Genomic DNA, 57,671 nt, shown 5'->3' with positions numbered 1-57,671 from the left:
CATGGCCAGCTCAACAGGAACGGTATGACCGGCTTTTTCACTCAAGGCCGTTTTAACATTCTCTTTCAACCGTTGGCTTAGCACCAATAAAGGTGACCCTTCATCCATCCACACTTGTTGATAGATTTTGGCCACCTTTGGGGGCCGAATGGTCAAAATGATCAGGTTTAAAATAGGCTTCCACAACAGAGGATTTAAATCTACCACGCGAGAATCAGACAGAAACTCTCTCAGATAACGTCGAACTTCAGGCGCATGGGGCGCGTCAGGTGTTCCTAAATTCATCATTAGTACACCGTAATTACTTGTATTATTCATGCTATACCTTATCGGTTAATTCTTAAAATGAGGAAACTTTAAAAACGTTTATCGTATAAATTTGGATTAAAAAATAAAAGAAAGCCGCTTAATTTGCGGCTATGTTGTCCACATACGAGTTAAAGAAGCCAACAAAAAGATCACAAAACTCATCGATAATACCTTTTTGTCGAGTTCATTGCCTCGGTTACGACAGAGCCAATAGAAGAAAAAATGACTTATTGCCAAAGCGCCTGCACCTGGAAGATAAATAACACCTGCGAAGCCTTGCAATGCCATGTTATCAAATGCGCTGGCAGGGTAAAGAAAACCCACCATGGCCGCTATCGATATAAAGACAACGAATCCCTCTACCGTGCTTTGTTGTAACTGAACAGGGAGGCGTTTGAAGTGACAAAAATAATGTCCTAAAACGCCACCTCCGTTTCCTGAAACAACAGACACCGTACCTATGAGTAGACCTGATGGCATGTTACCTAGGTACGGGTGAAAAAGAATGGGCTTGGATTTTTTCAACAAATCAAGAATAACACCGACTATTGCCAGCAAGGCGATCAAACTAAAAGCCAATGTAAACGCCCATACAGAAGCCAAAGATAACAACTGAGCGCCAATCACACCTCCCATCCCCATGCCCGCTGTATGACGAATAAGAACTTGTGTCTCCACGGTCTTATTTTTCATTCCCACAATCCAAGCGTAAAGATGCGTTGGAAGAAAGGCGACAATAGCCGTAGCAATGCAAACTAAAAACCAAGCATCAAATGATAAGCCAAGGACTGGAAGAAAAAAGGATAAAATTGGAACTGCCAGTAAAGCAGGAGAAATCAATATGGTGGACGCCATTGGCCCTGTAGCAACACCAATCACAGCAAACAATATGAGCAGCTCAATATTCGGCATGATGTTTAAAAAACCCAGTTTATTCGTTTTAAACAACTTTGATTTAGATAAGAAAGCCTAAAAAAAGTGAATCCAAAATAAAAAGCAGACGTTAATAGCCTGCTTTTTATTGGTTGGTACATGTGTCTAGCTACGTTTCATTCACGATTTACGACGCTACGTATCCGATCTTGGATCAAAGAAGCCAGTTTGTCCGGTTGAAATTTTGACAAGAAATCGTCACAGCCTACCTTTTGCACCATGGCTTTGTTAAAGCTGCCACTTAAAGAAGTATGTAGCACAATATAAAGATCTTTTAAGCGTGGATCTTCACGTACCTCGCGAGTCAAGCGATAGCCATCCATTTCCGGCATTTCAGCGTCCGTGATCATCATCAAGAGTTTTTCAGGAACCACTTCACCGTCTGCGGCCCATTTTTTCAATTTCTCTAGACCACGCTTACCGTCTGTTGCTGTATGCACGGTAATGCCAAGATAATCTAACGTAGACCGGCACTGAGCCAGACCCACAGAAGAGTCGTCAACGACTAAAACCTCAAGCCCTTTTGCCAATTGAAGTAGATCTTTATCAATGATGTCATCGCTCACTGTACTGTCGTAAGGCGATATTTCAGCGAGCACTTTTTCAACATCAATGATCTCAACAATTCGATCATTGACACGAGTGATCGCTGTTAAATAATGTTGACGGCCCGTGCCATCCGGCGGTGGTAAAATCTCATTCCAGTTCATATTAATGATACGGTCAACTTCACCAACCATGAAGCCTTGAACGGTATTATTGTATTCTGTCACTATTAGGTTGCACGGCTGAGAGCGATCAATCGGCTTCATACCTATGGCTTCTGACAAATCAATAACAGGAACCGTTCGCCCTCTAAAATGCGTCACACCAGCGACTGACGGGTGTCTATGCGGCATAAGATTCAATTTTGGCAGCATAACCACCTCTTGAACCTTAAACACGTTTATGGCAAACATTTGCATTCTGCCAAGACGAAACATGAGCAGTTCTAGGCGGTTTTCACCCACTAACTTGGTTCTCTGATCTACAGCGTCTAACATGCTTGCCATACGGTACTCCGAACTATTTATAATTAAGGCTTAAATCCATTATAACCATGATATTGTATTCAGCTAAACGATACAGTAATTTTTTATATAAAACGCTATGTAGCAGGGTTAAAAATGAGTCAAACCGATGTGTTCTTTTGTCGCAGAGCCGTTGTAAACCATAACATTGAGACAAAGGCTTACCATTTTTTACTGCTTAATGATGCATTTTGTGGCGATGCCTCCCACTATTTGGGGCCTTTTCTGTTTGATGTTGACATCAAATCGGTGGCAGAAAACAACATTATCTTTGTGCGTGGCGCGGTAAATGAACTTTCCTCCTTGCCCGCTCGCAATACAGAAAAAATTGTGATTTTTCTCGAAACGCCTATCTTTTCAGATAATGAACTTGATGTATTACTTGACGCGCGTTTACAAGGTTACCAATTTGGCATCATTAACCCTGATCCAAGAACCTTCTCCGTTGATTGGTTAAGTGCTTTTAACTATGTGCTTTTTACGCTAGAAAATCACGCCATTGAAGAGTTAGTGCAACGGGTAAAACATCCCTTGATTGCGTCAAAATGCCTCTGGATAAATGGCATCCAACACGCTGAGCAATTTAATCTGTTTAAAGACGTTATATCGAATGGACTTTTCAGCGGGGACTTCATCAAAAAAAGTACCGCCGTAAAAGGAAAGAGAATACTGACATACAAAGTCATATTGATTGAGTTGCTGGCGATGCTGAATGACAATCAGTCCTCTCCTAAATTACTTGCCCAATCCATTGAACGCGATCCAACACTGACTTATCGATTAATTAAGCTCACACGATCCGCGTTTTACTATAGCCAATTTAATGTTGCTAATGCACAGCGAGCCATCGAAATTATTGGCATACGAGATTTAATTAAATGGGTTAGCCTAGCGATGTTAACCAGCGTGCCCGGCAAACCAGACTGTTTGTTTTCCATGGCGCTTTCAAGAGCCTGTTTTTGCGAAGAAGTATCTGACACATTGTTTCCAAAACTAGAGGGGGCTTTTTTAGTGGGATTGTTTTCGTATTTACCCAGCTTTCTGGATGAAACGTTACCCCTATTGTTAGAAGAACTGCCTCTAGAGGAAAATATGAAAATGGCATTATTGCATTATAAAGGACACCTTGGCAGTGTATTAAAAATGGTTGAAGCTTATGAAGCGGGCCGATGGGAAAAGCTACCATTCGACAAATTAAGCCAAGCCGGTATGGACGAGCAAAAATTCAGAGACTTGTACGTGAAAAGTTTAAGCAAGGCAAAAAAAATGGGGATTTCATGATAGATATTGGCGTCAACATAAATCACACGATATTTCTTGATAACCTAGAGCAAACCTTTGCAGAGATGCAAGCAACGGGGGTTAAGGGGATGATTTGTATCGCATCGGATTACAACGAAAGCCAACAAATACAAGCACTAAGTCAATATTATCCAACTATGTGGAACACGTTAGGCTGCCATCCTCATCAAGCTAAAACATGGGATAGCTTGAGCAAAGAGCGCTTTTCAGCCCTAATCGCTAATTCGAAACCTGTCGCGATCGGAGAAACCGGTCTTGATTTTAACCGTAACTATTCAACGTCCGAAGAGCAACTTTATACTTTTCATCAACAAATCGAATTAGCGTTGGAGCATCAACTGCCATTATACCTTCACGAGCGAGATGCACATAAAGACATGATTGCCATTCTAAAACAACACCCTGAGTTGGCCAGTAAGTCTGTTATACATTGCTTTACAGGTAGTAGAGCGGAGTTGGACAATTACCTAGCACTCGGTTTGTTTATTGGTATAACGGGGTGGGTGTGTGACGAACGACGTGGTGAAGATTTGCAAGCCTCAGTTCCTCACATTCCATTAGATAAGCTATTATTGGAAACCGATGCCCCATTTCTTCTACCAAGAAACATCCGCCCTCGCCCGAAAAAAAACCACCCAAAATATTTACCTTGGGTAGCAGAAGAAGTCGCTAAATTACAGGGCATATCGTTGGACGTTTTGATTCAAGCCACCATCAAGAATACTGAAACGGCTTTTGGTATTCGAGTTTGAAATGACGAGCCACTATGAGGCACTAAAGTAAAGAAAATTGCTGCGACAGTAGATTTGCCATACTCGTTTTAAAAATAGGCAACAAGCTGTCCGCAATAGGCTCGATTTGTTTTTCAATGTAATGTTCGTAATCTAAATCAACCAGATCTTTTTCGCTCTCATAGGGCACCACACCAGAGCGTTGATATATGTACTGGACTCGCTTTCGACCTTTGTTGTATTCCAACGGCAATCCTTGCTCTGCTCTTTTTTGATCAATCATGGCTGCGGCTCTTACATGGGGCGGTGTATTTTTACTGTAAGAAGAAAGAGGTCGGCTCAGTTGTTTGCTATAAACCAACTGGTTGTCATATTTACCTGATCTAAGCTTGGCAATGGTTTCTTCTACGAACGCTACAGGATTTTCATCATTAAAGATTTTTTCAAATAAGGTGCGCTGAAATTGTCGAGCCAAGGGCGTCCAATCCGTGCGGGCAGCCTCAAGTCCTTTAAAGACCATCTCTCCAGCCGATTTCCCCGCATAACGCTTTTTACTGCCTTCTTCTTGGCCTCGTATGGTGGGCATAAAAAAGCGCTCATAGACACGCTCAAATTCCAATTCTAAATGCGAGTCTAACTGAGCATACTCTTGACACCATAGAGACAAGCATGCGTTGATTTGCTCACACAGTAGCTTCCCATGTTGGTGAGGATCTTCCTGATCGTTATTCAGTGTGACAAACAAAGAATCCGTATCGCCATAAATCACCTTGGCTCCACGCTCTTCCATCCACACTTGGGTCTTAGCTAGTAATTCATGGCCACGCATCGTGATCGAGCTCGCTAATTCGGCGTGATAAAAACGGCACACATTGGACCCCAATACACCATAAAATGAATTCATGATGATTTTAATGGCGTAACTTAAAATGCTGTTTGAGGATTGTTTTGCGCCTTCTCTTGCTTGAGCAAGCTCACTGACTAATTCAGGTAAAATAGCGGATTGACGATGAAAGTGCGCCCCCAAATACCCCGGAACGAGAGGCACAGCTGAGATTGAATCATTGTCTAGATGCGTGGGCAAATGCTGAGCTGTTTCCTGCTTAGCAACTTCTTGTTTAGCAATAATGCGCGCCAAAGGATCCACATGAAAGGTACGAATGATGCTGGGATACAAGCTTTTAAAGTCAAATACCAAAACATTTTTATAAAGCCCCGGGATAGATGACATGACGAAACCGCCTGGACTGGCCACAAACTCTTCGTCACTCCAAGCTGGAGCGACCCAGCCAGAAGTATGTAACCTAGGCAAATACAGATTTTCGAACGCGGCCACCGCCCCGCCCGTTTGCTCAAATGGAATACCGGTCAAATCGACGCGTGTTTGTTGCAACTCGATGAGTTTCAAGGCATCAAAAATGCGCAGAACAAGGTCGCAGTCTTGGAGGTTATAAGCGACAAAAGCGTCTAAATCTTCTTTGTGAAGTCGCTCAATTTCTTGCCAACGCTCACCACCTTGCAGTAATTTACCATCGTCAAGAATCTCTTTGCTGACATTATTGAGACTGTAGGACTCAAAGTGATAACCTCCCACCTTTAATAGAGTAATGCCATCCAACGCCACTCTGCCAGGAATACTCGCAAAATATTTACCTTGATTGTCGGAAGAGCGAATGTTCCAGCTTTCGCCATTAACGCCAAAGGCAGGACGTATTCCTAACGCTTGGCATCGTTGATCAATAAAGTGCAAATCAAACCCGATTAAATTCCAGCCGATAAAAATGTCTGGAGAATGTTTTTTTACATAGCGAATAAATGCCAATAATAAGCTTTTCTCATCAGGAAAACGCTCAACGACAGTCGATGTAGCGACTTGATCTGTCACGACAAAGGCCACCCGTTGATCGGCCGCGGTGATACCAATAGACAGCAAGGTATTTGTGGAGACGGATGTCTCTATATCCAGTGACCATACGGTCCAAGCAGGATGCCAGTCACCAGCGATTACCCGAGCCTCACGAAACACTTGCCCACTGGCATCAGGAATACCAATAAATCGTACCGAACCACGAATTTTTCGCTCCATCAAATAACGATTGTGCGCTTTGATGTCTTCTTCAAACACAGGAAAGCCCTTTTGTTTGACGAAGTGAAGCATTTGTTGGTGGAGTGCAAGACTCTTGGATTGCACAAGAACGACAGGCTTATGAGCAAAAGATAGAAACGAGGATTCCATGCACTGTACGCCAGCCACATGCTGGGGCAAGTCGCTGAGTGTTGCTTCTGTGAAAAAAACACAAAGCTGCCGATCAGGGACAACCTTGACTGTCCCCTCAGCGGTTTTTACAAAAAGACTCATTTCTATCTGGCCGCCCACGTCACGCGTGTGGCGGCTCACAATGTAACCGTGTTTTTCTACATACATGCTATGTCACATTTCGCTACTATGAATCAGTCACTATCAGAACAGCATTGACCAAACATTGCGACATTTATAAGTCACGAAGCAAGTGCATAGGCGGAACATTAAGGACTTTTCGACTAGCCAATAATCCGATACTGGTGATGACGCCAATACCAATAGCGGGTCCAAACAACCAAAGAGACGGGTGGAAACTCGGGGCTGAATTGAACACAAACACTTGCAGTCCAAGCAAACAAGCTTCTGCGCCTAATGCGGCAATTAAGCCTGCAAAAAAACCCAACGCCCCAAATTCAACCAATAAGGCTTGGCGAACGAGTGCACTTTTCGCCCCCAAAACACGCAACAATGCGCCCTCTTCTAATCTCTCTTCTAACGTCGAGCGCACACTGGCTAATAAAACCAGAGCGCCAGCACTGAGAATACAAAAAAGCACCAACTGAATCGCTTTCGACAATTGGCCTATGATGGTTTGAATTTGTCGCAATACATCTCCAACATTGAGAATAGACACCGTTGGGAATTGCGCCATGGATTTGTAAAAGGGTTGCGCGGATGTTTCGTCAATAAATAAGCTGCTGACGAAGTTAGCAGGATAGTCCTGCAATACGCTCCTTGGCAGAATTAAATAGAAATTTGGCTGCATGGATCCCCAATCAACGGTGCGAATAGACGTAATTGGCAGCGTAACGAGATTCCCCCCAATGTTGATCGACAATTCATCGCCCAGCGTTAGATTGGCCTCTTTGGCTGCTTCTTGCTCTACAGACAAGCCTTCAGCCGAAAAATTCCCAGAAACAAGCGTATTTCCCTGTCCTATGGTATCAGACCAAGTCAAATTCAATTCACGTTCATACAGTTCAGGCTCCCCTCTTTCATCTGGGTACAAATCTTGAACAGATTCGTTGTTTACCGAAACAACTCGGCCACGAACCATAGGGTACCAATCTGATCTGGGAACATTGAGAGCGTCGGTTGCGCTATTGATTGACTCGATTTGATTGGCCTGCACATTAAACAAATAATGGTTTGGCGCGTCTTCTGGCAATTGCTGTTGCCAATCCGCAATCAGATTTGATTTAATGCCAATCAAAATCAAGGTCAGCATAATAATTAACGTAAATACAAGCAGCTGAAATAGATTAGGAACCAAGCGTCGGTATAAAGACGCCAGACCAATCTGCCAGCCACTGGTCGCGCCGGACGTCAAAGAGCGGCCCAGTTTAAAGGCCAGCCACCCGATACCTGCGACAAAAAGCGCAATCCCAGCAATGGCGATTGTCATTATGGTTGGTAATAAAAAGCCATTGGTATAAATGCACATCAATCCATAAATACCCATAAAGCCAACGACATAAATGAGCGCGGAATTTAGCTCGACCCGCGCATTAGGCTGCAAAACGGACAAAGGCGATATTTTAATGAGGTGTGACATGAGTGGCAAACAAAACACCAGCATGGAAATCAAGCCGGTCGCTGCCCCAAGCCATAAACGAATTACTGACGGCTCAGGTAATCCTGTTGACATAAGCCCTGAAAGAATCGAAGCAATAACTTCTTGAATTCCCCAGCCAATAGCCAAACCCAAAACAGATCCCACTATAAATAACACAGCGAGCTGCTGGAAAAACACCTTGCCTAGCAACTTAGGTGTCGCACCTAATGTCTTTAATATGGCCACTTGCATTAAATGACGCTTTACAAATCGAGCTGAGGCTAATGCCATGGCCACCCCAGCCATAACCACAGCCAAAGTGCCCGCCAGTAACAAAAAGGACTCTGCCCGGCCAATTGTGTCACCAATACGTTCACCACGTTGAACCGGGGTTCGCCAGCGCTGACTGTCATTAAATTGTGGTGTCACCCAATTTTCATATTCATCTAATGCCGCTTTGTCACCAGCCAGTAAAAGTGAATATCGAACGCGACTGCCCGGAATAATAACGTTTGTGGCTGCCACATCGGCCATGTTCATTACGGCGCGAGGTGAAATAGCAAAAGCGGAAGTACTTGAACCAGGGTCACGAACTAAGAGCTTAGCAATAGTCAATGATGTATCGCCTACTTCAACTTGATCGCCAATATCCACATTTAGCAAGCTGGCCAACCGCGATGACACCCAGACTTCACCCGGTTGTGGAATGTCGATTGTGTTATATCCGGTACCAAACAGGCTGTCATCGACTAAAAAACGGCCGCGCAAAGGATACGCGTCGGTGACTGCGCTCAATTGAGACAGCTGCAGAGCATCATTCGCAAACATCATAGTAGTGAACGATGTACGCTCAGCGTATTGTAAATTCAGATCCGTGGCCTTGGTAACCCAGTCTTTTGAAATCTCATCATCTGACCTTACTAGTCGGTCCGCTGCCAGTAAAGTTGCGGATTCTTTTTCAAAAGATAATTGCAGACGATCGATAAACAAACCAATCGAAGTGACTGTGCTCACTGAAATAATTAATGCAAGCAAAAGAGTAAGCAGATCTCCGCTTCGAAGATCTCTCAGCATTAAGCGAAACGTAAAGCTCATAGGGATTTTTCCGTTAATTGACCTGCGGACATGACCAACTGGCGATCACACATCTTAGCGAGTTCGTTGTCGTGCGTTACCATGACTAACGTAGTGCCTTGTGACCGATTAAGATCAAACAGTAGCTGGATAATTAATTTGCCATTTTCCTCGTCTAGATTCCCTGTCGGTTCATCAGCAAAAAGTATTTTAGGGTTAGAAGCAAACGCTCTGGCAATCGCTACACGCTGTTGTTCTCCGCCTGACAGTTGGCGTGGGTAGTGAGTAAGACGATGAGATAAACCAACTTTCTCAAGCAAGGCTTCTGCCTTGACACGTGCATCCTTATCGCCTTTTAACTCTGCGGGTAACATGACGTTTTCAATAGCTTGTAAACTGGGTAGAAGATGAAATGATTGAAACACAAAGCCGACATGTTCACCTCGAATCAGGGCTCTTTTTTCTTCAGACTGCCCAGAAAAAGGCTGATCATAAACCAAAATGTCGCCAGAAGTGTTAACATCAAGACCCGCGAGCAAACCTAAAAGGGTAGATTTTCCTGAACCGGATGACCCCACGATAGCAACGGACTCACTTTCCTTGATTTCCATATTGATTCCTTTCAATATGGTTAAATTCCCTGTATTCGAAGTCACGGTATGCGTTAAATTAGTTACTTTGATCGCGGTGTTACTGGTCATAATACATTACTCTAAAGGTTTAATATGTTTGTAAAAAGACTCGTTAAAAAAGTGTGCGTCATTTTCACATTGTCCGTTATCGGCTCTTTGGCTACCGCTTCTACCTTATTGGTCATGGGCGATAGCCTGAGTGCGGCTTACAACTTACGACAACAAGATGGTTGGGTTAGTTTACTCGAAACTCAACTTTCACAATCACACCCAGATATAAAGGTGGTCAATGCCAGCGTTAGCGGTGAAACAACGCAAGGCGGCTTATCGAGATTTCAAGCTTTGCTCAATACACACCAACCAAGTTGGGTAATACTAGAACTTGGCGCTAATGATGCTTTACGTGGTTACCCTCTTTCACAGACCACTTTAAATTTGGAAACCATGGTTGAGCAAGCTCAACAAGCTGACGCTCTTGTCTTACTGGTTGGCAATCAGATCCCCCAAAACTACGGTAAACGCTACACGCAAATGTTTTTTGATTTGTACAAGGATATTGCAAGCAAATACGCGTTAGCGTATCTGCCATTCATGCTAGAAGGCGTCGCGCTTAACAACGCGCTAATGCAAGACGATGGATTACATCCAAACAAAGATGGCCAACCTGTCATACTTGAGAACATCCTGCCACACTTGTTGCCATTACTGGAAAAGAATAAATAGACAATAATAAGGAATAAATATGAAGGCCGTTTTTTTAGACAGAGGCTCTTTTCCCCATCACATTCGCATTGAGCTGCCACTCGCCGCGAAAGATGTTGTCATGTTTGACAATACTTCGGAAGACCAAGTTGCTCAACGCATTCAAGGCGCCGATATTGTTTTGACCAATAAAGTGGTTATTAACGCAGGCGCTATTGCCGCGTCTAATCAATTGAAACTGATTCAAGTGATGGCAACAGGCACCAATAATGTCGATGCAGAAGCATGTTCACGGAAGGGTATTCTTGTGCAAAACGTGACAGATTATTCGACTATCAGCGTGCCAGAGCACACTTTTGCTATGTTGTTGGCTTTAAGACGTAATTTGGTTGCGTATCTAGAGGATGTTAAAGCAGGTAAATGGGCGTCTTCTGAATATTTTTGCTTTTTAGATTATCCAATTAAAGACCTAGCTGGGTCCACCTTTGTTATTTTAGGAGGTGGCACATTAGGCAAAAAAGTCGCAGCGATCGCCCTCGCTTTTGGTATGAAAGTGGTGTTCGCAGAAAGAAAAAGCGCTAGTGATATCAGACCAGGTTATGTGGAGTTTGATTCGGCTCTTAAAATCGCTGACATTGTCAGCATTCATTGTCCTTTAACGCCCGATACGAAAAATCTAATCAGTGGAAATGAATTCGACTTAATGAAGCCGAGTACTGTTCTATTAAATATGAGTCGCGGTGGAATTGTTGATGAGTTAGCCCTTAAAGGGGCGCTTGAGAATGGTCACATTGCGGGTGCTGCGTTTGATGTCGCCCTTCAAGAACCCATGCCAATGAATAGCCCACTTCAATCATTATGCCAACGTCCTAACTTCCTACTCACACCTCATGTGGCATGGGCCAGCAACGAAGCCATGCAAACCTTAGTGGACATTGCGATGGACAAGATCGCTATTTTTGTTGATAAGTCACACTGATGTTAGAGATTTTATACCAAGATGAACACCTCATAGCTGTGAACAAGCCAGCGGGCTTATTGGTTCATAGAACACATCTTGCCAAAGATGAGGAAGATGCCGTGGTACAAAGGCTTAGGGATCAAACAGGGCGATGGGTGTTCCCTGTACATCGCCTAGACAGAGGCACATCAGGGGTGCTTATCATGGCTTTTACGCCTGATATCGCAAGACAACTTTCAACGCAATTTGCACAGTCGGAAACGCTAAAAACCTACCACTGTTTAGTAAGAGGTTTTTGTGACGCATCCGGCCTAATCGATTACCCTCTCGCTAAACTAAACGAACAAAAAGGTCGTTCTCGATTCAAGATTGAAGGAACGGAAAAAGACGCCCAAACAGGCTTTATAACGCAGCAGCGCTTTCAACTTCCCGTCCCTGTTAGTCGCTATAACGTCATGCGGCTTAGCTGGGTCAAAGTTACCCCTAAACAAGGGAGAAAGCATCAGATTAGGCGACATTTTAAACATCACTTAAACCCATTAGTGGGTGATTCCTGTTACGGTTGCAGACATGTAAACAAGGTTGCCAAAACCATGTGGCCAAATGACTTTCGTTTAATGCTTCACGCATCCAGTTTGTATTTCACTCATCCTGTTAGCCAAAAAAAAATGACGATACAAGCTGAACTGGGTGAACAACTATTAAATATATTAAGTCAATTGGAACCCTTTAAAGTTAACGAAACTGAACAATCCAACTCTCCGTTCGCAGACCATTGATAGACAAGACAGTCATGTACTTGGTTGTTTAAATTCATGGCTTGTGATTGCCTCTCATGTAAGGTGAAGCCACAAGCCACGAGAACGCGTTTGGAAGCAATATTATGGTCGGTGATATGAGCGTGAACCTTTTTAACACCTTGGCTCGCCCAAACAATCAGCAGGTGTTTTAACGCGTGTTTAGCAATGCCCTTATTGCAAAAAGCTTTGGACACCTTGTACGTAATTTCTACTGTTTCTTGAAGGTTATCTAAAAATTGAACACTAACCCGGCCAATCAAAACCGCATTAGACAAAAACACCAAGTAGTGTTGTGTTGCTAAGGGTCGAGTTAAACTCTGCTTGATAAACAAATCGATTTTTTGTCTATGCGGTAAATAAGGTAAGAACCGACTGAACCAGCCACGATTACGAAACTCAAACAGCATCAGTTGCTTGATATCCCCTTCCCTTGCCAGACGAATCGATAGGTATTTCTCCATAATAGAAACCCACTCAAGTCATTAACGGCATCACTTTAGTGCAGTATTCCGGCAGCTGCTAGAAAAATCCTTGTTTGTCGCTGTTGAATTTACCATTAAGTGGTAATATTTAGAGTTTTCGTCGTCAGCCATTCACAATGAGAACACCGTTATGAAAGATCGCAATATTGTCTATTCAACTGATCAAGGCAGGCTTTGCCCAAGCTGTGAGCAATCTATTGTAAATTGCCAGTGTAAAAGCCAAGTCAGCCCTGTTGGGAATGGTAAGGTTTTGATAACACTAGAGACAAAAGGTCGTAAAGGAAAAGGGGTGACGGTTATAACAGGACTGCCGATAACGGAAGACGCTTTAAAAATACTAGGCAAAAAACTCAAAACTCAATGTGGAACGGGTGGCGCTGTCAAAGCAGGTCAAATCGAAATACAGGGTGATAACCGACTGAAAGTAAAAGAATTACTCGAAAAAGAAGGATTTTCTAGTAAATTGTCTGGTAGATAATAGCTATTCGTTATCGTTAGCCATATTATCTTACGCCTAAGCTCACAACCTAATTTGTATTACGGACAAACGAAATGGGAGGTCTTTGTCTAATAAGCTGTAACAGAAGAGGTTTCAATGTTTCAAAAGGGTATTAAACAAGCCAATCAGCGGATGCGCTCAGCGATCCCGCTTATGCTTAAGCTCAACATACCGCCAACACCTGAAAACTATGGGATCTGGTATGAATATGCATCAAACAGTACCCCAAAGCTTAACCAAATAGTCGACAAGGCAATACGCAGATTCGGTAGCTTGCCCTCCTTTGTTTCATCTGATTTGTACCGCGAATTTTTACTTCCTGTAGAAGCAAAAAAAGCCAAAAGCCATAATCAAACACTCACTACTCTTTCTTCCACGCTAGGTTCAGACACTCAAACAGCGTTAACACAATTAACAGCATTCAGCACCAAGTTAACTCAGGTCAGCGCTGAGCTGAAACAGGAACCAGACAATGGTCAGCTAGAACAACTGACTGTCATGCTTGAACAGAGCGCTTTGGAGACAAATACAGTCATTAAGCAATACAGTCAGCATCTGCTGGAGGTTCAAAAAGAGCTGGCTACATTAAAAGTCGCTTTATCAAAATCAAGCGGCAAAAAATCCGATGAGACAGACTTGCTGACCTCACTCGCTAATGTGAAAGGCTTCGAACGCTACTTGTTTGCCTTCAATCAGAAAGCAGAAGATGATTTGAGCTTATTATTAATTGATATTGATGATTTGGCTGGAATAAACAAGGAATACGGCGAGAAAGCTGGAGCCGCATTAATACGTTACGTGGGCAAACTTTTACAAGCTAAATTACCTCCGCACTGTGTACTAGCTCGGATCGAAGGTGGCCGCTTTGCCGCGTTACTTAAAGAAACTGAGCTGAGTGATGCGACCTCGCTAGCTAATCAATTACAAGATCATGTCGCTTCGCAGAAAATTCGCTATAAAAATACCCAAACACTATTGCGACAAGTGACCGTAACTATCGGCGTAGTAACCGTAGTGGGTAGCGAAAGTCCAAAACAGTTAATTGAGCGCGCTCAAAAAAGTTTAAACAAGTCAAAGCGTTGTAGAAAAAATACCGTATCTCATTATGAATAACGGAATTTGTCCTCTCATTCGCGAATAAAAAGGAAAGTTTCTCTGATGGAATCTGACACACTAAGACATCGTATTTATTTTGATGTTCGAGATTATGAATGTGACATGCAAGGTATTGTCAACAATGCGGTTTATCAAAATTACTTAGAACACGCTCGACACCAGTTCATTAAAGACCGAGGCCTAGATTTTGCTGCCATTACACAGCAAGGCATTCATCTCGTATTGATGAAAGCCGAACTTGAATACAAGGGGTCACTTAGAAGTGGTGACGCCTTTTACATTGACATTCAGGTTGAACGCCTATCCCGTCTGAAATTGGTATTTCACCAACAAGTGTATCGCAGTGTTGACAACCGTTTGATGCTCAACGCAAACATGACAGTCACATCAACGAACAAAGAAGGTCGCCCTGTGGTATTTGAACAGGCAGACGTTTTGCTGGATAAGTAAATCGTGCATAATGCGCGTACAACATTAATCCAATTTGATCACATGGATGTTTATCCTCGACCATGAGCTTAATAGACGACTATCAGCTGTTAGAAATCCCTACCACAGCGACTGAGCAAGAAGCCAAAGCTGCCTTCAAGCGTCTTGCAAGACGCTATCATCCTGATAAAAACCCTCATACTGACACCACGGCTTTGTTTCAACGTCTTCAGCAAGCTCATGAAAATGTGACAAGCGCCATTCGTCAAAGTGCTATTGTTCAGGATTGGAAGCCGTTCACCTTTACTAAAGAAAACACGCAGAGCTCAGGCGCTAAAAATCGGTATAGGCATACATCATCTGCGTCAGACCAGGATCAAGAAGCCTTTGTTAAAGAGCGTCAGCGCGCCTACGAAGAAATGAAACGCAATAATGCACAACATGAAAAAGCACGCAATGACGCCATTCAAGCGGCAAGAAACAGCCTGAATGAAAAGCGAGTAAAGGCGCTTTATGAGGAGGCTTACAAGGCGTCTCGAGAGTTTTCATCAGATGGGTTTCATGAGGAAAAGACCGTCGACGATAGTAGGGATATCCCCCCCTATGACTCTTTTGATTATGATGATGCTCAACCAGCAGAAACTCATACCCAGTCTCGCTCCCGTTTCTTGCGCAATAAGGCAGGAAAGACGCTATTACAAGCCAGCCTCTGTCTGTCCTTTTTTGCAGCGGGAATGGTCACGGCACAATTCTGGCCATCTTTGATACAAAGAACCGGGCCGCAAAACGAAGCCGCGACCTACGTTAGTGGCTTGTATCCTCAATTTAGAGTGGGCAATGGACACACATTGATGGAAACGAGTCTTTACGCAGAACCAACCGCGAGTAGTAACCTACTCGAAGTGATGCCTGCACAAGCTGACTTGCAGGGAGTCAAACTCCAAGGCGATTGGCTAACCGTGCGATATCAAGGTATCAGTGGTTGGGTTCAAGCAAAAGACATTGGTTTCGGCAACCATCAACAAGCCCAACAAACAGGATGTGTTGGACACCCAGGTATCGCACCGAAGCACGGTGAACTACTCGGTGAAGCACAAGGCAAGAGTCGGCTAAGAATATTAAATCAGCTTCCAACTCATAGTATTTTAAGGTTTGAGTCTTACGATGGGAAAGCCCCCTTCTCCATCTACTTACACCCTAAACGTGCTTATGCTGCCAATTACATTCCCTACGGAAATTACCGAATGGTGTTGATGACGGGTTCCCTGTATCATCAAACCTGTAACCAGTTTGTCTTTAATAGAACGCACAAAATCATTTTAGACAAGGCCGATTTTGCTAGCACTGAGCAAACCCTTTCGCTCACGCCTTAACCGCCCAACGGCATTTTACAGACGGCCTATTAATCCTCAAACCAATAACCTTCAACCCACTAACTCTGAGTACTTTACGTCCCATGCTAAGTAATATTCGAATTGTTCTTATTAATACCTTTCACCCTGGTAATATTGGCGCGATCGCTCGTGCTATGAAAAATATGGGGCTAACGAACTTGTATCTGGTAGAGCCTAACGATTACCCATCGGATGAAGCCACCAGCCGCGCGGCAGGTGCTGTTGATCTACTTGAAAATGCCACTATCGTTCCTACCTTGGAAGAAGCCATCGCTGACTGTAGCCTTGTCATTGGCACAAGCGCTCGTCATCGTACGTTTCAACTTCCTATCATGAATGCCCGTGAATGCGCCGAAAGTGTTATTCCAGAAGCGGTGGATCATAATGTTGCTATCGTTTTTGGCCGAGAGACAACTGGTTTATTAAACGACGAAATCGCTCAATGTCATCGCCAAGTCTATATCGACGCCAACGACGAATATCCAGTGTTGAATATTTCACAAGCGGTACAAATCGTCGCCTATGAAATATGGATGGCAAACCAGAATAAAGAAAACTACAAAAAAGAAACGCCTGAATACCCGCATAAGAAAGACATGGATCTTTTCTACGAACATTTAGAAGAAACACTGTTTGGTATCAACTTCATCATCCGTAGCCATCCAGGCAAGGTTCTAGATAAGTTACATCGTTTCTTTAATCGCTCTCGTCCTGAGAAACAAGAACTAGGGATTTTACGCGGCGTATTGGCTGCGGTACAACGCGAAGCTGGACTGACAGAAGCAAACAATCATCCAGAGAAAAAAGCCAAAGACGCAATGAAAGAAGCGGCTAAAAAAGAGTAAGTAAGCTCTTTCTTATACTTTATTTTCTAAACAAAAATGCAGCCAATTGGCTGCATTTTTTTACAAGACGTTGGAAGAATTACTTCTCAGCACGACCTGCAAACTTACGCTCTTCTACATTGACCTTGATACGGTCACCAGTAGAAATATGCTCTGGCACTTGAATCACAGCACCAGTCGACAATTTAGCTGGCTTGTTACGAGAGGTAGCAGAAGCACCCTTAATAGAAGGGTCAGTCTCTACGACTTCTAGCTCTACGTTGGTTGGTAGCTCTAATGCCACAGGTGCTTCGTTGACCAAAACAACTTGAATGCCTTGAGTCGATTCGTTAATAAACAAAATTTCTTCTTCAATGGCCTTTCTGTTTAGGCTGTATGGTGTGTAATCTTCATCATCCATAAAGACAAATTCATCTCCGTCTGAGTAAGAAAACATAACAGGGCGGCGCACTAGGTCTGCAAGATCTACCATGTCTGAATCTTTGAAAGTTTCGTCCAACTTGCGACCAGATACGACGTCATACATACGCATGCGATAAAGGCTTCCACCAGCGCGTCCTTGTGGGACTGAACGCTCAATATCTTTTATGATATAGGTTTTACCGTCATAGCTAATCGCCGTATTTTTTTTAATTTCACTCGCCTTTGGCATTTTTGTTTGTCCTAACAAGAGATTGATATAATAAATAAAGAAGGATTTATTTATTGCCGTTTCGACGGAGCAAATCCTAATGCAAATTCGCAAAACGCGCTAGATAGCAAACATGGATTAATGACATATAAATCACTCATTTGCTTTCATATGAGAACTTAAAATAACCTGATAAATGGGGTATAGAACGTCCGCCCCCAAAATCTTAGCGCGCTCAGGGGACCAACCGACCACATCATCTGGCAAATTCTGATTGTCCTTAAATGGCATTTCTAAGGTAAAAGACAAACAGCGATAGGTTTCCCCTACCCACTTAGTAGCCACAGTCAAATTGGCTTCGCCAAACTGGTCAGGCTGATAACCGATTTCAGACTGAAAATCAGGACTCACGGCCACAAAAGTTTCTTTAAACAAGGATTCCATCGCGGCCATACGATCATCGAAAGAAGGGACACCTTGGCAGCCATCGACAAAATTGACAGGCAATGCTTCGTCACCATGAATATCCAGAAACATATCGACGCCCGTTTCTGCCATTTTTCTCTGTACAGCTAATACTTCAGGGCTAAATTCTGCCGTAGGATTTTTCCATTCGCGATTCAAATTGACACCTTTAGAATTGACTCGTAAATTACCCAATACAGCGCCATCAGGGTTCATATTGGGCACTATGTAAAAACGACATTGGTCTAGTAAAGAACGAGCAATCGGATGAGACTCATCAAATAAACGCTCTAGCAAGCCCTCGATAAACCATTCTGCCATGGTTTCGCCAGGGTGTTGACGAGCAATAATCCAAATGTTTTTTGCTAAACCTTGTGTCTTACTGACTTCCAACAAGGTGATATCTCGTCCTTCGGCCGTTTCACCCAAGTGATCGGTTATACAGTCCTCATGACTGGCGGCCCAAGCAATCATGTCCAAATGACGTTCGTAGCTGTAAGGCGCAAAGTACGCGTAATAAACACTGTCTTGTTCTGGTTGATGAGTAATCACCAGTTTGCCATCTACATAGTCTGTCGGTACGCGGAACCAATACTCTCTATCGTAAGAGGCTACCGCTTGATAATCGACCCAACCATCTGGGTAAGCAGCATCGCTGGCATTTTCAAAATGGATAACACATTGCTCACCCATTCCGCCTTGTAATCGAAAATAAAACCACTGCAAAAATTTAGAGTTTGTATCATTAGGGATCTTTACTCTAATATTGTCCGGCTCCGAAGCATTAATAACGGAGATGTTACCGCCATCAAACGCACTACTGATCTTGATTCGGCTGGTCATTTACTCTTCCTTAACAATCAAACATTGGTTCTAAATTATGGCAAGTTTACCTATATTCATGACGGCTGTCGCCAACTCTTCCGACGAGCCATCCTTCCCATTACTTTTCACCTGGTCTACTCACGAAGCACAAGTAAAAGAAGTGCTGGTAATTCCCGACGACGAGTGGCTGGAAAACCATCGTATCGAGCCTAACGCACACGACCTTGATGAACAACAACTCTATGAATTTGGCTTTGAAGCCAGCGATATTTTAGCAGAGTGGATAAATGAGTTTGATACCGACGTGATTTACGCTCTTGAACCAGAATCTCTTAGTCTTTTAGTTGAAGCCACTTACGACATAAAAGGCTTAGAGCCTAGCTTCGAAGTACAAAGTATTCACTCATGGTTTCAAGACCGTGACGTTGACCTAGACGACGCCGTAGCGGAACAAGGTCAAACAACGCCTTTACATCTATTACCACCCGATGAACTGGTCATTCTGCTTCTACAAATTGCGGTAGAACATGGACTTATCGACCCCAGTGACATTCCGGCTGTAGAAAATTAATCATATTAGGGAATATCCACCAGAGCCACTGGCTATTCAACATCCACCGACTTAGATGCCCAAAGAACCATTAGCTCTTATGTAAAAGGGGTAATGGTTCAGCTAATAGCTTTTCTACAATGAAGCTAACGTATGCGTGAATAAACTACGAATACCATTCACGAGCATCTGGACTGACATCATTAGCAACAACATGCCCATCAATCGCTCTAGCGCTGCTAAGCCTTTTTCTTTCAACACTCGGTTCAACAACGGAGCCATTGCCAAAATGACCACGGAAGTACCCCATGCCGCACTAACAGAGATCAGCAGGTCTTGTTGATCATTTGGGTAGCTTTTAACCATCACCAACAAGGTCGCCAAAGTGGATGGTCCTGCCAACATGGGAATAGAAATTGGCACAATAAAAGGCTCCATCACAGGCCCCGCATCTTTCGCATAAGGTGAAGGAAAAATCATCTTCAACGCAATCACGAACAACACCACGCCACCAGCAATCGAAATGGATTCCGTTTCCAAATGCAACAGTGCCAAAAACTCGGCACCGAAGAACAAGAAGCACACCAAAATAATCAAACCGATCAAACCATCGCGCACCACGATTTGATATTGACGTTTCTGAGGAACGCCCTTCATCACAGATAACAAAATAGGAATATTACCGAACGGATCGATAACGAACAAAAACAATAAGGTGGCAGATAAAATAGAAAACTCAGCGCTCATTAGGTACTCGGATTAACATTACTGGAAATTGCGGGCGCGTAGTTTAACGCATTACAACTTATGGTGATAGCCGATCACCAAAACCTTCTTTCCATCACATAATTAGTCAGCTCCTGACCACGCACAGAAATTTTCTGCTCATTCATAACAGTAAACCCAAAGTGCTCATAGAAAGGCCTAGCGGTAATACTCACATGGGAATAAAGACGAGAAACACCTCGATTTTCTGCTAAGGATAAAAAAAGAAATGGTCAATTAAACCATCTGTCTGTAAATCGCAATAGCCAACAACCATACCATCCAATTTAGCAACAAAAGGTTGAAGGTCCGTCATTTTATTTTGCCAAACAGTCATATCAAAAGATTCTGGCGCCCAAGCTTCGATTTGAGCTTGAGAATAGTCCCGTCCATTTACAACATGAACCGTATTGAAAAATAAATGCCACAGAGCTTCAGCATCGTTAGCTTGATATGGACGGATTTTGATCATGAGCACTACCTATTCATTTTCTATAAACACATCTAGAGCGACTTTTGAAATAACACACTAATAAAGCCATCATCGATCAATTTTGCAAAGTCCGCATGCATCGGCGCAGGTTCCCGCCCTATGCGCACAACATACTTTTCATAGGCTTTTTTGGCACAAATCTGAATTTCGGCCAAATCAGCTTGCGAAGCTAATCGAATGTCGATTGGAAGCATGTGAATTCTACCTCATCCTTTGTTAGTTAAGCCTTGGGGGAATTAAAGCCGTGTTGATAGCGATGTTTGATGCGTTTCAATATATATATCCGATCGGTCAAAACATTAAACCTTCAATATTCACAAATGCTTCACAGTCCACTAGATTGAAGTATGAATTATGCAAAAAAACTTTTATTTATCGATCATTTAACGCTGTTTTGAATAAATAATAGCAACACTAGGATCGGTTAGTTTATTTCATCATTCCAGTGAAAATACGTCGTTTGTTGAGCAGAATTAGTGGCCCTATTATCAGCGCACAAACTAACCTGAAGGGGAAAAACATGAAAAAAATCATGACAAAAGACACACTACAAACAATCAAAAAAACACTGATTCGCGCTTATGCGGTGTACATGATGAAAGGCAGCTTCTACAAACTATCTACTCTCAATATTGGCGGCGTTAGACGTATAAATTGGAGCGGTTGCGACTTATAATTCAGCGTTACCTTCTCCTCTTCAATGCTTTGGTAAGTTATTTTCATACTTACCAAAGATATCAACTTACGATAAACCTATGTTAGTAAAAGTCATTTTTTAGTACTCTCTGATTCCCTATTATTATGTTGTTTCAACTCCACCATGTTAAAAAACAAGCTCGTTTTACTGTCTCTTTTGATTATAATGCCTTTTCAATTGGCGTTTGCGGCTCCTGATTTTACCATTATTAAAGCTCAAGCCACGTTATCGGACGACACCTATTTAGAAGCGAATACACTTGAAAAACGTCTTCAAGAGCAAGGCCAAGCATTAGTTCATAAATCTTTAATCCCCTTATCTCAAGTGAGTTACTTTCTAAGCCGTGCGGATGGCGTTCAGACCATTACCATACGAGGCACTGCGAACCTAGAAAATGTCATGTTGGATTTAGACTTAGAATTAAAGCCAGATACCGTACTTGATATAATGTTACTGGCGCGAATAAGTTCGATAACTTACCTCTAATCAGAGTGGCAACAAAAAGTTTACCCAAACCAGTGGCGTGAAAGCATGCTAAGAGCGACTAAGTTCACTACGTCGATGCCAAGTGAAAAAAATCTACAAGCTCATCAAATGGCCACTTATCTAAAGTTAATTGATCAGCTACAAACATCAGTAAAAGAAATACCGTATAAAACAGACATTAATTTCTTTGGGTTCTCTTTGGACTAAAACCCTTCTTATGTAACTTTCAACTCAAAGCGGGACACATAAATCAAAACATTACGTTCCGCTTTTCGTTACATTAAAATCTAGATTCCCTGTTTAAAAATTAATAAGAAGCGTTATCATTAGCATCGTTTATTCGCCTGCCTATGCATTCGCTTCATTTTGCTGCCTTTATAATCAAAGTAACGAGCGATGTAGAGGTAGATATATTAATTAAAGGAATCCGTCATGTTGCCTAATCGCCCTTCTTTGAAGAAACTTTTACTTTGCGCCTGTGTCACCTCTTCTTTCAGCGCTTTCTCGGGTGAAATAACCATTACGACTAAATTCGGTGATGTCCGCGTTAATGACAATGTGAAACGCGTGGTAACTCTGTCTGAAGACGCGTTAGACAATACCATTGCGCTTGGTATTAAACCTTTAGGCGCGGTCGCAACTCGTGGTGGTGATACCGTATCAGAATATCTTGAAGATCGCGCTGAAGGCGTAAGCATCGTTGGCACATCACGCCAGAACAACCTAGAAGCGATTGCCTCACAACGCCCTGATCTAATTCTCGCTTCATCAACTTTATCAAAAGAACAATATGACATCCTGTCAAAAATAGCTCCGACCGTTGCACCTGCATCATCAGGCATCGTATCGGGAAGTTGGATGACTATTTCACGCTCATATGCCAAAGCGCTGAACAAAAGTGCAGAAATGGAGTCCATTCTTAACCAAGTTAAAAGTCGTCAAAACAAATTAAAAACAATGGTTACTGCTCAATTACCAGAAGGAAAACGTACCTCTACCATTGCACGTTGGATGCCACAAGGCCCTATTGTTATGTCAGCAAGCTTGTTCGCAAATGATGTTATTGCCGCTACAGGATTTGATGTTTCTGATGCAGGTCTTGTTAAGGAGAATCGTCCTCATAGCAGCCCTCTTAGTTTAGAAAACCTGACAAAAATTGATAGCGACTGGTTATTCCTTGCAACATTGAATACAGAAGGTAAAGATGCGTTAGAAGCTGCAAGAAAATCCCCTGCATTTTCCCGTCTAAATGTAGTTGAACAAGATCACGTGGTAACAGTCAATGGCCAGCTATGGTCAAGCTCTGCAGGTCCATTAGCGGCCCAAGCTATTCTTGATAATATCGAAAATACATTAAAAACTAAGATGCAATAAGTTCAATGATTGGTTGGTTTAGTTTGCCGGCTGCTCAACGGCCTTTGCCTACAGTGTTTGTGTCAGCCCTTGTGGTGCTGGCACTTTGCTTTATTTGCAGTTTATTATTGGGAGCAGGAGGCCTGTCTCCTAGCGCATCGTTTCAAACCTTAATAGGTAAGGGTTCAGCCGATGCAGAATTTACCGTATTTCATTTACGAGCAACCAGAACCGTTGTTGGCTTATTTGTTGGTTTAACGCTAGGCATCGCAGGTGCATTGATGCAATCGGTTGCCCGTAACCCGCTAGCAGAACCGGGATTACTGGGCGTCAGCGCTGGCAGCTCTCTTGCCGTTGCAATCACTTTGGTTCTTGGTGCCAGTACGGCGACGTTAACGGTTGGAGTTGCCCAGTTTGGTGCTTTGCTAGGCTGTTTATGTGTGCTTGGCGTCGCTCGCATGCAAGGACAACAAAACGACCCAATTCGATTAGTGCTTGCTGGCGCGGCGCTTTCTAGTCTGTTACTCGCTGTGACTTCTTTGTTACTGCTATTTGATCAACGAGCCGCTGACGAAATTCGCTTTTGGGTAACAGGGAGCGTTGCTGGTCGGGATACCAACACGCTTTTATCCGTTTTACCATCCATGCTAGTCGCAGGACTTTGCGTTCTTTACGCTGCCAAACCACTAGCCTCTTTGGCGCTTGGTGAACGGGTTGCTATTGGACTTGGTCACAAGCCAAAAAGAGTTCGTGGCGTAGTTATTTTTGCGGTCGCCTTACTTGTTGGCGGCGCTACCGCCATTGCAGGACCTGTGGCCTTCATCGGTTTGGTTGTTCCCTTTGCTGCACGTGCTTTGGTTGGGCCAGATATTCGTCGCACTTTATGGCTATGCCTACCTCTTGGCCCCATTATTGTTATTACCGCCGATGTTATTTCACGCCTTATTGCTCAGCCAGCAGAAATGCCTTTAGGCGTTCTAACGGCTGTTGTTGGCGCTCCAGTACTATTATTAATTGTTCGGTCTCGTAGGCTCCCCACACTATGAATAATCAAAGCCTTGTCATATCAGACTCAAAGCAAGAAATCCCCACACCGCAAGGTTATCGGCTTTTTTCCATCGGAGAACATGCTCATTTACTTATCGAGAAACAAGCTGTCATCCGTAATACATGGCTGTTAATTGCTTTATTTTGCGCCTGCGTAGTTACTCTTGGTTCCGGCACCATGCCGATATCGCCAACCGAAGTGATTGCTGTGTTATTTGGACATGGCGACGCCATGAGCCAATTTATCGTGCAAGATTTACGCTTACCGCGACTATTGGCTGGGCTATTTACTGGCGCGGCTTTTAGTTTGGCTGGTTGTTTGATGCAAACCATAGCCCGCAACAGACTCGCTACACCCGGAATCATAGGGATAGACAATGCCGCCATGGCGTTTGCCGTGTCTTCTATAGTTGGCACTGGTATTTCATTAGCACCATCGGCGATGGCATTAGCAGGTGCGGCAACAGCAACGGCTTTAGCATTTGGCCTAGCTGGCGGCAGTGGTACTCGCGGTTATCGCTTCATTGTTGCCGGCATTGGCATTGGCGCGATTGCTGGCGCTGTGACGCAATTGCTATTAAGCCAAGTCAGTATCGATGTGGCAAACAGCGCTTACCCTTGGACCGTTGGCAGCTTAAGCGCTCGCGAGCCGCTTATGGTCAACTTACTGGGTGCGGGTTTGGTCATTTGCCTAGTTGCTTGTCTGTTCTTTTCTACGCAATTTGCCCTTATGCCTTTTTCTGATCAAGTGATCACAGGCCTTGGTGCAAACATCAAACACATTAGAATCATCGCCCTTACCCTTTGTATTACCTTAACCGGACTGGCTGTTGCCGTAGCAGGTCCTGTCGGTTTAGTTGCCTTGGTTGGCCCTGAGATCGCCCGTGTCCTTGCCAAATATCGTGGAATCCCATTAGTCAGCTCGGCATTGACAGGTGCCTTAGTGATGATTCTAGCGGACCTTTTTGGTCGCACGGTTTTATCACCAATTGAATTGCCTGTTGGCATCGTTACTGCCGTAGTAGGCGGGCCTTATTTAATTTGGATACTCGTTCGACGCTCTTCAAGGAATTCGTTATGACGGTGACGTCTCTTCACAATGATAAAATTTCACATCCCACTTTCCAGTCTCGTCTTGGCGCCAGCAAACTGACGCTTAAACACGGTAAAGTCTGCATTATTGAAAACCTGGACGTTTCGCTACCAGAGGGCAAAGTGACAGCCATTGTTGGACCAAATGGCTGTGGCAAATCAACGCTACTAAATGGTTTGTCTCGAGTTCACGCACCCAGTTCTGGTGTTGTTCTGTTAGATGGTAAAGACATTCATTGTCTACCTTCCAAAGAAGTCGCTAGGCGGCTTGCGCTTTTACCACAAGATACGCTAGCGCCAGATGGCATAACCATTGAGGAATTAATTCGTTTTGGCCGCCATCCACACCAAAGCTTGTTAAAGCAATGGGCTATGGATGATCAGCAAGCAATTGACTACGCTTTAGATGCCGCGGATTTACAAGGACTAAAAGACCGACTACTAGACACTCTATCGGGCGGACAACGCCAACGTGCTTGGATCGCCATGTCAATTGCCCAAGAAACGCCTTTACTATTGTTGGATGAGCCTACGTCTGCGCTGGATTTAGGGCATCAGATTGAAGTCTTCGAGCTAATACGTAATTTATCAAGACAAGGTAAAACCCTCGCCATGGTGGTTCATGACTTACCAAGCGCTTGCCGATATTCTGATCATATTATTGCGATGAAAAAAGGCGAGATCATCACCCAAGGAAGCCCAAAAGAGGTGATGACCAAAGAGCTGGTGCGTGAGTTGTATGGAGTTGAATGCGACCTGATTCCAGATCCGATGACTGGCAGCCCCATTCTAATCAATATGAAGCGAGTCAGAAGCTAAATAAGGCAATGATACAAACAAGGAATGAGGCAAACAGATCTGAAAACCAGATCTGTTTATTACGAAGCTACAAACGCAATCCAATCGGTAAACTCTCCCCGACTAAGGCATTTAGCTCATGGCTGTTAATCTCAATTTGACTTTCCAAACGCTCAAGCCATTGAGCTGGGCATTTCTCTTTTTTGAGTTTATTGGCCACTTTTTTACGCAAAGCGCTCAGCTTGTCTGATTCACCAATGCTGACTTGGCTCATTAGAACGGCTGCTAGCCCTGCTTGCTTACGCTTCTTCCAATCTTCTTTAAGGACGACCTCTAAAATCGGAAACAGTTTTTCTTCTGCAATTCTTTGCTCTTGCTTGCCAGATAAAAGATGACGAGAGGCAATTCGTCCTATTGTCCACCAAGCGGTATCCGGCTCCGAGGTCTTTTGCAAACGCTTCAGCAACCAATCAATCGTAGTGACTTTATCTTCATACGACAAACTCTCCAACGCACCAACCAAACGAATTAAATCGTCGCTGGATTTAGTGGTCAGAGCTTTCATTTTGTCTCGTGAACGCTGCCCTGTTGGCGAATAATATTGGCTAAATTGTTTGAACAAGTACGTTTGTTGTTCAATGGTTAAACCGCCTGCAACACGACGGTACAAGGTCCAATATTGCCCCCAAACTGGCGCCGTATCGAACTGAGTACCGGCTTTAGTGGCATTCACCACTTGCTGCACACGAGCCAAATCATCCGCCGCACCAAAACCTGGACGCAAACAATAGCCCATCAACTGCAACCACTGACGTTCATGCTGTGCACTTTTGGTTCGACCAGACTTTAGACCTAAAAGCTTATCGACCAAACGTCGCGAAGTGGCAAGGTTCCAATCATCACGATTACCCAGTAACTGATCCAAATCCTGCTTAAGAGATTTTACCAAGTCCGGATTTTGCTTTTGACCCGCGCTAGAAAAGCACTTCGCTAAATGTTCTTCTGCTTGTCCCATATTGGCATGTAACAAACCACTTTCATCGTTTTGCTCAGACTCTTGCGAAGAACTGACTTGGGTTGAAAAATCCAAACGCCATTGGTCTTTCTGGTTGTTCGCGTTTAACACCACTTGCAACACACCCACTTCGGTCATTTGTACCGATAACGTTACGGCTGTTTCTTGGGAATCAATGGAGCCGTCCAGTTCTGTCATCAAGGTAGAAATATAGTGCAATCCCTCTTGATCACGCACTTTGCCAACCACACAATCAATATGATCATCGGATCGATATAAAGGAAACTGCACTTGCTGGCCCAGAGTGACAAAGAACTCTTGTTCTAAGCGAATGGTTTCGCCTTTTAAAGTACCTTTTGGCAAAATGCCGACAAATTCATTCTCGCCAACTTTAAGGTACAAATTGTGCGCCACACCGCTTTCAATACGAGTACTTTCTCCCGCCAAAGCGTTCAAATACATGACTGCACCTTTGGCAACCGCATCGTTAGGTTCGTCTGCAGAACAAGCAAGTATAGGCTTAGAAGACCAAGTATTTAGCTGTTCTAGTAAGCGAGCTTTTAACACAGGACTGTTAAACAAACCGCCATTAAATAAAACCGCATCTGGCATGGTTGAGCCTGTTGCCGCTTCGATTACTGCTTTATGTTGCTGTAAAAATGCCGCTAAATGCCGCGTAAACGCAGGATCTGACTCATAAGGCAAGCCCAAGGTGTGCATGGCATAATCGTTCTTTTGCACCTTATCATCGTGATTCACCAAAGGAAAAAAACCGCTACGTATTTGTTCTAATAAGGTTTCTCGGGACACATCAAATTTCTGCGAACCACCGATTAAACGACTACCACCACCAAGCACGGTAATACTTAGGGATTCTGGTGCGTCTACACCTAATAAGGTTTCTTTGGCTTGACGAGTTTGCTGAACCAAAGCCGCTAAGCGCGTAGCTGACAGCGCTGAAATTTGCTTGGGATCTAACTGAAACGCCAAGGCTTGATCGAGGTTGTCGCCGCCAAGCAACAGATGTTCACCAACTGCGATACGCTTAAGAGAGACACTTTTAGCCTTGGCTGATGTAGGCTGAATAGCAACCAGACTAAAGTCACTGGTACCACCGCCAATATCGACCACCAAGAGCATTTTTTTATCGACTAACGCAGCGAGCTTCTCATCGTCACTAATGTAGTGATAACAAGCCGCTTGCGGCTCTTCCAGAAGGTATAAATCTTTTAGACCAGCCAGTTTAGCGGCTTCCAGGGTTAACGCTCGTGCTTCTTCATCAAACGATGCTGGCAAAGTTAATGCTATGGTTTGAGATTCTAACGGTGCATCAGCAAAGCGATGATTCCAGCTTTGCTTAATATGTAATAAAAGAACCTTACTCGCCTCGAGTGGGCTGAGCTTTTTAGGAAACTCGCTCGCCCAAGGCAAGATCGCCGAACGACGATCTACCTGACGATGGCTCAACCAGCTTTTCGCACTTTGTACCAATTGCCCAGCTCGACGCTGGCCTAAAGCTAACGCTCCAACACCAACGATTCGTTCTTTATCATGGTGACGCCAGGGCAAAACTAGATCAATTTTACCCATCTCATCTGACGCCAACACATAAATTGCACTCGGTAAATAAGTAAACTCTTGTACCGAGCCATCCGCCATCACTTGCGGAATGGGCAGCAAAGCTGGCGCATTTGCATTCGAATGTTTCGCTACGGGAACGTAAGAGACGACACAATTGGTTGTCCCTAAATCGATCCCAACTCGATAAGCAGAATGAAAAGCTGGTTGTGCCATGGTTTAAGACTCCCTAACTTGAAACTCAATTGTCCAACTTAGGTCAGATTGGGTATCGTGCGCTTGCAATAGCAACAACCCCAACTCGGTAACACGAGCGGTTAAATATACTCGCACCATGTCACCCGCTTGATAATGACCGGCATCCAAACGAACCGATAAAGGGTTCAATTCATCGAGTTGAGCAACCGAAAAAGACGCAATAACTTTACCGACAGATTGCGCTTCGCTATTTTTTGATTGGAAGAAACGGAAGGTCACGCTTTCACCAACGATAAGCGAAAACTCATTCGGCAGCATTTTCTCTTCAGAGCCTTCTTCCAAACCAAAAGGTGCAACACAGATAGCATCGACAGGTGGTGCCATGCCTGGAATCGCTGGCATTGGGCTAGCCACACCGATGTAATAATTGGCTGCTAAACCACTTTTTACTTTAACACCGCCTTCCGCTTGCACTTGGGCATAGTAAGTCGCACCTTTGGCAACTGCGTGATCCAAATGCGATGGCGTCAGCATGGTTAATTCTCTGCCGCTCAACGACTCAGACAGCATCGCTGCTAAGCGAGTTTCTAGGGTGCTGCGAATCACATTGGCGTTAAACACGCCGCCGTTTAACAAGATCTTTGTTGGTTTCACATCATGTTGAGCTAAAAACTCACTAATATGACGGGTAATCGCTGGATCACCTTCGTAATCCAAATTGATCGCACTAAAACCACTGCGTGCTGCTTTTTGAGCTTGCTCACCCAATTGCACCTGTGGAAAGAAACCATCGATCAAAAGCTGCTGAACATCATTTTGTGTCAAGGTCGCTTTGATGCTGTTATTGAACAAACTGCGACCCCGACTTGGAACGACAACACTGACGTCCTCTAGGTCAGCATTAGACAACAAGCGCTCTTTTGCCTCCCGACAAGCTTGGGTTAAACCGCTGATTTGCCAAGGTTCGAGATGGGTACCGTTTTGTGCCAGTTGCGCGGCTACATGATAGGTCAGCGTCAAATCCATATTGTCGCCACCCAGCAAAATATGGCGACCCACTGCCACTCGCTCTAGACCAAGCGCACCCTCTTGTTCAACCACCTGGATTAATGACAGATCCGTGGTACCACCGCCAACATCCACAACCAAAATATGATCATTGACGACTTGGCTGTCTGCCCAATTTTGCTGATCACTCAACCAAGCGTAAAACGCCGCTAGTGGCTCTTCGATCAAACGGGCACGCAAACCGACTTTTTCTGCCGCTTGCTCAGTAATGGCGCGAGCTGCAGGATCAAATGATGCGGGTACGGTAATCACAACGGTTTGCTCGGCAATAGGAGCATGAGGAAATTGACTCGTCCATGCACTCACCAGATGGGCCAAAAGCGTTTCCGTGACTTGCGCCGGAGACACTTTTTCCACTTCTTCCAGTGCATCCACCGGCAAAACCGCTTCATCAGCACTAACGCGAGAATGGCACAACCAACTTTTAGCACTTTGCACCAATCGTCCAGAAGATTTTGCCCCCAATTCGCGAGCCAACTGACCCACAATCGAAGGCGCTTTGCCCCAAGGCAATTGCAGATCGCTTTCTAAGAATTCGGTTTTGTGGGGGAAATACACAAAAGAAGGTAATAAAGGACGAGCATCCACTTGGCCAGCCGCGATAAACTGCGGAATGGCCAATTGTTGAATACGCTCTACTTGATTCGTTTCTGCTTCAGCTTGATTAGATGGCGAATAATAGACAGCCGAATGCGTGGTACCTAGGTCGATACCAATAAAATATTGACTCATGAGTTATACCTCGATTTCAGCTGGCGCTAGAATGTTCAGGCTTTCAGTATTGGTTACTTTTGGTAGACGCGTTTCGGTTACTTTCCAACCGGGGTGAATCAGCGTGCCCGCGTATGGGCCGTCACCTTCAACTCGGCCTTCAAGTTTGATCTGTTTTGCATCATAACCTGATGGTACTTCTACGCGGCTGTTTTCCGCAGCTGTGTTCACTACGTCGATAGATACGACATCAATAGTAAAATGTTGCTTCAATACTTTCGAACAACCCGCGTGAATTTGGCGAGATGCCGCACCCACATCCGCATCGCTGTAATCATCGATGCTTTCTTGAATGAAATCGATAAAGCGCGCTTCTTGTTGCAATAATTGTAGTAACTGATGTGCACCGTCAGCGTTGACCGTATCCAACACAGGCGCAGCGACTTCGACTTCACGAATTACTTCCACTTCTTCTGTAATGACTTTTGGTTCAACTTCAGAAGCAAATTGCTCGCCTTGACCAACCGTGTCACAGCGAGCGGCGTAGTCGCCGCTCCCCATGTATTTAAAGAACTGACCAAATGCGCCAAAAAAGCGCGGTACAAATGAAACTGGTTTTATTTTATTCGTCATAATTTACCCGTTTTGCGCAATTTACCCGTTTTGCATCTCTTCAAGCTCTAACCAACGCTCCATGGTTGTTTCAAGCTCTTCTTCTTTATGCGCTAGCTTTGCCAAGGTTTTTTGAACTTTATCCGCATCACCAGCATAAAATTCTGCTGCGCTGGTTGTTACATGCAAAGCCGCAATTTCTTCTTCCAACTTCGCAATGGTCGCTGGCATATCATCAAATTCGCGCTGAATTTTGTAGCTTAGCTTGGCCTTTGGTTTGGCTTGCACAGTAGTTTTCTGGCTAGCCTCTTCCGCTTTTTTTGCGTCTGCTTTGGCTTTTTCTTTTTTGCTTGGCGCGTCATCTGTTTGGGAAGTAGATTCTGTTGGGAATTTACCACCTTGACGAATCCAATCTTGATAGCCACCAACGTATTCTTTCACTCGGCCTTCGCCTTCAAAAGCAATAACACTGGTTACAACGTTATCTAGGAAAGCACGGTCATGACTTACCAATAACAAAGTACCATCGTAGTTCATCAGTAGCTCTTCAAGCAGCTCCAATGTTTCTACATCAAGGTCGTTGGTTGGCTCATCCATGATCAAAAGGTTAGCTGGGCGAGTAAACAATTTCGCCAGCAATACACGATTTCGTTCACCACCAGACAAGGCTTTTACTGGAGTACGAGCGCGTTCAGGTGGGAAAAGGAAATCGCCAAGATAGCCAATAACATGTTTGTTCTGGCCATTAATTTCGATAACGTCTTTGCCTTCGCCAACGTTTTCTGCAACGGTTTGTTCTGGGTCAAGTTGTTCACGCAGCTGATCGAAATAGGCCACGTTAAGTTTCGTACCTTGACGAACCGAACCTGTCTTTGGCTCCAGATCTCCTAAAAGGATCTTCAGGAAGGTACTTTTACCACAACCATTTGGGCCAATCAGACCAATTCGGTCGCCGCGATTCACCACAAAATCCATTGGTTGCAGGATCACTTTATCTTCAAAGGAATGACCGACCTGTGTAAATTCCGCCACCAGCTTACCAGACTTATCTTTGGTCTCAATCGCCATTTTAGCATTGCCTTGGCGGTTGATACGCTCAGAACGTTCTTCACGTAAGGCTTTCAAAGCACGAACTCGACCTTCGTTACGAGTACGACGAGCTTTAATGCCCTGACGAATCCAAACCTCTTCTTCAGCCAAACGTTTGTCAAACAAGGCGTTTGCACGCTCCTCTTCTTCAAGCATTTTTTCTTTGAAGGCAAGGAAAGCGGTAATGTTACCGCTAAAGGAAATCAAATTACCGCGATCTAATTCGATGATGCGGTTAGCCAATTTTTCTAGGAAACGGCGGTCATGGGTAATGAATAGGATCAATCCACGGAATTGCTGAAGCTGTTGCTCCATCCATTCGATGGTTGGAACGTCCAAATGGTTAGTTGGCTCGTCCAGTAGTAAGACATCTGGATTAGAAATCAACGCCTGCGCTAAAATAACACGACGGCGCCAACCACCCGACAGCTCAGACATCAGCTTATCTGCTGGCAAAGCCAAGCGTTGAATCATGTGGTTGACTCGTTGCTCCAAATCCCAACCTTGAATGCGGTCCAACTCCGTCTGAATATCACTTAATTCGTTCGAATGATCATTTTCGAAGTCTTCTAATAACTTAAAATAGCGGCTCATCAATGAATGGGCTTCACCCGCCCCTTCACTAACCACTTCACGGACGGTTTTTTCATTTGCATCAGGCAACTCTTGTGGGAGCTGTCCAATGGTCATACCGCCTTCTAGACGCACGACACCCTCATCCGGAATTTGCTCGCCTGAAATAACTTTTAATAGCGTGGATTTACCTGCACCGTTACGACCGATAATGGCAACACGCTCTCCAGCTTCTGCTGAAAAACTGATTTTTGACAGCAGCGGATTATGCCCAAAAGCAACACTGATCTGTTCTAACGACAATAGACTCATATCTATCCATATTTTGTGAAAATTTTGTGGCGGTATAGTAGCATTCTTCATAACGAAGGTTCATCAAATACGCAAATAAAGGCGCAAAAAAGCGTTCGGGATTCGCCATAAATCGTATTTTTGACACTTTATTCTAGTATGCTACGTAGAAAGAATGTCAGTGACTGGATAAGCCTGACGCACATACCGTTATCGCATGGAGTATTCAATGAAATTAAAAAATAAACTGGGGCCCATCACCGCTGTGGTGGTTACCTTTGCTGCTGTAACTTGGATGGTCATTGGCGGCAATGGCATCACAACCAGTCCAAGTGAAACGTCTTCTCAGGCGCGCTCTCACTCTTCTGTCTCTTCTTCAGATCAAACTAATACCGCTCAAAATAAAGACGCGTATCCTGTACAAGCAAAATCGCTCGTTGCAGAGTCCGTTGAACTGCATATCTCATTAACTGGCAAAACCCTGGCCAGCGAATCATTGGTGTTAACTAACAGCTATGCAGGTCGAATCACCGATCTAAAAGTAGAAAAGGGTCAATTGATTAACAAAGGGCAATCTTTGCTGCAGATTGACAATAGAACCTTAACGATGGAGTTGGCACAAGCCAATTTGCTTGTAAAGCAGAGACAGTTAGAGTTAGACGGTATAAAGCAGCTCAACCTTGAAAACTTTTCCTCGCGAGTGAATCTAGCCCAAGCCGAAACCGAGCTTGCCGCCGCAAAATCCACACAAAGCACGCTCCGTGTTCATCTTGAAAACGCCAATGTGACAGCCCCCTTTTCTGGCGTTATTAACTCTCTTGATGTTAAACAGGGGCAAGTATTATCATCTGGTTCCGAAATTGGCACCTTGGTGTCACTGGACCCTTTAAAAGTTAGCGTCAACATTCCTCAAAACCGAATTCATCAGATTTCATTAGGCACTCAGGCCAGCATCCGGTTTGAATCAGGTGACAGCGTTGACGGTATGGTTACCTTTATCAGCGCCATTGCCAATGAAGCAAGTCGAACCATTACAGTTGAAATACACGTGGACAATCCAAATAACCGGATTCAATCGGGTTTAACTGCGTCGGTTGATTTCACTTTAGATGAGCAATTAGCCCACTCGTTTTCTGCTGCTTTATTAACACTGGACAATGCTGGCCAGACCGCTGTTAAAACCCTAAATGTCAATAATGTGGTGGTACTATCGCCTGTTGAGGTGATCAAGTCTGATCGAGAAAATGTTTGGGTAAGTGGCTTGCCGACTAACGTCAATATTATCACTGTGGGGCAAGGGTTCGTGTCACCGGGTGATCGTGTAACAGCACACTACCCTAATTAAGGATTACCAATATGCAAGCATTAATTGAAGCGGCTTTGGCCCGCTCTCGAACTGTGATGATGCTCTTTGTGCTGGTACTCATTATGGGTACTGTGTCGTACATCGAGATTGCCAAGGAAAGTGATCCAGACATTACAATCCCCATGGCGTACGTATCCGTGTCACTGGAAGGCATTTCGCCAGAAGACGCCGACAGCCTTTTGGTACATCCTCTTGAAAAAGAGCTAAAAGGCTTAGAGGGTCTTAAAGAACTCAAGTCAACGGCCTCAGAAGGTCATGCTTCGATCATGCTGGAGTTTCTTTCTGGAATAGATATTGATCAGGCCATTATCGATACCAAAGATAAAGTAGACAGAGCCAAAAGCGAGCTTCCTGCCGATGCAGATGAACCAACCGTCAATGAGATCAATCTTTCTACCTTTCCTGTTCTTCGCGTAAATTTATCGGGCAATGTCGATTTTGCTACCCTTAGCCGAACCGCAAAAAATTTACAAGAAGCCATAGAGGCGGTCGATGGTGTCTTAGAAGCGGCTATTAGCGGTGATCGTAAACAACAGGCGCAAATTATTATCCGCCCTGAACAGCTTGAGTCTTATGATCTCTCTTTAGCGGATGTGGCTAATTTTGTTTCGGGTAATAACCGCTTAGTAGCGGCTGGCAATCTTGATACGGGTGCGGGAAGTTTTTCTCTAAAAGTCCCTGGTTTGCTAAAAACCAAAGACGATATCATGAACTTGCCCATCAAATCGGTTGGAGATCAAGTTGTGTTATTGGGCGATATTGCAACCGGCGAGCTCACTTTTGAAGATTCGACCAGCTACGCTCGCGTCAATGGTGAGCGGAGTATTACTCTTGCTGTCTCAAAGCGCGTGGGTGCCAACATCATCAACACGATTGCTGCTGTGAAAGCCGTCATTGAAAGCGAAAGTGAGCTGTGGCCAAGCGAGATTGATTATAATCTTACGGGAGACAAATCCACCGATATCGAAACCTCACTTAATGACCTTTTCAACAACGTTTTGGCCGCAACTCTATTAGTCATGATCGTTATTGTCTGGGCACTGGGAATCCGCAGTGCACTATTAGTTGGTCTAGCGATTCCAGGCGCTTTTTTAGCGGGTATTTTAATACTCGACTTGCAAGGTTATACCATCAACATGGTGGTTCTTTTTGCATTAATCCTCAGTGTCGGGATGCTGGTGGATGGTGCCATTGTGGTTACAGAATACGCGGATAGAAAACTGGCTGAAGGAGCGTCAAAGAGACAAGCATACAGCGAAGCTGCCAAACGTATGGCATGGCCAATTACGGCATCTACCGCCACCACATTAGCGGTTTTTATGCCGTTATTGTTTTGGCCAGACATTGTGGGCGAGTTCATGAAATTTATGCCCATCACCATTATTGCCACCCTTGCTTCCTCCTTAGTGATGGCGCTAATTATTGTTCCAACCATTGGCTCCTTGATCGGAAAAAAAGGCGCCTACAATGATAAAACATTGGCATCACTGCGCATCACAGAAACAGGGGATCTTACCCAGCTTACTGGTGTTACAGGGGCCTATGGAAGAGCGTTAACGAGTTTAGTGGAGCGACCAATCTGGGTGTTAGTGTTTACTATTGGATTGCTGGTCAGTGTGTTTATCGGTTATGGGCACTTTGGTAAAGGTGTTGAGTTTTTCCCTAACATTGAACCCGAATCAGCGAATTTGGATATTCGCGCTCGCGGCAACTTATCACTTGATGAAAAAGACGCTTTAGTAAGACAAGTTGAACAGCAAGTGGTCGGTTTGCCCGAATTAAGTAGTGTGGTGGTGACCTCTTATGCCAATCCTGGCAACAATGCCGCTCCTGACAGCATAGGCTCAATTAATATGGAGTTTATTGATTGGTACCAACGTGACTCTGCTAGCCTTATTCTGGAACGCATTAGAGAGAAAACTCGACAAATACCAGGTATAGAGGTTAGTGCAGAGAAAGAACAAGGTGGCCCCCAATCAGGGGCTGATATTCAACTACAGCTAAGTTCAAACTTTACGGATGCCCTTAATCAAGCGGCTGATGAGATTAGTCGGCAGTTATTAGCAAAAGATGCCATCCTGACTGTGAGTGATGATAGATCGTTACCGGGAATAGAGTGGCGTGTGGATATTGATCGAGCAGAAGCCAGCCGATATGGCGTCGACGTGAACAGTCTTGGCAATGTTATTAAATTGATTACCACTGGTATCACGCTAAGTGACTTTTTACCCGAGGGAGTGGACGATAAAATCGATATCATCCTACGCTACCCCACTAATCAGCGCAGTATTGAGCAGCTTGATCAGCTACAAATTCCGACGAATCAAGGTAGCATTCCAGCAAGCAACTTCATTCATCACTACGCAGCACCAAAACAAGGGATTATTAATAGAACCGCTGGGAAGAAAACTATTACTATCGATGCCGATGTGAAAGACGGCCTCGTCGTTGATGAAGTCATAAAAGAAATTCGCGCCAAATTAGAGAATGCAAATATCGATCAATCTGTCAGCTATGAGTTTAGGGGGAATACAGAAGAGCAACAAAAATCCATGGTGTTTTTGCTAAAGGCGTTTGGTATTGCCTTTTTTATCATGGCGATTATTTTGGTAACTCAATTTAATAACTTTTATCAGTGTTTGCTGATTTTAAGTGCGGTTGTATTTTCTACTATGGGTGTATTGATTGGGCTCATGGTCAAAGGACAGCCTTTTGGCGTCGTCATGAGTGGTGTTGGTGTAATTGCGCTTGCGGGTATCGTGGTAAACAACAATATTGTTTTGATCGACACTTTTAATGGTTTAAGAAAGCAAGGTTTGATGGTTCGTGAGGCAGCAATACGGACAGGGGTTCAACGCTTAAGGCCTGTTATGCTGACGACTATTACCACTGTACTGGGTTTGCTCCCCATGGTATTTCAGCTGAACATCGACTTAGTGAATCAAGCCTTTAGTATCGGTGCTCCTTCAGCTCAGTGGTGGACTCAGCTGTCTACTGCCATCGTGGGTGGACTCACCTTTGCCACACCCCTTACCCTGATATTAACACCGTGCTTATTGGTACTTGGCTATCGCAGACAAGAAAGGAAACAACTAAACGCCTTTCAGACTCATCCTGTGATGCCTAATAAGGATGATGTAGAGGAGGTTTAAACTAAAAAGAGAAACGGGTCCTGCCCGTTTCTCTTTTTTGATAGCCTATTTATTTGTTAAAACGACTTGCTTAATTCAGCTGCGCTAACGCCCTATCAATATCAGCGATAATGTCTTCTATGTCCTCTAATCCTACAGAAATACGGATAAGGCCTTCTGTAATACCAGCCTTGGCTTTTTCATCATCGGTTAATCGACCGTGCGTAGTAGTCGCTGGGTGAGTCACTAAACTCTTGGTGTCACCTAAGTTACCAGTGATAGATAACAATTTAGTGGCGTTAATCACTGACCAAGCTGCATTTCGCCCACCTTCCACTTCAAAAGACAGCAATCCGCCAAAGTCTTTTTGCTGCTGTTTTGCTAGCTCATGATACTTATGACTGGGCAAACCACCGTAATTTACCTTAAGCACCTTAGGATGTGCCTCTAAAAACTCAGCTAATTTCATCGCGTTAGCTGAATGCGCTGTCATACGAAGTGATAAGGTTTCCAATCCATTCAGCAAGACCCAAGCATTAAATGGACTCATGCACGGACCCGCACTGCGCATAAAGGCTGTGAAGACATCCACTATCTCTTGGCTGGCTATTAAAGCCCCACCCAAACAACGGCCTTGCCCATCAATAAACTTAGTCGCAGACTGCATGACAATATCTGCTCCTTGAGTTAACGGATTCTGCAACGCAGGTGTCGCTAAAACCGTATCCACACAAAGTAACGCACCTTTGGCGTGAGCTAACTCAGCTACACGTGCGACATCCACCACTTCATACAGTGGATTGGATGGCGTCTCGAAATAACAAAAACGCGTTTTGTCATTGATCGCTTCCTCCCAGGCAGCATAATCAGTCGCATCAACATAAACCACTTCGACACCAAACTTAACAGTATAAGCATTGAAGAACTTCACAGTTGAACCAAAAATATTACGTGAGCACACAATGCGATCACCAGCACTTAATAAGCTGTAAGCCAGTGTCATCAATGCAGCCATGCCTGAACTGGTTGCAATCGCGGCCTCGCCTTTCTCAAGTGTCGCGAGACGCTTTTCAAACAAGGCGACGGTAGGGTTAGTGAACCGTGAATACACATTACCGTCTTCATCGCCCGAAAATTTACCGGCGGCCTCTTCCGCTGAGCCATAAGCAAAGCTTGAGGTCATAAAAATGGCTTCGCTGTTTTCCTGTTCTTGTGTTTGACGAATACCAGCGCGAATCGCATTCGTTGCATCTTTATAATCAGCCATTACTTCACTCCAAGCCATTCTTCCAAAAAAATCAAATCCAAAAACAACTAAGCCAGGCGTGACCTGGCTTAGTTCTATCTGTCACAAGATACTGCCCCAATTACATAGGGTGCATCATATCACTCGCTTCTTGGTCTTCAACAGACGCTTTGTTTAAATCATTTCGGGCGCCTTCGAGACTGGCCAAATAGGCCGCATCAATATTACCTGTAATGTATTTTGCGTCAAAAACCGATGTATCAAACTCTCTAACATCTGAGTGTTTTTCATCAATACACGCATCAATCAAATCTTGAAGATCTTGGAAAATCAGCTTATCGGCACCAATTAAAGAACAAATTTCATCCACGTTACGATTGTGCGCAATCAGTTCTTTCGCAGCGGGCATATCAATACCGTACACATTCGGATAACGGACTTCCGGAGCGGCGGACGCGATATATACCTTCTTCGCACCTGCTTCCCTTGCCATCTCAATGATTTCTTTACTGGTTGTACCGCGAACGATGGAGTCATCAACCAACAATACTGTTTTGTCTTTAAACTCAAAAGGTACTGGGTTCAATTTCTGACGCACTGACTTTTTACGAACAGCTTGACCAGGCATGATAAAAGTACGACCGATATAACGGTTTTTAACTAATCCTTCACGGAACGGAATATTCAACGCTTGGGCAATTTGAAGCGCTGCAGTTCGGCTTGTATCAGGAATAGGAATGACCACATCAATGTCATGATCCAGCCACTCACGTTGGATTTTAGCTGCCAACCTATCTCCCATATTGATACGCGCCTTGTAAACAGAAATGTTATCAATGACGGTATCAGGTCGGGCGAAGTACACATATTCAAACAAACAAGGACGAGCCACTTTTTTAGGCGTGCACTGACGAACATGTACATTATGATTAAGATCAAAGAAAATGGCTTCACCAGGTTGAATATCACGCTCTAACGTGAAACCCGCTGCATCAAGCGCAACGCTCTCTGAAGCCACCATATATTCCACGCCCTTCTCGGTGTGTCTCGAACCATAAATAAGTGGACGGATGCCGTCAGGATCACGAAACGCCAAGATGCCATAACCCGTAATGAGAGTAACAACCGCATATCCACCCTCAATGCGCTTGTAGACACGCTCAAGCGCATTGAATATATCTTCTGGTGTAGGAATCAGCTTACCTTCCTCATGAAGTTCATGAGCAAGAACGTTGACGAGAACTTCAGAATCAGATGTAGTATTGATGTGGCGTAAATCGGACTCAAATACTTCTTGCTTCAACTTGTCGGTATTGGTGAGATTACCGTTGTGTGCCAATGAGATACCATAAGGCGAATTGACGTAAAAGGGTTGAGCTTCGGCCGAGCTAGAAGTGCCTGCTGTTGGGTAACGAACGTGCCCAATACCGATATTACCGTGCAGTTTTTTCATATGACGAGTGCGAAATACTTCACTCACCGGTCCATTGTCCTTCCGTAAACACAAGCGTCCATTATGGCTAGTGACCATACCTGCCGCATCTTGCCCACGATGCTGCAGAAGCGTTAACGCATCAAAAATCGCTTGGTTAACTACTGACGTGCCAACGACACCAACGATACCACACATTTTCTAGATCCTCGTGTTGGGGAATTGCGGCAGTTGCCGCAAAGGTTCTTCATTTAATTCTATTATTAACTTCCAAGGACGCGGTCGATGAGAGTCGAATCAAACAAATCCGAACTCTTGCCTAACATGTCACGCGTCCAGTCATTCAACTGTCCTAACTGTGGAATTAGCTGAGATGTTTTCCAGAAAGCGGTTTCTTCAATCGCAGGACTCAGGCTTAAAAGTGACACAAAAGCGACAACGATCAAGCTTCCTCTGGCAAAACCAAATAACATTCCTAATACTCTATCGGTACTCGATAACCCGGTTACTTGTATTAGGGAGCCTAGTAAATAGCTGACTAATGCTCCAACAACCAAAGAAGCAACAAAGAGAGACACGAAAGAGACGATGTAGCGAATTTGATCATTTTGAACTTGCTCAATCAGTAACCCTTGCATCTGACCAGAAAATTTCACAGAAACAACAAAGGCGACCACCCAGGTAAGAAGAGACAGCACTTCTTTAACAAAGCCCCTCTTTAAACTCAGCAGAGTCGAAAGAATAACTACGGCAATAATCAACCAATCAATCGTCGACATAAAGTGAGCCTGTTCCATTAATACCTAAAAAAATCGCTGCGAAGTTTAGCAGATGTCTGGCTTTTTCCAACCACTTAAGTTCACAGCCATTGATCAATTTACTGAGTATTTAACCACTATGCCTGTCAGATTAAAGGTGGTTTTAATTTCCTCACGCATTTTATTTGATACTTCGCGCTTAAATTCGGGACCAACGTAAACTTTGTAAAGAGAATTGGTTGTTATGCTGTAGGCACTGTAATTGGCCTCTTTTAACTTATCAACAAGCCGTATGGCGTTGTCCTGACTTTTGAATGTCGCAATTTGAAGTGTCCACCTTTCACCAGCAGGAGCACTAGACTCAGTGGACTGGGGCGGCGTTGCATTTTGTACCAGGGGTCGATCTACTGCCGGCTTTGGCACAGAAATCAAACGAATATCGTCCGTAGATGCCTGTGCTTCTTGCTGAACGGTTTCATGGAATTGATCGATAGGCTGAGCAGGTACAATATTGATTGGCTCAAAATCCGGTGTTGGCGTCACACGTACTTGTACATCTAGCTCAGCAGGACGCTCACCATCCAATATCAAAGGTAAGACAATGGCGGCCGACAATACCATGATGCCGGCGCCAATTAACCTATAGGTAATGGTTCTATCTATCATAATATTACTCTTGATTTTGAACTAACTTAAGGTAGTGAGAAACCGTCACAAAAGAGCCAAACACCACGATGGGGCGCTGCTGTTCAACCGCTAAACGGGCGGCCGCTTCGAAAGCCGTATCAAAAGAAGCGAAGTGTTTGGTCATCGAAGTAGCAGTAGGAATACTGGCAACAAGATGCTGCTCTATATCAGCCCCTTGCGCCCCTCTCGGGCCATCCAAATCACAGCAAAACCAAGCAGAAAAACTCTCGGACAAATGAGTAACGACACTGGCAATGTCTTTGTCTTTTAACATGCCACAAACCGCAATAGGTTGACGCGCAAATGCTTTAATTCGACTGGCTAATTCAACCGCCGCTTCCGGATTATGAGCAACATCAATATACACATCTGGATCTGACGACATTTTTTGAAATCGTCCGGTCAACTTTGCCGACCGAAACAAGTCAACAAGGTCGTCTTTCAAAGGGTTGAAGCCCATGTTTACAAGCACGGCCAATACAGTCGCTGCATTCTGTAATGGTAAGGTTGGTATGGGCAAGCCATCAAATACTAGACCGTTACCAATCCATTTCCACTGGTTATCACTGACTTCGAAAGAATAGTCGACGCCTTTTTGCTGCAAAATCGCGCCAACGTCGGCGGCTTTTTTAGCAATAGTGATGGGAGGATTCACCACGCCACTCACCAAAAGCTTACCGGGGCGAGCAATACCGGCTTTTTCTTGTGCGATAATGTCTAGGTTATCACCCAGCCAATCCGTGTGGTCTAACGCGATCGATGTGATAACCGCCACGTCAGTATCAATCATGTTAACGGAATCTAATCGCCCACCCAAACCGACCTCTAACACCCAGAAATCAAGATCAGATTGATCAAAAATCCAAAAACTGGCTAAGGTACTGAATTCAAAGTAGGTAAGTGGAATGTCTCCCCTAGCAGACTCAATAACATCAAATGCCTTACATAAAAGCGCGTCATCGCATGGCACATTGTTAAGTGCAATCCGTTCATTAAAATTAATGAAATGAGGGGATGTATAGGTACCCACAGAATAACCTTGGCTACACAAATACTGTGTCAGCATGGCGCACGTTGAGCCTTTCCCGTTGGTACCAGCAACAGTGATAATTTTATGCTTAGGTCTCGATAGGTTTAGTCTGGCTAAAACCTGACTACCCCTATCCAATCCAAGCTCAATCTCAGCAGGATGTTGGCTCTCAATGTAGGAGAGCCAACTATCTAATGACGTAGGCGTCATTGAATCAAGCAACCTTGTTAGCAGTAAGCAATGAAAGAATATTATACAAACGCGGACGAATTTCATCTCGTTTGATGATCATATCCAATGCACCCTTATTCAGCAAAAACTCACTACGCTGAAAGCCTTCCGGTAATTTCTCACGTACCGTTTGTTCTATAACTCGAGGACCAGCAAATCCTATCAACGCATTTGGTTCAGCGACATTCAGATCGCCAAGCATAGCGAGGGAGGCAGATACGCCACCAAAGACTGGATCCGTCATTACGGAAATGTAAGGAATGCCCTCTTGCTTCATGCGCTCTAAGCCCGCACTGGTTTTGGCCATCTGCATCAATGAAATAAGAGCTTCTTGCATACGCGCACCACCACTTGCAGAAAAACACACCAGTGGAATGCGTTTTTCTAAACAAACGTTGACCGCTTGAATAAAGCGTTCACCAACAATGGCACCCATTGAACCACCCAAGAAACTAAACTCGAACGCTACCGCAACTAGAGGCATGCCATCCAGCGATCCTTCCATTGCCACAAGGGCATCCTTTTCGCCAGTGGCTTTTTGAGCATCGGCCAATCTGTCTTTATAACGCTTAGAATCTTTAAATTTGAGTTTATCTTCTGGTTCCAAATGCGCACCAATTTCTTGGCGACCTTCCTTATCAAGAAAAATATCGAGACGACGGCGTGCGCCAATGCGAAGATGGTGTGTGCACTTAGGACATACATCTAAATGCTTTTCGAGTTCAGGTCGGTATAAAACATTTTCGCACTTAGGGCACTTCTTCCAAAGTCCTTCGGGTACTGAGCCCGACGTACTACGCTTGGACTCGCTGCGAACAAGGGAAGGGACAAATTTATCTAACCAGCTACTCATTTAATTCTCCATATATCTTAATGACAACCGACCATGTCTTACATTTTGCAAGGCGCAACAAGAAGGCAAAACGGAATCGACTGCTAACAATTCTTTTAAATAACCTGATTTAAAATCAATCAGTAATACATTAACTTAGTTTTACAGCTCACTCAGAGACGACCAACATCCCATCTACTCATGAGAGACTTAAGCTCACTATTTCGGTGCTATTCTACACTATCTAAGACTCATTCAGGAGTAAGATCCGCCATTAAAATGTCATCTAAATGAGCATCTTTTCAAAAGATTTTACATTTTTAACAAAGGGCAGCTCACTCTCAAGATCAAAGTGACAAATACAACAATGAAATAGCACCACAGATTATAGAGACTAGGCCGTTTTCACTAACTCAATGAAGCGTTGTACTTTCTTTTTGCTTTTAATCCCCTTGGACTGCTCAACACCACCACTAACATCAACGGCATAAGGCGATACCCGCTCTATCGCGGCTTGTACATTCTCAGGGGATAAGCCTCCTGCGAGCACAAGGGGTTTAGAAAGCTCTGACGGAATTAATGACCAATCAAACACATCACCGGTTCCGCCCGGAACCCCCTCTTTATAAGCATCCAATAAAATAGCAGCGGCATTGGGATAATCATCAACCAGCGATGAAATATCATCACCTGCTTTAACACGAAGCGCCTTGTAAAAGCAGCGCTTGTAAGAAGCACACTCGGCGTCCGATTCGTTACCATGAAACTGAATGATCCACCTACTACTGCCCACTAACACACTATCGATAAAATCTCTCTGGGCATCGACAAATAAGGCAACAGGAACAATAAAAGGTGGCAATTGATCAAGAATAGCATTCGCTGCTTCAGGCGAAATATAGCGTGGACTCTTGCTGTAAAACACAAAACCAAGAGCATCAGCACCGTGATGGCAGGCGATTAGAGCGTCTTCAAGATTGGTAATTCCGCAAATTTTAACTCGACAGCTCATAAGCAGGCTCATTCACGTGGGGAAGAAAGTGTGGCCCTAGTGGGCGTGTAGGTACGTTAAAATGCTCAGGGTACTGAGCATCAACAAAGTATAACCCTGTCGGTGGCGCGGTAATCCCACCTTTCGTCCTGTCCTTGGCATCAAGCACTTCTTTGGCCCATGAGACAGGCTTTTCGTTTGCGCCTACGGTCATCAAAACACCTGCAAAGTTCCTAATCATGTGGTGTAAAAACGCGTTTGCCCTTACATCGAGGACAATATATTGACCCAATTGCCGCACCTGAAAATTTAGCACAGTACGTATTGGCGTGTTGGCTTGGCAGCCCACTGCTCTAAAGGAAGAAAAATCGTGAGTACCAACAAAAAAGCTGGCAGCCTGACTCATACGTTCAACATTAAGCGCTTTATAAGTCCAAGTGACACCATTAGACAAGATTGCTGGGCAAAAAGGCGCAGAATAAATAACATAACGATAGCGGCGGGTTAATGCACTAAATCGAGCATGGAAGTCATCAGTCACATAGCGAGCGGCAACGACAGAAATAGAGGCAGGCAAATAAGTATTCACACCCACTGTCCACGATCGTTCATTACGTTGCACGTCCGTTTCGAAATGGATAACTTGTGCACTGGCATGCACACCCGAATCGGTCCGGCCAGCACAGACAACTTTCACAGGATGATTAGCAATTTTAGACAAAGCCTTTTCTACATTTTCTTGGACACTTGGGACACCAAATTTCTGTGATTGCCATCCCTTGTACTCAGAACCATCATATTCAATAACCAGAACTACTTTTTTAATCACTTGGGAACATGCGCTCCATCATATTTTGTGCTTCGCTGATTTGTTTTTCGTTACCAGACTCTATGACATCATCAAGAATCACTTTTGCCCCCTCTTCGTCACCCATGTCCATATACGCTCTTGCTAAATCCAACTTGGTTGCAACTTCATCGCCACTGGCATCAAAGAAATCAAACTCTTCTTCTTCATCACTGCCTTCTTCATCTTCAGCGGCTTCTGCTTCTCCAAACTCAGGCATCTCGAAATCGTCTTCCGCACTTTGTGCCTCAGCAAGTGTTTCTTCAATAGAATTGGCTAACGTCTCATTTGGTGACTCATCAAAGATTGCCGATTCATCAGTATCTTCTTGATCCGTGTCATCCAACAAACTAGAAACAAAGGACTCTTCTTCTGATTGAGCCTCGTTATTTTTCTCTTCAGACAGAGCTTCCTCTAGTGAAGACTCAGGCTGCATCGTTGGAATATCCTCTTCATCCTCAACATCTAAATCAGCAAAGTCATCTTTCTCGTCGCCATCATTTGACTTTAATGTCGTATCGTCTGATAGATCATCAAGCTCATCAAAAGAGTCAAATAGATCTTCAACACTGTCTTTATCGTCTTCTAATGAACTGTCAAACTCTTTTACTAAATCCTCTTGCTCTTCAGGGTCTGTTAAATCAGCAAAATCGGTACTTTCTAATTCGTCATCAAAAGCCCCAAATCTATCTAGCTCGTCATCTTCTTCAGGACTGTCAAAATCAAATGCAAAAGGATCTTCTTCAGGGAGCTCTTTTTCTTCAACCGTTTCTTTTACAGGCTCTTCGGCAAAACTACTGGCAACCACAGGGGCAGCAGCAACGGCCGCCGCGACTGGTGCAACCGCCGCACTGGACAAATCAAATTCATCCTTATCCGCTGAAGCTTCCTTTTCTTTCTTTTTTCCTGCACGACGCATAACGAGACCAATAAGGAAACCTAAGAGTATTAGAACAACCGCCCCGATGGAAACGACAATTGGATTACCAAAGATTTTATTGGTCAACGAGTTCGCTTCTGCTAGCTCTTTTTCTCTACGTAACTGATCAGCTTCTAAGAGCTGGTCAACGGTGTTTTTCTGCTCTTGCAAGGATTGCTGAGCACTGGCAAATAACTGCTGGAGTTCAGCCATTTGCTTATCCTTGAGACTGATAAGCTGCTGCAGTGTTTCCAACTGTGTATTGAGGTCATTCAATTGACCCGATAATTCGTCTTTTTCGCGCTTTTCCTTATCGAGCATCTCTTGAGAAGCGATTAACTCCTCTTGCAAAACATTCATAGCCGCGCTTTGATTTTCTCCAGCATTAGAGCTCGCAGCATTTTCAGGTAATGCACTCTGACCAGAAGCCAATGTAAGCTTATCATCATCACTGGTTGGTGCCTGAGCCGCTTGTTTTGCCTGTGCTTGGGTGTTTAGCTGAGCTTGCTCGATGGTGTTTTCGCGATTAATATTTCTTAAAGCCATCCATGCATCATGTTGACGCTGGAACTCGCTTTTCGATATAGATTGATTAAACAGTGCAATTTGTTCTTGGGTGGGCAGACGCAATACGGCGCCTTCTTTTAGCAAATTGATGTTATCTGAATAAAAGGCGTCTTTGTTAAGCGCCTGAATAGCCATCATCGTCTGATAAATGGTTAACTGATTGGATGCTTTATTTTGATCCGCAATAGACCACAACGTATTGCCTTGGTTGACATTTAATTGCCCCTTACTAGGCATCCTCTCCGCCGCTATGGTTGCCTGACGAAACACAGAGTTTTGCGAAGCCGCGGGAGTCTCTAAAGAACTGGATTGGACCACCTCTTCCTGTGACTTCTCAATTAAAACAGGCTGATTCAGGGGGGCTTGATACTCCCTAACTATTTGACCACTTGGCCACCGAGCCGCTAAAACAAAACGCAGTTCGTCCACGTCCAACGGTCTTTCTGATGAGACATTAACAACCAGTCGGTTGTTTTCTCTTGCAACATTAAATCTTAATCGCGATAGGACCCGAGTCGGCGCTAAACCTGCTTGTTGGAACTCACTTTCACTCCCTAACCGCACCAATATATCGTCAACTGTCAGTCCGCTGACATCGCTAAGCTCAATTTGACCACGGTAAGGCTCGCCCATATTTGATTGTGAGGTCAATTCGCCCAGTTCCAATGCGTAACTGCTGGACACAAAAAGTGCGCTTGACACAGCAATACTGACGAGGGTTTTTCTGAGCATAATATTCCCTTTATTTACAAATAATGAACACGTGTTTATCAACTAGTATCTTACACAGGTAGCCATTTATCAATAGCTTTAGAATCAACGGTTTGCAGTTAAGAGGCAACTTACAGAAAAAAGTGCCAGCTCGCGAGCATGCTTTTTAGTTCAGCGGGTTATAAACTGACTTCGGTAATAAAAACCCTGCACGTAATCCACCCCTAGCATTTTTGCAAAAAACCAATCATCATGGGACTCAATGCCTTCTAATACCACTTTTTTACCTGTGGCATGAGCAAAATCAATAATTTTCGATACGAAAATCATAAAATTCGCGTCTCGTCTTTTTTCCAGCACACATCTGTCAAGCTTGATCCACTCTACTAATTGTAGAACAGCGACAGACAGCATGGACTTAGCATTGCATAAATCATCGAGCGCTGTCCGAACACCTAATTGATTAAAAACCTCAATCATGGACAAACTCATTAAAGCATCACTGATTTCTGAATTTTCTATCAATTCAACAACAACCCTGTCTTTTCCCTCCAGTTGTATCAATTCAATAAAAGGGTTATCCAATAAATCTTGCCCGCAGGCATAAAAAGCGTCTTGATCTAGATTAACAAACACTTTTTCAGCTTGACTGCGATTGCTTAGTTGAATTTTCTTCTGTGCCAATTCTACTTGCAACAACAACAAAGGGTTATCATGAAGAGAAGCGTAAACAATGTCTGGCCTTACGAATCGCCCATCAGGCATTCTAAACCTTGAAAGCGCCTCATAGGCAAACACATCTCCACTGCTCAGCTCTACAATAGGCTGATATTCAACACCAAAACGCTTTGCTTCTATCAACTCCAACAGATCTCGCTGCGACAACAAGGCCATCTAATCACCCATTAAATATAATAAAAATCATTACCAATAATATTTTACACTAAAAAAAACCTCGCTATAAAGCGAGGTTTCTTTTAAAACAATGAGTTAGAGCGAAATCACATCATTCCGCCCATGCCACCCATTCCGCCCATGCCACCCATATCAGGCATGCCAGCATCATCTTTAGGCAGATCAGCAATCATAGCTTCGGTTGTGATCATTAGACCAGCAACAGAGGCTGCTGCTTGAAGCGCAGAACGTGTCACTTTAGCCGGATCTAGGATACCCATTTCCAACATATCACCGTATTCGCCAGTTGCTGCATTGTAACCAAAGTTACCTTCACCTTGTTTTACTTTATCAACAACAACAGAGGCTTCATCACCAGCGTTTGTTACGATTTGACGCATTGGCGCTTCCATTGCACGTAACGCCAAAGCAATACCGACGTTTTGGTCTTCGTTGTCACCGACAAGATCTAAGACTTTAGTCAATGCACGAACCAAGGCAACACCACCACCGGCAACAACACCTTCTTCAACCGCTGCACGAGTTGCATGAAGAGCATCGTCTACACGTGCTTTCTTCTCTTTCATAGCCACTTCAGTTGCCGCACCAATCTTGATGACAGCAACGCCGCCAGCCAATTTAGCAACACGCTCTTGAAGCTTCTCTTTATCATAATCAGAAGAAGAGTTCGCGATTTCTGCACGAATTTGCTCAACACGACTTGTGATGTTAGCAGCAATACCCGCTCCATCCACTATCGTTGTGCTTTCTTTTGTCAAAGTAACGCGCTTAGCCGTACCCAACTGCTCTAATGTTGCAGTATCAAGACTCAAGCCAACTTCTTCAGAAATCACTGTCGCACCAGAAAGAACCGCAATATCTTCTAGCATAGCTTTACGACGATCACCAAAACCAGGGGCTTTCGCCGCTGCAACCTTAACAATACCACGCATGCTGTTCACAACAAGCGTAGCCAAGGCTTCACCTTCAACATCTTCAGCGATAATCAACAAAGGACGTGACGCTTTAGCAACACCTTCCAATACTGGTAGTAACTCGCGAATATTCGTGATTTTTTTGTCAACCAATAAGATGAATGGGTTTTCTAGTTCCGCACTCATAGTTTCTTGGTTGTTGATGAAGTAAGGAGATAGGTAGCCACGATCAAATTGCATACCTTCAACCACGGCTAGTTCGTCGTCGAAACCAGAACCTTCTTCTACCGTAATAACACCTTCTTTACCTACACGCTCCATCGCTTCTGCAATAATTTTACCTACAGACGAATCTGAGTTTGCAGAGATAGTACCTACCTGCTCGATAGCGCGGTTGTCAGTGCATGGCGTAGACAACAGAGCAAGCTCTTTAACAACAGCTGCTGCTGCTTTATCAATACCACGTTTAAGATCCATTGGGTTACGACCAGCGGCAACGGATTTCAAGCCTTCAGTAACAAGCGCTTGAGCCAATACAGTCGCCGTTGTTGTACCGTCACCCGCAACATCGTTTGCTTGTGACGCGACTTCTTTAACCATTTGCGCGCCCATGTTTTCGAATTTATTTTCTAATTCGATTTCTTTCGCGACGGTCACGCCATCTTTGGTCACAAGTGGTGATCCAAACGATTTTTCGATAACAACGTTACGACCTTTTGGCCCTAGTGTGACCTTAACGGCATCGGCAAGAACATTGACACCTCGTAGCATTTGCTGACGTGCGCTGTCTCCAAACTTTACTTCTTTAGCTGACATTCTTTTACACCTTTAACTGTTTTAAATGTTACAAATAGAATATGAACTACAAAACGAACTAGGCTTCAACAACGCCGTAGATTTCGTCTTCTTTCATGATAAGTAGCTCTTCACCATTGATTTTCACTGTTTGACCTGAGTATTGACCAAACAACACAGTGTCACCAACGCTAACAGCAAGTGCTTGCACATCACCATTAGATTGAATACGACCAGTGCCCACAGCCAAAACCTCACCTTGAGTAGGTTTTTCTGTAGCAGAGCCAGGCAAGACGATACCAGATGCGGTTGTTGTCTCTTCTTCTTTACGGCGAACAACGACACGATCGTGCAAAGGACGAATATTCATTAATCATTTTCTCCAATTAAAACATTACCAGGAATCCCCTGGCAGGACATATCTCGCGGTTAAGCGAGAATCTGAATTTACGCTTTATATACGGCTGACATTTTCAATTTCAACCCATGACATCAATTATTTTTTGTCTATTAAGTCATTTTCTTCATTTACGTATTCCCCTTCTATGATGTCGCCTTTGTCTTTCGACGATTTGTCATAGCGGGAAGTGAAATGGTAGTGGCCACTTTGCTGAGCCCCCTTCACGGCAAAAGAGCTAATGAATTTTACAATTAACCCGGCTGCAAGCAATTTTCTTAAGGGAGGAATTAACATTACCCCCCCCAACACATCGGTAACGAAGCCTGGAATCAACAAACAAACACCAGCAAAAATCAACATTGCCCCCTCCGCTACTTCAGACGCAGGTATTTCACCACGGCGCATCTTCTCTTGCGCTTTTAGCGAAGTTTGTAGCCCTTGCTTACGAATTAGGGCGATCCCCACTACGGCAGTCAAAAACACCAAGGCCACTGTTGTTAAGCCGCCAATCTGACCACCTACTTGGATGAGCACCAGCATTTCTACAACAGGAACCAAAATAAATAACAAAAGAGCAAATCTCATGATCACCTTCTATATTGCTTCTTCAAAATCATATATAAACCTAACATCTACTTATGGGCGATGACATGACTAATCAAGCGATAGAAGAATTTAAAACGCAGGTACTGATCCTCTTGGATGCCATACCAGCGGGTCAAATTATTTCTTATGGGGAGTTAGCGCGGCAAGCTGGGCGTTCTGGATACGCAAGGCAAGTAGGATACCTGCTAAAAAACTTACCCAATGACACAAGGCTGCCTTGGCATAGGGTTGTTAACTCACAAGGTAAAATCAGTTTTAATGAGGGCAGTGACGCGTTTATGAAGCAGAAAATCTTGTTGGAGCAGGAGGGCTGGATATTGGTGAAAAGCACCCTTATTCGTAAAAATCAATGAACACGAGCGTCACCTGACTATGCTGATAACGCTCGCTTCTGCTAAAAAACCGCTGAGTTTAATCTCTGAAATTAGTAAACTGTACAGGCTGTGCTAAGTCAGCACTGCGCAATAAGGCCATTACTTGCTGCAGCTCATCGCGTTTTTTACCGGTCACACGAAGTTGATCCCCTTGAATCTGAGCCTGAACCTTAACTTTGCTTTCTTTGATCATTTTTACGATCTTTTTAGCTTCGTCTGTTTCAAGCCCTTCTTTCATTTTAACGGCTTGAGAGGCACGCATATTGCCTTTAATGACATCTTCACGTTGCAAACTTTTTAGATCGATGCCACGCCCTACCAGTTTTTGATTAAGAATATCAGACATTTGTCGAAGCTGTGGTTCTGCCTCTGCCTCCATCACCACACTGGTTTTATCTTTAATTTCGTAGTGTGCTTTGACACCTTTAAAATCGTATCGAGTAGTAATTTCTCTGTTCGCTTGGTCTACGGCGTTACTCACTTCGTGCCAATCCAACTCGGATACTACGTCAAATGATGGCATTTTATGCTCCTTTGCATTTTCAATCAGGTATTTTAAAGCGATAATAACAGGGATTGAAATAAAACACCTAATGGAAACCTATTATGAAGAACTCGCCTTGGTTGGTTATCGGCGCTGGCGCTATTGGTCTTTTCTGGGCCTGTAAACTTGAAAAGCTAGGCTATAAGGTACATCTAGTTTATCGATCAGAAAGTCCCGGCAAGAGGATCACGCTTGAGTCATTCACTGATGAAGGCGGAACACAAGAAGTGATCAGTTCGAAACATAAGGTAAAAATCTTCTTAGCAAAGGAATTAACAGAGTCATACGATAAGGTGCTTCTGTGTACAAAATCTTTTGATCTCGCCGATGCCTTTAATCAGGTTTCTAATTACATTACACCCGACGCAGACGTGGCATGTCTTTGCAATGGCCTAGGCGCCCAAGAAATATTACAAGAAAGCATCCAAAACTCTCAAACCTTATGGGCCGGTACCACCAGTGAAGGTGTGTTAAAAGTAGACGTCAATCACATAAAGCATACCGGTCTCGGTGATACATTTTTTGGTGAGTGGACGCCATCTGATGCCACCAAAGTTTTTCCAATAGAAAGCCTAACAGTGAAAAATATACGTCAGAGAATGCTTGAAAAGCTCGCTGTTAACGCGGTCATTAATCCAATAACGGCCATTTTTAACATTCAAAATGGTGATCTCTTAAACGAAGAGTATAAACCGCTTATCAAAGCCACGTTGGACGAATTAGCTGATATTTTCACCCACCCGAAATTTTGTTTTATTCAAGAAAGCCAACACCTTACGTCAGATAATTTAAGAAACAGAGTGAATACCATTGCTCAGTTAACTCGGTTAAACCGTTCATCGATGCATGAAGACCTAAGACTTCGACGCCAAACAGAAAACAACTATATTTCTGGTTTTTTAATCAACAACAGCCCCATCACACTTCCTATTCAACAGCTTCTTTATGATGGTGTCGAATTTGAAGAACAGCGAGAAGAAGTCAAAAAAAAGCTGCTAAGTATCACTTAGCAGCTTGAAATTCACTCTTGTGTAAAAAACACTAAATTTTGCTGATTTTTTCTTTTGTCAGCTGAATCTTCTTTTCCTTATAAAGCGCACCAAGTGCTTTTTTATAGGTGGCTTTACTAACTTTAAAAACAGCATAAATGGCTTCTGGTGAGGCTTTATCGGTTAGTGGTGACTCTCCGCCTTGAGCATCAAGATAGTCCATAATATCGTCTAAGATGTTACGAACTTTTTTATACCCGACTTCTTGAAGACTTAAATCAATTTTTCCATCTTCACGCATCTGCTTAATAAACCCAGTGGTTTTTTCACCTTTGCGAAGTTGCCTGAACGCATCCTCAAAAAACAATACTCCCCAAAAGCGATTATCAATCACGCACTTAAAACCAATATTGGTCTTATCACCGATAATAATAGACACCTTGTCGCCGACTCTATAAGGCGCTTCTTCACGGTTAAGTAAAGCATCTACCTTCGTTGTGGCAACGATCCGATTAGTAATATTGTCTAGGTATATGAACAACAGGTGCGTCTCACCTTCCTCCACACGATTTTTTTGCTGACTAAAAGGGACTAGTAAATCTTTTGGTAATCCCCAGTCAAAAAAAGCACCTACTTGATTAACTTCTATCGCCGTCAGCGCAGCAAATTCACCGACCTGAGCCTTAGGAAAGTCAGTTGTAGCGATGAGTTTATCGTCCGAATCTAGATAAACAAATACCTCAACATCCTGACCGATGGTCAAGCCTTTAGGAACATAACGCTTAGGAAGTAGGATCTCTCCCAACTGACCTGCGTCTAAGTAAACACCGAAATCTTTTTCTTTCACGACACTTAGTGTATTTAAGCGTCCAATTTGAGCAGCCATGGGTTCTCCGACAAGCTATTTTTCTCGCACTATACGCATTTCATTAATAAGCGCAATACGGATGTTTTAAGCAAAATTTACCCTCTATTATTCATTATCTACTTTCATGCAGAGCGTAAAAATACTGTCTAATTTATGCTTACCTAATGTTTCCATTTTTATGATATTTTGATTTGGTATGTCTGTGGTATCACCATAAAACTCAATGGCTTTATCCAGACTCTCTTCTCTTAAAATATGTAACATTGGGTAAGGAGATCGATTTGTGTAGTTTGATACATCATCCGGCTCTGCACCAGAAAAACAATAGTCAGGATGAAAGGTTGCTAGCTGATACACCCCCTCGCAGCCTTGATCGAACATTAGGTTTTCTGCCGTTTCCACAAAATCTAAATAACGATGAAAGTCTTTAAACAACGTTGGAAAGACTAAGAGTGTTGTTTCTGTCTCTGAGTGTTCGTCCAACCATTGAATTTCAGATATGAGCTCTTCCAATGCAACGTCAATTTTTTTTGAGCGTACTACAACACAACGAACACGGTCTTTTTCTACTTCACGCTTAGCAAAGGGACATACATTTAACGTCACAATAAAGTCTTTAACCCACCTCATTGTTTGAGCAGTCACTAACTCATCTGATAACAACATAGCCTGTCTTCTTATAAATATTTGTCTCTATTTTAGAACAAACCACACAAAGCGTCTAACTTAACCGTTCACCGTCGATGTTTCGATTTCGAAACCACTAAAAACAAGGTATCATGATGAAATATACAGACCATCACGGTGGCTATACGTCCATACACATTGTGATCATCATATCAAACTTATGAGTCTCATTAATGGCCGTGCCATTTATCCCGCTACAGAGAGTTTACATGTCATTTGCCGAATTAGATTTGGATTCCACTATAGAACAAGCCATCAGTCATCTTGGATTTGAAAAACCCACAGAGATACAACAACAAGCCATTCCAATTGCATTAGACGGCTCAGACCTTCTCGCTACCGCACCAACCGGAACGGGAAAAACCATTGCCTTTTGTGCTCCTGCTGTCCAGCACATACTTGATCGCGATGAACAATCAACAACTGCGCCCAAGGTACTTATATTAGCGCCAAGCAGAGAGCTTGCGCGCCAAATTTTTAACGTCGTTGAACAATTGATTCAACATACTCGTATCCAGGCACACCTGATCATAGGTGGCACGCCGTATGGCATGCAACAACAACAACTCAGTGAGCCGTGTGATATTCTCGTTGCCACTCCTGGCCGTTTAGTGGAATTAGATGAAAAAAGATGGCTTGATCTGACTGATGTCACCTATTTCGTCATAGACGAAGCCGATCGCATGTTAGACATGGGGTTTGTTAGTGCAATCAATCATATTGCCAAAGAATTACCGAAAGAACACCAGACACTGATGTTTTCCGCCACGTTGGAAGGCGAAAAAATGGGCCGCTTTGCAAGTGCCTTATTGAATAGCGAAACGCAGCAAATTCGTCTTGGTGAGTCTTCTCGTATTGTTCCAAGTCAAATTAGACAGATCGCGTATCGCGTCGATAGTGAAGAACACAAAGAAGCCATTCTCAAACACCTCTTAACGAAAGAACGTGTGCAACAAGCCGTATTATTTGTCTCAAACCGAGAACACGTTGACGTTTGGGTGCAACGCATTCGCAAGATGGGTCTTATGTGTGATGGTTTGCACGGTGAAATGAAACAAGGCGACCGAAGCGAACACATGAAACAGATGAAGCGTGGTCGACTTCAGGTACTAGTAGCAACGGATGTGGCTTCCCGAGGCATAGATTTGCCTGAGATTAATACCGTTATTAACCTTCGTTTACCACGTAAAGCTGACTCCTACATCCATCGAGCTGGGCGAGCATCACGAGAAGGTGCGCCAGGTGATTGTATATCGTTAATTGATATTAATGACTTACCCATGATTGAAAAAATTCAGCGCTTTATGCAAGCCAATATAAAGTTTGGCCGTATTGAAGGTCTCGAGCCAAAAACTAAAGCCCGTTCACCCAGTAGTAAAAAGAAAAAGAAAAAACCAGTCACTAAAAAATAATGAATACTAAAAAAGGCGCTTAGGCGCCTTTTTTAGTATTACCAGAGCAGCAATGTTATTTAAAACAACAATCAAATATGTAAAATTTTCTAATCGAATTTAAGAGTATGCTGTTTTCTCTTTGCTTTTGTTTCTAGGTATAGACGGTTATGCTGGTTCACATGGACTTTAGTTGGCACAAGCTCGATCACGTCAATATTATGTTCTAACAACTGTTGCGCTTTATCTGGATTATTAGTCAGTAAGCGAACTTTAGAAACACCTAAGGCTTGTAACATCTTCGCAGCAATACCAAAATCTCGTCCGTCGTCAGGCAAATGCAACATTTCATTCGCTTGATAAGTATCATAACCTTGATCTTGAAGAGCATAAGCTTCAAGCTTAGCATACAGCCCAATACCTCGACCTTCCTGGCGTAAATACAGAATATACCCGCCCTCTTGATTGATTCGATCGATTGCCTCATCTAGCTGCTCGCCACAGTCGCACCGACCAGAGCCAAATACATCTCCCGTAAGACACTCAGAATGAAGGCGTACCAGTGGCACAGCATCTACAGAACCGTCCTGACTCCCCTCAAAATAAATTCCAATGTGCTCTTTGCCAGAGTCATCCCCATTAAAAGAGATAAACTCAGCCATAACTTTACCAGCCCTTACTGGGATCATAACTCGACGCTTTATTGTTAAATCACTCATAAATTTTCTCATTTTAAGGATTCATATTTAGCCATCAGCTTAAACCGGTTTTTATTTAGGTTCTTAAAAAAACCGACATGCTAAAAAATATCCTTTTTGAACAGCTCTACAATTTCAACCATTATACGACGAATCTAAGCTGTCGGTGAATGTAATTCACTAAACAAAAAAAACCCTGCCAAAAAAGATTTTGACAGGGTTTAAAAATTGATCTTGATAACGACCTACTCTCACATGGGATCTCCCAC

General features: G+C 43.7%; 57 protein-coding genes (1 of these 57 running past the window's edge). 23 read left to right on the top strand and 34 right to left on the bottom strand.

All coding sequences use genetic code 11. The features are described 5' to 3' along the window. Both hemH and EBI00_RS10855 read right to left on the bottom strand, forming a co-directional pair. Positions 1-318: the start of a ferrochelatase gene (hemH, locus tag EBI00_RS10860; RefSeq protein WP_123095958.1), read on the bottom strand. It extends 675 nt beyond the left edge of the window; 318 of the gene's 993 nt are visible here — the first part of the coding sequence; it begins with the start codon at positions 316-318; the stop codon falls past the left edge of the window. 99 nt (positions 319-417) lie between these two features. Beyond that, positions 418-1,164, bottom strand: coding sequence for a sulfite exporter TauE/SafE family protein (locus EBI00_RS10855; RefSeq protein WP_241557023.1), 747 nt, complete (start codon positions 1,162-1,164; stop codon positions 418-420). Between EBI00_RS10855 and EBI00_RS16185 the strand changes: the two genes are divergently transcribed. Then, entirely contained in the window at positions 1,058-1,282 is a 225-nt protein-coding gene (locus tag EBI00_RS16185; RefSeq protein ID WP_241557024.1) for a hypothetical protein, read from the top strand. The two genes, EBI00_RS10855 and EBI00_RS16185, sit on opposite strands and share 107 nt — an antisense overlap. 76 nt (positions 1,283-1,358) lie before the next feature. Here EBI00_RS16185 and EBI00_RS10850 read toward each other — a convergent pair whose 3' ends face one another. Then, positions 1,359-2,294, bottom strand: coding sequence for a chemotaxis protein CheV (locus tag EBI00_RS10850; protein WP_123095956.1), 936 nt, complete (start codon positions 2,292-2,294; stop codon positions 1,359-1,361). Positions 2,295-2,408: 114 nt separating this feature from the next. Between EBI00_RS10850 and EBI00_RS10845 the strand changes: the two genes are divergently transcribed. Both EBI00_RS10845 and EBI00_RS10840 read left to right on the top strand, forming a co-directional pair. Next, entirely contained in the window at positions 2,409-3,593 is a 1,185-nt protein-coding gene (locus EBI00_RS10845) for an EAL and HDOD domain-containing protein (protein ID WP_123095955.1), read from the top strand. Then, positions 3,590-4,366: a TatD family hydrolase gene (locus EBI00_RS10840; RefSeq protein ID WP_123095954.1), complete on the top strand. Its 777-nt coding sequence runs from the start codon at positions 3,590-3,592 to the stop codon at positions 4,364-4,366. Before EBI00_RS10845 ends, EBI00_RS10840 begins: the two co-directional genes overlap by 4 nt. A 22-nt stretch (positions 4,367-4,388) precedes the next feature. Here the strand turns inward: EBI00_RS10840 and EBI00_RS10835 are convergent, their stop codons facing one another. The 3 genes from EBI00_RS10835 to EBI00_RS10825 all read right to left on the bottom strand — a co-directional run bounded on the left by EBI00_RS10835 (position 4,389) and on the right by EBI00_RS10825 (position 9,977). Continuing rightward, positions 4,389-6,743, bottom strand: a complete 2,355-nt coding sequence (locus tag EBI00_RS10835) for a DNA polymerase II (protein WP_241557017.1) — start codon at positions 6,741-6,743, stop codon at positions 4,389-4,391. A 94-nt stretch (positions 6,744-6,837) separates the two neighbouring features. Continuing rightward, positions 6,838-9,297, bottom strand: a complete 2,460-nt coding sequence (locus EBI00_RS10830) for an ABC transporter permease (RefSeq protein ID WP_123095952.1) — start codon at positions 9,295-9,297, stop codon at positions 6,838-6,840. Then, positions 9,294-9,977, bottom strand: coding sequence for an ABC transporter ATP-binding protein (locus tag EBI00_RS10825; protein WP_123095951.1), 684 nt, complete (start codon positions 9,975-9,977; stop codon positions 9,294-9,296). The genes EBI00_RS10830 and EBI00_RS10825 overlap by 4 nt, the downstream gene beginning before the upstream one ends. 24 nt (positions 9,978-10,001) lie before the next feature. Here EBI00_RS10825 and EBI00_RS10820 point away from each other — a divergent pair, with 24 nt between their 5' ends. Genes EBI00_RS10820 through EBI00_RS10810 form a run of 3 tightly spaced genes read left to right on the top strand, consistent with a single transcriptional unit; the run spans position 10,002 to position 12,350 of the window. Continuing rightward, positions 10,002-10,631, top strand: coding sequence for an arylesterase (locus EBI00_RS10820; RefSeq protein WP_123095950.1), 630 nt, complete (start codon positions 10,002-10,004; stop codon positions 10,629-10,631). A gap of 19 nt (positions 10,632-10,650) precedes the next feature. Beyond that, positions 10,651-11,589 carry a D-2-hydroxyacid dehydrogenase gene (locus tag EBI00_RS10815; protein WP_123095949.1) on the top strand — a complete coding sequence of 313 codons (939 nt, stop codon included), beginning with the start codon at positions 10,651-10,653 and terminating at the stop codon, positions 11,587-11,589. Continuing rightward, positions 11,589-12,350 (top strand): pseudouridine synthase, encoded by a 762-nt coding sequence (locus EBI00_RS10810; protein ID WP_241557016.1) that lies wholly within the window; start codon positions 11,589-11,591, stop codon positions 12,348-12,350. Before EBI00_RS10815 ends, EBI00_RS10810 begins: the two co-directional genes overlap by 1 nt. Here the strand turns inward: EBI00_RS10810 and EBI00_RS10805 are convergent. Further along, a complete protein-coding gene (locus EBI00_RS10805) occupies positions 12,287-12,832 on the bottom strand; it encodes a GNAT family N-acetyltransferase (RefSeq protein WP_123095947.1) in 546 nt (181 codons plus the stop codon). The genes EBI00_RS10810 and EBI00_RS10805 overlap by 64 nt on opposite strands. 151 nt (positions 12,833-12,983) lie before the next feature. Here EBI00_RS10805 and EBI00_RS10800 point away from each other — a divergent pair, with 151 nt between their 5' ends. The 5 genes from EBI00_RS10800 to trmJ all read left to right on the top strand — a co-directional run bounded on the left by EBI00_RS10800 (position 12,984) and on the right by trmJ (position 17,136). After that, positions 12,984-13,331 (top strand): SUI1 family translation initiation factor, encoded by a 348-nt coding sequence (locus EBI00_RS10800; RefSeq protein ID WP_123095946.1) that lies wholly within the window; start codon positions 12,984-12,986, stop codon positions 13,329-13,331. Positions 13,332-13,448: 117 nt separating this feature from the next. Continuing rightward, positions 13,449-14,465 (top strand): GGDEF domain-containing protein, encoded by a 1,017-nt coding sequence (locus tag EBI00_RS10795; RefSeq protein ID WP_123095945.1) that lies wholly within the window; start codon positions 13,449-13,451, stop codon positions 14,463-14,465. A gap of 45 nt (positions 14,466-14,510) precedes the next feature. Further along, complete coding sequence (locus tag EBI00_RS10790) at positions 14,511-14,918, top strand: acyl-CoA thioesterase (RefSeq protein WP_123095944.1); 408 nt, start codon at positions 14,511-14,513, stop codon at positions 14,916-14,918. A 62-nt stretch (positions 14,919-14,980) separates the two neighbouring features. After that, a complete protein-coding gene (locus EBI00_RS10785; protein ID WP_123095943.1) occupies positions 14,981-16,270 on the top strand; it encodes a J domain-containing protein in 1,290 nt (429 codons plus the stop codon). Between the two features lie 83 nt (positions 16,271-16,353). Then, positions 16,354-17,136, top strand: coding sequence for a tRNA (cytosine(32)/uridine(32)-2'-O)-methyltransferase TrmJ (trmJ, locus tag EBI00_RS10780; protein WP_123095942.1), 783 nt, complete (start codon positions 16,354-16,356; stop codon positions 17,134-17,136). A gap of 79 nt (positions 17,137-17,215) precedes the next feature. On the opposite strand, the gene efpL is transcribed toward trmJ, so the two are convergent. Next, complete coding sequence (gene efpL / locus EBI00_RS10775) at positions 17,216-17,788, bottom strand: elongation factor P-like protein EfpL (protein WP_123095941.1); 573 nt, start codon at positions 17,786-17,788, stop codon at positions 17,216-17,218. Between the two features lie 132 nt (positions 17,789-17,920). Continuing rightward, complete coding sequence (locus tag EBI00_RS10770; protein WP_123095940.1) at positions 17,921-19,075, bottom strand: M14 family metallopeptidase; 1,155 nt, start codon at positions 19,073-19,075, stop codon at positions 17,921-17,923. A gap of 37 nt (positions 19,076-19,112) precedes the next feature. Here EBI00_RS10770 and EBI00_RS10765 point away from each other — a divergent pair, with 37 nt between their 5' ends. Next, positions 19,113-19,628: a hypothetical protein gene (locus EBI00_RS10765; RefSeq protein WP_123095939.1), complete on the top strand. Its 516-nt coding sequence runs from the start codon at positions 19,113-19,115 to the stop codon at positions 19,626-19,628. A gap of 114 nt (positions 19,629-19,742) precedes the next feature. Here the strand turns inward: EBI00_RS10765 and EBI00_RS10760 are convergent, their stop codons facing one another. The 4 genes from EBI00_RS10760 to EBI00_RS10750 all read right to left on the bottom strand — a co-directional run bounded on the left by EBI00_RS10760 (position 19,743) and on the right by EBI00_RS10750 (position 21,059). Further along, positions 19,743-20,354: a MarC family protein gene (locus EBI00_RS10760; protein WP_123095938.1), complete on the bottom strand. Its 612-nt coding sequence runs from the start codon at positions 20,352-20,354 to the stop codon at positions 19,743-19,745. A gap of 74 nt (positions 20,355-20,428) precedes the next feature. Then, positions 20,429-20,548 (bottom strand): hypothetical protein, encoded by a 120-nt coding sequence (locus EBI00_RS16315; protein ID WP_479680898.1) that lies wholly within the window; start codon positions 20,546-20,548, stop codon positions 20,429-20,431. Between the two features lie 35 nt (positions 20,549-20,583). Further along, the gene (locus EBI00_RS16180) at positions 20,584-20,844 is read right to left on the bottom strand and encodes a GNAT family protein (protein ID WP_241557015.1); all 261 of its coding nucleotides are present in this window, start codon (positions 20,842-20,844) and stop codon (positions 20,584-20,586) included. A gap of 32 nt (positions 20,845-20,876) precedes the next feature. Next, on the bottom strand, positions 20,877-21,059 hold the full coding sequence (locus EBI00_RS10750) for a hypothetical protein (protein ID WP_123095937.1): 183 nt from the start codon (positions 21,057-21,059) through the stop codon (positions 20,877-20,879). Between the two features lie 326 nt (positions 21,060-21,385). Here EBI00_RS10750 and EBI00_RS16000 point away from each other — a divergent pair, with 326 nt between their 5' ends. From EBI00_RS16000 to EBI00_RS10725, 6 genes are all read left to right on the top strand, one after another. Beyond that, positions 21,386-21,541, top strand: a complete 156-nt coding sequence (locus tag EBI00_RS16000; RefSeq protein ID WP_158600750.1) for a hypothetical protein — start codon at positions 21,386-21,388, stop codon at positions 21,539-21,541. 186 nt (positions 21,542-21,727) lie between these two features. Beyond that, positions 21,728-22,048 carry a hypothetical protein gene (locus EBI00_RS10745; protein WP_148039074.1) on the top strand — a complete coding sequence of 107 codons (321 nt, stop codon included), beginning with the start codon at positions 21,728-21,730 and terminating at the stop codon, positions 22,046-22,048. Between the two features lie 432 nt (positions 22,049-22,480). Further along, entirely contained in the window at positions 22,481-23,422 is a 942-nt protein-coding gene (locus EBI00_RS10740) for an ABC transporter substrate-binding protein (protein WP_123095935.1), read from the top strand. Positions 23,423-23,427: 5 nt separating this feature from the next. After that, entirely contained in the window at positions 23,428-24,447 is a 1,020-nt protein-coding gene (locus EBI00_RS10735) for a FecCD family ABC transporter permease (protein ID WP_123095934.1), read from the top strand. Further along, positions 24,444-25,529, top strand: a complete 1,086-nt coding sequence (locus EBI00_RS10730) for a FecCD family ABC transporter permease (protein ID WP_123095933.1) — start codon at positions 24,444-24,446, stop codon at positions 25,527-25,529. Before EBI00_RS10735 ends, EBI00_RS10730 begins: the two co-directional genes overlap by 4 nt. Beyond that, positions 25,526-26,359, top strand: a complete 834-nt coding sequence (locus EBI00_RS10725) for an ABC transporter ATP-binding protein (RefSeq protein ID WP_174714923.1) — start codon at positions 25,526-25,528, stop codon at positions 26,357-26,359. Before EBI00_RS10730 ends, EBI00_RS10725 begins: the two co-directional genes overlap by 4 nt. Before the next feature lie 67 nt (positions 26,360-26,426). On the opposite strand, the gene EBI00_RS10720 is transcribed toward EBI00_RS10725, so the two are convergent. From EBI00_RS10720 to abc-f, 4 genes are read right to left on the bottom strand one after another with little or no spacing between them, the layout of a single operon-like run. Continuing rightward, the gene (locus EBI00_RS10720) at positions 26,427-29,147 is read right to left on the bottom strand and encodes a hsp70 family protein (protein WP_123095932.1); all 2,721 of its coding nucleotides are present in this window, start codon (positions 29,145-29,147) and stop codon (positions 26,427-26,429) included. Between the two features lie 3 nt (positions 29,148-29,150). Beyond that, positions 29,151-30,929, bottom strand: coding sequence for an Hsp70 family protein (locus EBI00_RS10715; protein WP_123095931.1), 1,779 nt, complete (start codon positions 30,927-30,929; stop codon positions 29,151-29,153). A 3-nt stretch (positions 30,930-30,932) separates the two neighbouring features. Then, positions 30,933-31,541, bottom strand: coding sequence for a DUF2760 domain-containing protein (locus EBI00_RS10710; protein WP_123095930.1), 609 nt, complete (start codon positions 31,539-31,541; stop codon positions 30,933-30,935). A 21-nt stretch (positions 31,542-31,562) separates the two neighbouring features. Beyond that, entirely contained in the window at positions 31,563-33,494 is a 1,932-nt protein-coding gene (gene abc-f, locus EBI00_RS10705) for a ribosomal protection-like ABC-F family protein (RefSeq protein ID WP_123095929.1), read from the bottom strand. Between the two features lie 208 nt (positions 33,495-33,702). On the opposite strand from abc-f, the gene EBI00_RS10700 reads away from it, so the two are divergent. Continuing rightward, a complete protein-coding gene (locus EBI00_RS10700) occupies positions 33,703-34,818 on the top strand; it encodes an efflux RND transporter periplasmic adaptor subunit (protein WP_123095928.1) in 1,116 nt (371 codons plus the stop codon). 11 nt (positions 34,819-34,829) lie between these two features. Continuing rightward, positions 34,830-37,991, top strand: a complete 3,162-nt coding sequence (locus tag EBI00_RS10695; RefSeq protein ID WP_123095927.1) for an efflux RND transporter permease subunit — start codon at positions 34,830-34,832, stop codon at positions 37,989-37,991. A 70-nt stretch (positions 37,992-38,061) separates the two neighbouring features. On the opposite strand, the gene EBI00_RS10690 is transcribed toward EBI00_RS10695, so the two are convergent. From EBI00_RS10690 to EBI00_RS10630, 13 genes are all read right to left on the bottom strand, one after another. Next, positions 38,062-39,237, bottom strand: a complete 1,176-nt coding sequence (locus tag EBI00_RS10690) for an O-succinylhomoserine sulfhydrylase (RefSeq protein ID WP_174714922.1) — start codon at positions 39,235-39,237, stop codon at positions 38,062-38,064. A 100-nt stretch (positions 39,238-39,337) separates the two neighbouring features. Further along, positions 39,338-40,846: an amidophosphoribosyltransferase gene (gene purF, locus EBI00_RS10685; protein ID WP_123095925.1), complete on the bottom strand. Its 1,509-nt coding sequence runs from the start codon at positions 40,844-40,846 to the stop codon at positions 39,338-39,340. Between the two features lie 65 nt (positions 40,847-40,911). After that, on the bottom strand, positions 40,912-41,427 hold the full coding sequence (locus EBI00_RS10680) for a CvpA family protein (RefSeq protein WP_241557014.1): 516 nt from the start codon (positions 41,425-41,427) through the stop codon (positions 40,912-40,914). A 93-nt stretch (positions 41,428-41,520) separates the two neighbouring features. Beyond that, the gene (locus tag EBI00_RS10675; protein WP_241557013.1) at positions 41,521-42,072 is read right to left on the bottom strand and encodes an SPOR domain-containing protein; all 552 of its coding nucleotides are present in this window, start codon (positions 42,070-42,072) and stop codon (positions 41,521-41,523) included. A 4-nt stretch (positions 42,073-42,076) separates the two neighbouring features. After that, positions 42,077-43,333: a bifunctional tetrahydrofolate synthase/dihydrofolate synthase gene (folC, locus tag EBI00_RS10670; RefSeq protein ID WP_123095923.1), complete on the bottom strand. Its 1,257-nt coding sequence runs from the start codon at positions 43,331-43,333 to the stop codon at positions 42,077-42,079. Positions 43,334-43,337: 4 nt separating this feature from the next. Then, complete coding sequence (accD, locus tag EBI00_RS10665) at positions 43,338-44,207, bottom strand: acetyl-CoA carboxylase, carboxyltransferase subunit beta (protein WP_123095922.1); 870 nt, start codon at positions 44,205-44,207, stop codon at positions 43,338-43,340. A 373-nt stretch (positions 44,208-44,580) separates the two neighbouring features. After that, positions 44,581-45,198 carry a phosphoribosylanthranilate isomerase gene (locus EBI00_RS10660; RefSeq protein WP_123095921.1) on the bottom strand — a complete coding sequence of 206 codons (618 nt, stop codon included), beginning with the start codon at positions 45,196-45,198 and terminating at the stop codon, positions 44,581-44,583. Then, a complete protein-coding gene (truA, locus tag EBI00_RS10655; RefSeq protein WP_123095920.1) occupies positions 45,182-46,006 on the bottom strand; it encodes a tRNA pseudouridine(38-40) synthase TruA in 825 nt (274 codons plus the stop codon). Before truA ends, EBI00_RS10660 begins: the two co-directional genes overlap by 17 nt. Next, positions 45,999-48,242 carry a FimV/HubP family polar landmark protein gene (locus EBI00_RS10650; RefSeq protein ID WP_123095919.1) on the bottom strand — a complete coding sequence of 748 codons (2,244 nt, stop codon included), beginning with the start codon at positions 48,240-48,242 and terminating at the stop codon, positions 45,999-46,001. Before EBI00_RS10650 ends, truA begins: the two co-directional genes overlap by 8 nt. A 150-nt stretch (positions 48,243-48,392) precedes the next feature. Next, positions 48,393-49,115, bottom strand: coding sequence for an EAL domain-containing protein (locus tag EBI00_RS10645; RefSeq protein WP_123095918.1), 723 nt, complete (start codon positions 49,113-49,115; stop codon positions 48,393-48,395). A 107-nt stretch (positions 49,116-49,222) separates the two neighbouring features. Then, positions 49,223-50,866, bottom strand: a complete 1,644-nt coding sequence (gene groL / locus EBI00_RS10640; RefSeq protein WP_123095917.1) for a chaperonin GroEL — start codon at positions 50,864-50,866, stop codon at positions 49,223-49,225. A 58-nt stretch (positions 50,867-50,924) separates the two neighbouring features. Then, positions 50,925-51,215 carry a co-chaperone GroES gene (locus tag EBI00_RS10635; protein WP_024022707.1) on the bottom strand — a complete coding sequence of 97 codons (291 nt, stop codon included), beginning with the start codon at positions 51,213-51,215 and terminating at the stop codon, positions 50,925-50,927. A gap of 126 nt (positions 51,216-51,341) precedes the next feature. After that, positions 51,342-51,830, bottom strand: coding sequence for an FxsA family protein (locus EBI00_RS10630; RefSeq protein WP_123095916.1), 489 nt, complete (start codon positions 51,828-51,830; stop codon positions 51,342-51,344). A 65-nt stretch (positions 51,831-51,895) separates the two neighbouring features. Here EBI00_RS10630 and EBI00_RS10625 point away from each other — a divergent pair, with 65 nt between their 5' ends. After that, the gene (locus tag EBI00_RS10625; RefSeq protein ID WP_174714921.1) at positions 51,896-52,204 is read left to right on the top strand and encodes an MGMT family protein; all 309 of its coding nucleotides are present in this window, start codon (positions 51,896-51,898) and stop codon (positions 52,202-52,204) included. 58 nt (positions 52,205-52,262) lie between these two features. On the opposite strand, the gene EBI00_RS10620 is transcribed toward EBI00_RS10625, so the two are convergent. Then, entirely contained in the window at positions 52,263-52,748 is a 486-nt protein-coding gene (locus EBI00_RS10620) for a YajQ family cyclic di-GMP-binding protein (RefSeq protein WP_123095915.1), read from the bottom strand. A gap of 83 nt (positions 52,749-52,831) precedes the next feature. Here EBI00_RS10620 and EBI00_RS10615 point away from each other — a divergent pair, with 83 nt between their 5' ends. After that, on the top strand, positions 52,832-53,779 hold the full coding sequence (locus EBI00_RS10615; RefSeq protein ID WP_123095914.1) for a ketopantoate reductase family protein: 948 nt from the start codon (positions 52,832-52,834) through the stop codon (positions 53,777-53,779). 31 nt (positions 53,780-53,810) lie between these two features. Here EBI00_RS10615 and EBI00_RS10610 read toward each other — a convergent pair whose 3' ends face one another. Next, positions 53,811-54,644 carry a CvfB family protein gene (locus tag EBI00_RS10610; RefSeq protein WP_123095913.1) on the bottom strand — a complete coding sequence of 278 codons (834 nt, stop codon included), beginning with the start codon at positions 54,642-54,644 and terminating at the stop codon, positions 53,811-53,813. 87 nt (positions 54,645-54,731) lie between these two features. Continuing rightward, on the bottom strand, positions 54,732-55,292 hold the full coding sequence (locus EBI00_RS10605; RefSeq protein ID WP_123095912.1) for a DUF1415 domain-containing protein: 561 nt from the start codon (positions 55,290-55,292) through the stop codon (positions 54,732-54,734). A 230-nt stretch (positions 55,293-55,522) separates the two neighbouring features. Between EBI00_RS10605 and EBI00_RS10600 the strand changes: the two genes are divergently transcribed. Then, the gene (locus tag EBI00_RS10600; RefSeq protein WP_123095911.1) at positions 55,523-56,725 is read left to right on the top strand and encodes a DEAD/DEAH box helicase; all 1,203 of its coding nucleotides are present in this window, start codon (positions 55,523-55,525) and stop codon (positions 56,723-56,725) included. A gap of 89 nt (positions 56,726-56,814) precedes the next feature. Here the strand turns inward: EBI00_RS10600 and ribA are convergent, their stop codons facing one another. Beyond that, on the bottom strand, positions 56,815-57,423 hold the full coding sequence (gene ribA, locus EBI00_RS10595; protein ID WP_123095910.1) for a GTP cyclohydrolase II: 609 nt from the start codon (positions 57,421-57,423) through the stop codon (positions 56,815-56,817). Positions 57,424-57,671 lie beyond the last annotated feature (248 nt).

The organism is Marinomonas hwangdonensis (assembly GCF_003721245.1).
GTDB classification, from domain to species: domain Bacteria; phylum Pseudomonadota; class Gammaproteobacteria; order Pseudomonadales; family Marinomonadaceae; genus Marinomonas; species Marinomonas hwangdonensis.
Note: the sequence above shows the minus strand (reverse complement) of the source record. Positions and strands in the feature narration are given on the sequence as shown.

What these genes read in the sequence shown, in the direction of transcription:
- EBI00_RS10615 (WP_123095914.1), top strand. Translation starts at nt 52,832, where the DNA reads ATGAAGAACTCGCCTTGGTTGGTTATCGGCGCTGGCGCTATTGGTCTT.
- EBI00_RS10630 (WP_123095916.1), bottom strand. Translation starts at nt 51,830, where the DNA reads ATGAGATTTGCTCTTTTGTTATTTATTTTGGTTCCTGTTGTAGAAATG.
- EBI00_RS10740 (WP_123095935.1), top strand. Translation starts at nt 22,481, where the DNA reads ATGTTGCCTAATCGCCCTTCTTTGAAGAAACTTTTACTTTGCGCCTGT.
- abc-f (WP_123095929.1), bottom strand. Translation starts at nt 33,494, where the DNA reads ATGAGTCTATTGTCGTTAGAACAGATCAGTGTTGCTTTTGGGCATAAT.
- EBI00_RS10800 (WP_123095946.1), top strand. Translation starts at nt 12,984, where the DNA reads ATGAAAGATCGCAATATTGTCTATTCAACTGATCAAGGCAGGCTTTGC.
- EBI00_RS10805 (WP_123095947.1), bottom strand. Translation starts at nt 12,832, where the DNA reads ATGGAGAAATACCTATCGATTCGTCTGGCAAGGGAAGGGGATATCAAG.
- EBI00_RS10760 (WP_123095938.1), bottom strand. Translation starts at nt 20,354, where the DNA reads ATGAGCGCTGAGTTTTCTATTTTATCTGCCACCTTATTGTTTTTGTTC.
- EBI00_RS10675 (WP_241557013.1), bottom strand. Translation starts at nt 42,072, where the DNA reads ATGATAGATAGAACCATTACCTATAGGTTAATTGGCGCCGGCATCATG.
- EBI00_RS10610 (WP_123095913.1), bottom strand. Translation starts at nt 54,644, where the DNA reads ATGGCTGCTCAAATTGGACGCTTAAATACACTAAGTGTCGTGAAAGAA.
- EBI00_RS10745 (WP_148039074.1), top strand. Translation starts at nt 21,728, where the DNA reads ATGCCTTTTCAATTGGCGTTTGCGGCTCCTGATTTTACCATTATTAAA.
- EBI00_RS10790 (WP_123095944.1), top strand. Translation starts at nt 14,511, where the DNA reads ATGGAATCTGACACACTAAGACATCGTATTTATTTTGATGTTCGAGAT.
- EBI00_RS10850 (WP_123095956.1), bottom strand. Translation starts at nt 2,294, where the DNA reads ATGGCAAGCATGTTAGACGCTGTAGATCAGAGAACCAAGTTAGTGGGT.
- EBI00_RS10795 (WP_123095945.1), top strand. Translation starts at nt 13,449, where the DNA reads ATGTTTCAAAAGGGTATTAAACAAGCCAATCAGCGGATGCGCTCAGCG.
- trmJ (WP_123095942.1), top strand. Translation starts at nt 16,354, where the DNA reads ATGCTAAGTAATATTCGAATTGTTCTTATTAATACCTTTCACCCTGGT.
- EBI00_RS10625 (WP_174714921.1), top strand. Translation starts at nt 51,896, where the DNA reads ATGACTAATCAAGCGATAGAAGAATTTAAAACGCAGGTACTGATCCTC.
- EBI00_RS10770 (WP_123095940.1), bottom strand. Translation starts at nt 19,075, where the DNA reads ATGACCAGCCGAATCAAGATCAGTAGTGCGTTTGATGGCGGTAACATC.
- EBI00_RS10680 (WP_241557014.1), bottom strand. Translation starts at nt 41,427, where the DNA reads ATGTCGACGATTGATTGGTTGATTATTGCCGTAGTTATTCTTTCGACT.
- EBI00_RS10710 (WP_123095930.1), bottom strand. Translation starts at nt 31,541, where the DNA reads ATGACGAATAAAATAAAACCAGTTTCATTTGTACCGCGCTTTTTTGGC.
- EBI00_RS10810 (WP_241557016.1), top strand. Translation starts at nt 11,589, where the DNA reads ATGTTAGAGATTTTATACCAAGATGAACACCTCATAGCTGTGAACAAG.
- EBI00_RS10620 (WP_123095915.1), bottom strand. Translation starts at nt 52,748, where the DNA reads ATGCCATCATTTGACGTAGTATCCGAGTTGGATTGGCACGAAGTGAGT.
- EBI00_RS10735 (WP_123095934.1), top strand. Translation starts at nt 23,428, where the DNA reads ATGATTGGTTGGTTTAGTTTGCCGGCTGCTCAACGGCCTTTGCCTACA.
- EBI00_RS10825 (WP_123095951.1), bottom strand. Translation starts at nt 9,977, where the DNA reads ATGACCAGTAACACCGCGATCAAAGTAACTAATTTAACGCATACCGTG.
- EBI00_RS10645 (WP_123095918.1), bottom strand. Translation starts at nt 49,115, where the DNA reads ATGGCCTTGTTGTCGCAGCGAGATCTGTTGGAGTTGATAGAAGCAAAG.
- EBI00_RS10820 (WP_123095950.1), top strand. Translation starts at nt 10,002, where the DNA reads ATGTTTGTAAAAAGACTCGTTAAAAAAGTGTGCGTCATTTTCACATTG.
- EBI00_RS10785 (WP_123095943.1), top strand. Translation starts at nt 14,981, where the DNA reads ATGAGCTTAATAGACGACTATCAGCTGTTAGAAATCCCTACCACAGCG.
- folC (WP_123095923.1), bottom strand. Translation starts at nt 43,333, where the DNA reads ATGACGCCTACGTCATTAGATAGTTGGCTCTCCTACATTGAGAGCCAA.
- EBI00_RS10750 (WP_123095937.1), bottom strand. Translation starts at nt 21,059, where the DNA reads ATGCTTCCAATCGACATTCGATTAGCTTCGCAAGCTGATTTGGCCGAA.
- EBI00_RS16185 (WP_241557024.1), top strand. Translation starts at nt 1,058, where the DNA reads ATGCAAACTAAAAACCAAGCATCAAATGATAAGCCAAGGACTGGAAGA.
- EBI00_RS10840 (WP_123095954.1), top strand. Translation starts at nt 3,590, where the DNA reads ATGATAGATATTGGCGTCAACATAAATCACACGATATTTCTTGATAAC.
- EBI00_RS16180 (WP_241557015.1), bottom strand. Translation starts at nt 20,844, where the DNA reads ATGATCAAAATCCGTCCATATCAAGCTAACGATGCTGAAGCTCTGTGG.
- groL (WP_123095917.1), bottom strand. Translation starts at nt 50,866, where the DNA reads ATGTCAGCTAAAGAAGTAAAGTTTGGAGACAGCGCACGTCAGCAAATG.
- EBI00_RS16000 (WP_158600750.1), top strand. Translation starts at nt 21,386, where the DNA reads ATGAAAAAAATCATGACAAAAGACACACTACAAACAATCAAAAAAACA.
- EBI00_RS10660 (WP_123095921.1), bottom strand. Translation starts at nt 45,198, where the DNA reads ATGAGCTGTCGAGTTAAAATTTGCGGAATTACCAATCTTGAAGACGCT.
- EBI00_RS10845 (WP_123095955.1), top strand. Translation starts at nt 2,409, where the DNA reads ATGAGTCAAACCGATGTGTTCTTTTGTCGCAGAGCCGTTGTAAACCAT.
- EBI00_RS10700 (WP_123095928.1), top strand. Translation starts at nt 33,703, where the DNA reads ATGAAATTAAAAAATAAACTGGGGCCCATCACCGCTGTGGTGGTTACC.
- EBI00_RS10765 (WP_123095939.1), top strand. Translation starts at nt 19,113, where the DNA reads ATGGCAAGTTTACCTATATTCATGACGGCTGTCGCCAACTCTTCCGAC.
- EBI00_RS10730 (WP_123095933.1), top strand. Translation starts at nt 24,444, where the DNA reads ATGAATAATCAAAGCCTTGTCATATCAGACTCAAAGCAAGAAATCCCC.
- EBI00_RS10600 (WP_123095911.1), top strand. Translation starts at nt 55,523, where the DNA reads ATGTCATTTGCCGAATTAGATTTGGATTCCACTATAGAACAAGCCATC.
- EBI00_RS10605 (WP_123095912.1), bottom strand. Translation starts at nt 55,292, where the DNA reads ATGTTGTTATCAGATGAGTTAGTGACTGCTCAAACAATGAGGTGGGTT.
- EBI00_RS10695 (WP_123095927.1), top strand. Translation starts at nt 34,830, where the DNA reads ATGCAAGCATTAATTGAAGCGGCTTTGGCCCGCTCTCGAACTGTGATG.
- EBI00_RS10830 (WP_123095952.1), bottom strand. Translation starts at nt 9,297, where the DNA reads ATGAGCTTTACGTTTCGCTTAATGCTGAGAGATCTTCGAAGCGGAGAT.
- EBI00_RS10650 (WP_123095919.1), bottom strand. Translation starts at nt 48,242, where the DNA reads ATGCTCAGAAAAACCCTCGTCAGTATTGCTGTGTCAAGCGCACTTTTT.
- ribA (WP_123095910.1), bottom strand. Translation starts at nt 57,423, where the DNA reads ATGAGTGATTTAACAATAAAGCGTCGAGTTATGATCCCAGTAAGGGCT.
- EBI00_RS10690 (WP_174714922.1), bottom strand. Translation starts at nt 39,237, where the DNA reads ATGGCTGATTATAAAGATGCAACGAATGCGATTCGCGCTGGTATTCGT.
- efpL (WP_123095941.1), bottom strand. Translation starts at nt 17,788, where the DNA reads ATGCCAAAGGCGAGTGAAATTAAAAAAAATACGGCGATTAGCTATGAC.
- EBI00_RS10725 (WP_174714923.1), top strand. Translation starts at nt 25,526, where the DNA reads ATGACGGTGACGTCTCTTCACAATGATAAAATTTCACATCCCACTTTC.
- EBI00_RS10815 (WP_123095949.1), top strand. Translation starts at nt 10,651, where the DNA reads ATGAAGGCCGTTTTTTTAGACAGAGGCTCTTTTCCCCATCACATTCGC.
- purF (WP_123095925.1), bottom strand. Translation starts at nt 40,846, where the DNA reads ATGTGTGGTATCGTTGGTGTCGTTGGCACGTCAGTAGTTAACCAAGCG.
- accD (WP_123095922.1), bottom strand. Translation starts at nt 44,207, where the DNA reads ATGAGTAGCTGGTTAGATAAATTTGTCCCTTCCCTTGTTCGCAGCGAG.
- EBI00_RS10855 (WP_241557023.1), bottom strand. Translation starts at nt 1,164, where the DNA reads ATGGCGTCCACCATATTGATTTCTCCTGCTTTACTGGCAGTTCCAATT.
- EBI00_RS10635 (WP_024022707.1), bottom strand. Translation starts at nt 51,215, where the DNA reads ATGAATATTCGTCCTTTGCACGATCGTGTCGTTGTTCGCCGTAAAGAA.
- EBI00_RS10715 (WP_123095931.1), bottom strand. Translation starts at nt 30,929, where the DNA reads ATGAGTCAATATTTTATTGGTATCGACCTAGGTACCACGCATTCGGCT.
- EBI00_RS10720 (WP_123095932.1), bottom strand. Translation starts at nt 29,147, where the DNA reads ATGGCACAACCAGCTTTTCATTCTGCTTATCGAGTTGGGATCGATTTA.